The organism is Paraburkholderia sp. DHOC27 (genome assembly GCF_003429005.1).
Taxonomy (GTDB): domain Bacteria; phylum Pseudomonadota; class Gammaproteobacteria; order Burkholderiales; family Burkholderiaceae; genus Paraburkholderia.
Window position 1 is genome coordinate 460,394 of record NZ_QVQV01000004.1, and the last position, 47,786, is coordinate 508,179.

49 protein-coding genes and 5 tRNA genes (1 of these 54 cut by a window edge) are annotated in these 47,786 nt (G+C 61.7%); 26 read left to right on the forward strand and 28 right to left on the reverse strand.

Features of this window, described 5'->3' with window-relative positions:
* The 8 genes from pepN to D0B32_RS17625 form a co-directional block, all read left to right on the forward strand.
* Positions 1–1,491, forward strand: partial view of an aminopeptidase N gene (gene pepN / locus D0B32_RS17595; RefSeq protein ID WP_117335279.1) — the 3' portion only. It extends 1,203 nt beyond the left edge of the window; the window shows 1,491 of its 2,694 coding nt (coding positions 1,204–2,694); its start codon lies off the left edge, out of view; it ends in the stop codon at positions 1,489–1,491.
* A 197-nt stretch (positions 1,492–1,688) separates the two neighbouring features.
* Positions 1,689–1,970, forward strand: a complete 282-nt coding sequence (locus D0B32_RS17600; RefSeq protein ID WP_117335281.1) for a type II toxin-antitoxin system RelE/ParE family toxin — start codon at positions 1,689–1,691, stop codon at positions 1,968–1,970.
* A 17-nt stretch (positions 1,971–1,987) separates the two neighbouring features.
* Positions 1,988–2,443: a HigA family addiction module antitoxin gene (locus D0B32_RS17605; RefSeq protein ID WP_117335283.1), complete on the forward strand. Its 456-nt coding sequence runs from the start codon at positions 1,988–1,990 to the stop codon at positions 2,441–2,443.
* 101 nt (positions 2,444–2,544) lie between these two features.
* Positions 2,545–3,561, forward strand: a complete 1,017-nt coding sequence (locus tag D0B32_RS17610; protein ID WP_117335285.1) for a class 1 fructose-bisphosphatase — start codon at positions 2,545–2,547, stop codon at positions 3,559–3,561.
* A 54-nt stretch (positions 3,562–3,615) separates the two neighbouring features.
* Positions 3,616–3,691, forward strand: a tRNA-Thr gene (locus D0B32_RS17615).
* Positions 3,692–4,179: 488 nt separating this feature from the next.
* Positions 4,180–6,873 (forward strand): excinuclease ABC subunit UvrA, encoded by a 2,694-nt coding sequence (locus D0B32_RS17620; protein WP_117335287.1) that lies wholly within the window; start codon positions 4,180–4,182, stop codon positions 6,871–6,873.
* 717 nt (positions 6,874–7,590) lie between these two features.
* On the forward strand, positions 7,591–7,740 hold the full coding sequence (locus tag D0B32_RS32590) for a hypothetical protein (RefSeq protein WP_181969835.1): 150 nt from the start codon (positions 7,591–7,593) through the stop codon (positions 7,738–7,740).
* A 239-nt stretch (positions 7,741–7,979) separates the two neighbouring features.
* Positions 7,980–8,576 carry a chorismate mutase gene (locus tag D0B32_RS17625; RefSeq protein WP_117335289.1) on the forward strand — a complete coding sequence of 199 codons (597 nt, stop codon included), beginning with the start codon at positions 7,980–7,982 and terminating at the stop codon, positions 8,574–8,576.
* On the opposite strand, the gene D0B32_RS17630 is transcribed toward D0B32_RS17625, so the two are convergent.
* Together D0B32_RS17630 and D0B32_RS17635 are read right to left on the reverse strand one after the other, a co-directional pair.
* Positions 8,495–9,745 carry an exonuclease domain-containing protein gene (locus D0B32_RS17630; RefSeq protein WP_117335291.1) on the reverse strand — a complete coding sequence of 417 codons (1,251 nt, stop codon included), beginning with the start codon at positions 9,743–9,745 and terminating at the stop codon, positions 8,495–8,497. The genes D0B32_RS17625 and D0B32_RS17630 overlap by 82 nt on opposite strands.
* A gap of 464 nt (positions 9,746–10,209) precedes the next feature.
* Positions 10,210–10,413, reverse strand: a complete 204-nt coding sequence (locus D0B32_RS17635) for a cold-shock protein (protein WP_117335293.1) — start codon at positions 10,411–10,413, stop codon at positions 10,210–10,212.
* A 382-nt stretch (positions 10,414–10,795) separates the two neighbouring features.
* On the opposite strand from D0B32_RS17635, the gene D0B32_RS17640 reads away from it, so the two are divergent.
* Positions 10,796–11,041 (forward strand): hypothetical protein, encoded by a 246-nt coding sequence (locus tag D0B32_RS17640; protein ID WP_117335294.1) that lies wholly within the window; start codon positions 10,796–10,798, stop codon positions 11,039–11,041.
* A gap of 524 nt (positions 11,042–11,565) precedes the next feature.
* Positions 11,566–12,738 (forward strand): porin, encoded by a 1,173-nt coding sequence (locus D0B32_RS17645; protein ID WP_117335296.1) that lies wholly within the window; start codon positions 11,566–11,568, stop codon positions 12,736–12,738.
* A 124-nt stretch (positions 12,739–12,862) separates the two neighbouring features.
* On the opposite strand, the gene greB is transcribed toward D0B32_RS17645, so the two are convergent.
* Entirely contained in the window at positions 12,863–13,432 is a 570-nt protein-coding gene (gene greB, locus D0B32_RS17650; protein WP_117335298.1) for a transcription elongation factor GreB, read from the reverse strand.
* 120 nt (positions 13,433–13,552) lie between these two features.
* Between greB and D0B32_RS17655 the strand changes: the two genes are divergently transcribed.
* Together D0B32_RS17655 and D0B32_RS17660 are read left to right on the forward strand one after the other, a co-directional pair.
* A tRNA-Arg gene (locus D0B32_RS17655) sits at positions 13,553–13,629 on the forward strand.
* Positions 13,630–13,725: 96 nt separating this feature from the next.
* A tRNA-Arg gene (locus D0B32_RS17660) sits at positions 13,726–13,802 on the forward strand.
* A gap of 112 nt (positions 13,803–13,914) precedes the next feature.
* On the opposite strand, the gene D0B32_RS17665 is transcribed toward D0B32_RS17660, so the two are convergent.
* The 5 genes from D0B32_RS17665 to D0B32_RS17685 all read right to left on the reverse strand — a co-directional run bounded on the left by D0B32_RS17665 (position 13,915) and on the right by D0B32_RS17685 (position 18,846).
* A complete protein-coding gene (locus D0B32_RS17665) occupies positions 13,915–14,403 on the reverse strand; it encodes a phage protein NinX family protein (protein ID WP_117335300.1) in 489 nt (162 codons plus the stop codon).
* A gap of 57 nt (positions 14,404–14,460) precedes the next feature.
* Positions 14,461–16,830, reverse strand: coding sequence for a bifunctional (p)ppGpp synthetase/guanosine-3',5'-bis(diphosphate) 3'-pyrophosphohydrolase (locus tag D0B32_RS17670; protein ID WP_117335302.1), 2,370 nt, complete (start codon positions 16,828–16,830; stop codon positions 14,461–14,463).
* Between the two features lie 117 nt (positions 16,831–16,947).
* Positions 16,948–17,151 carry a DNA-directed RNA polymerase subunit omega gene (rpoZ, locus tag D0B32_RS17675; RefSeq protein ID WP_006025620.1) on the reverse strand — a complete coding sequence of 68 codons (204 nt, stop codon included), beginning with the start codon at positions 17,149–17,151 and terminating at the stop codon, positions 16,948–16,950.
* A gap of 60 nt (positions 17,152–17,211) precedes the next feature.
* Positions 17,212–17,892, reverse strand: coding sequence for a guanylate kinase (gmk, locus tag D0B32_RS17680; RefSeq protein WP_117335304.1), 681 nt, complete (start codon positions 17,890–17,892; stop codon positions 17,212–17,214).
* A 30-nt stretch (positions 17,893–17,922) separates the two neighbouring features.
* Positions 17,923–18,846, reverse strand: a complete 924-nt coding sequence (locus D0B32_RS17685; RefSeq protein ID WP_117335306.1) for a YicC/YloC family endoribonuclease — start codon at positions 18,844–18,846, stop codon at positions 17,923–17,925.
* Positions 18,847–19,105: 259 nt separating this feature from the next.
* On the opposite strand from D0B32_RS17685, the gene rph reads away from it, so the two are divergent.
* From rph to D0B32_RS17715, 6 genes are all read left to right on the forward strand, one after another.
* Positions 19,106–19,858 (forward strand): ribonuclease PH, encoded by a 753-nt coding sequence (gene rph, locus D0B32_RS17690; protein ID WP_117335308.1) that lies wholly within the window; start codon positions 19,106–19,108, stop codon positions 19,856–19,858.
* Between the two features lie 58 nt (positions 19,859–19,916).
* Positions 19,917–20,549 (forward strand): RdgB/HAM1 family non-canonical purine NTP pyrophosphatase, encoded by a 633-nt coding sequence (gene rdgB, locus D0B32_RS17695; protein WP_117335413.1) that lies wholly within the window; start codon positions 19,917–19,919, stop codon positions 20,547–20,549.
* Between the two features lie 5 nt (positions 20,550–20,554).
* Complete coding sequence (hemW, locus tag D0B32_RS17700) at positions 20,555–21,772, forward strand: radical SAM family heme chaperone HemW (protein ID WP_117335415.1); 1,218 nt, start codon at positions 20,555–20,557, stop codon at positions 21,770–21,772.
* Positions 21,773–21,824: 52 nt separating this feature from the next.
* Positions 21,825–21,914 (forward strand) — tRNA-Ser (locus D0B32_RS17705).
* Between the two features lie 99 nt (positions 21,915–22,013).
* On the forward strand, positions 22,014–22,466 hold the full coding sequence (locus D0B32_RS17710) for a hypothetical protein (RefSeq protein WP_117335310.1): 453 nt from the start codon (positions 22,014–22,016) through the stop codon (positions 22,464–22,466).
* 312 nt (positions 22,467–22,778) lie between these two features.
* On the forward strand, positions 22,779–24,209 hold the full coding sequence (locus D0B32_RS17715) for an MFS transporter (RefSeq protein WP_117335312.1): 1,431 nt from the start codon (positions 22,779–22,781) through the stop codon (positions 24,207–24,209).
* 289 nt (positions 24,210–24,498) lie between these two features.
* Here the strand turns inward: D0B32_RS17715 and D0B32_RS17720 are convergent, their stop codons facing one another.
* Positions 24,499–24,729, reverse strand: a complete 231-nt coding sequence (locus tag D0B32_RS17720) for a hypothetical protein (RefSeq protein ID WP_117335417.1) — start codon at positions 24,727–24,729, stop codon at positions 24,499–24,501.
* A 342-nt stretch (positions 24,730–25,071) separates the two neighbouring features.
* On the opposite strand from D0B32_RS17720, the gene D0B32_RS32595 reads away from it, so the two are divergent.
* Positions 25,072–25,242 (forward strand): hypothetical protein, encoded by a 171-nt coding sequence (locus tag D0B32_RS32595; protein WP_181969836.1) that lies wholly within the window; start codon positions 25,072–25,074, stop codon positions 25,240–25,242.
* A gap of 366 nt (positions 25,243–25,608) precedes the next feature.
* Here D0B32_RS32595 and D0B32_RS17725 read toward each other — a convergent pair whose 3' ends face one another.
* The 4 genes from D0B32_RS17725 to D0B32_RS17740 form a co-directional block, all read right to left on the reverse strand.
* Positions 25,609–26,130 (reverse strand): YMGG-like glycine zipper-containing protein, encoded by a 522-nt coding sequence (locus D0B32_RS17725; RefSeq protein WP_117335314.1) that lies wholly within the window; start codon positions 26,128–26,130, stop codon positions 25,609–25,611.
* Positions 26,131–26,155: 25 nt separating this feature from the next.
* Positions 26,156–26,548, reverse strand: a complete 393-nt coding sequence (locus tag D0B32_RS17730; RefSeq protein WP_117335419.1) for a hypothetical protein — start codon at positions 26,546–26,548, stop codon at positions 26,156–26,158.
* A gap of 440 nt (positions 26,549–26,988) precedes the next feature.
* Positions 26,989–27,198 (reverse strand): hypothetical protein, encoded by a 210-nt coding sequence (locus D0B32_RS17735; RefSeq protein WP_117335316.1) that lies wholly within the window; start codon positions 27,196–27,198, stop codon positions 26,989–26,991.
* A gap of 95 nt (positions 27,199–27,293) precedes the next feature.
* The gene (locus D0B32_RS17740) at positions 27,294–27,476 is read right to left on the reverse strand and encodes a hypothetical protein (RefSeq protein WP_117335318.1); all 183 of its coding nucleotides are present in this window, start codon (positions 27,474–27,476) and stop codon (positions 27,294–27,296) included.
* 128 nt (positions 27,477–27,604) lie between these two features.
* Between D0B32_RS17740 and D0B32_RS17745 the strand changes: the two genes are divergently transcribed.
* The 3 genes from D0B32_RS17745 (at position 27,605) to D0B32_RS17755 (ending at position 30,121) form a co-directional block, all read left to right on the forward strand.
* Positions 27,605–28,033, forward strand: coding sequence for an energy transducer TonB (locus tag D0B32_RS17745; RefSeq protein WP_117335421.1), 429 nt, complete (start codon positions 27,605–27,607; stop codon positions 28,031–28,033).
* Between the two features lie 320 nt (positions 28,034–28,353).
* Positions 28,354–29,661: an MFS transporter gene (locus tag D0B32_RS17750; protein ID WP_117335320.1), complete on the forward strand. Its 1,308-nt coding sequence runs from the start codon at positions 28,354–28,356 to the stop codon at positions 29,659–29,661.
* Positions 29,662–29,941: 280 nt separating this feature from the next.
* Complete coding sequence (locus tag D0B32_RS17755; protein WP_117335322.1) at positions 29,942–30,121, forward strand: hypothetical protein; 180 nt, start codon at positions 29,942–29,944, stop codon at positions 30,119–30,121.
* Positions 30,122–30,162: 41 nt separating this feature from the next.
* Here the strand turns inward: D0B32_RS17755 and D0B32_RS32955 are convergent, their stop codons facing one another.
* Complete coding sequence (locus tag D0B32_RS32955; RefSeq protein ID WP_259295036.1) at positions 30,163–30,291, reverse strand: hypothetical protein; 129 nt, start codon at positions 30,289–30,291, stop codon at positions 30,163–30,165.
* Between the two features lie 739 nt (positions 30,292–31,030).
* Positions 31,031–32,047, reverse strand: a complete 1,017-nt coding sequence (waaC, locus tag D0B32_RS17760) for a lipopolysaccharide heptosyltransferase I (protein WP_117335324.1) — start codon at positions 32,045–32,047, stop codon at positions 31,031–31,033.
* A gap of 238 nt (positions 32,048–32,285) precedes the next feature.
* On the opposite strand from waaC, the gene D0B32_RS17765 reads away from it, so the two are divergent.
* Positions 32,286–33,683, forward strand: a complete 1,398-nt coding sequence (locus tag D0B32_RS17765; RefSeq protein WP_117335326.1) for a chloride channel protein — start codon at positions 32,286–32,288, stop codon at positions 33,681–33,683.
* Positions 33,684–33,783: 100 nt separating this feature from the next.
* Here the strand turns inward: D0B32_RS17765 and D0B32_RS17770 are convergent, their stop codons facing one another.
* The 6 genes from D0B32_RS17770 to map form a co-directional block, all read right to left on the reverse strand.
* Positions 33,784–34,092 (reverse strand): YXWGXW repeat-containing protein, encoded by a 309-nt coding sequence (locus tag D0B32_RS17770; protein ID WP_117335328.1) that lies wholly within the window; start codon positions 34,090–34,092, stop codon positions 33,784–33,786.
* 323 nt (positions 34,093–34,415) lie between these two features.
* Entirely contained in the window at positions 34,416–34,670 is a 255-nt protein-coding gene (gene minE / locus D0B32_RS17775) for a cell division topological specificity factor MinE (RefSeq protein ID WP_117335330.1), read from the reverse strand.
* 14 nt (positions 34,671–34,684) lie between these two features.
* Positions 34,685–35,500 (reverse strand): septum site-determining protein MinD, encoded by an 816-nt coding sequence (minD, locus tag D0B32_RS17780; RefSeq protein ID WP_007175863.1) that lies wholly within the window; start codon positions 35,498–35,500, stop codon positions 34,685–34,687.
* A 92-nt stretch (positions 35,501–35,592) separates the two neighbouring features.
* On the reverse strand, positions 35,593–36,405 hold the full coding sequence (gene minC, locus D0B32_RS17785; protein ID WP_117335332.1) for a septum site-determining protein MinC: 813 nt from the start codon (positions 36,403–36,405) through the stop codon (positions 35,593–35,595).
* Between the two features lie 156 nt (positions 36,406–36,561).
* The gene (locus tag D0B32_RS17790) at positions 36,562–37,095 is read right to left on the reverse strand and encodes a GNAT family N-acetyltransferase (protein WP_117335334.1); all 534 of its coding nucleotides are present in this window, start codon (positions 37,093–37,095) and stop codon (positions 36,562–36,564) included.
* 213 nt (positions 37,096–37,308) lie between these two features.
* A complete protein-coding gene (map, locus tag D0B32_RS17795) occupies positions 37,309–38,094 on the reverse strand; it encodes a type I methionyl aminopeptidase (RefSeq protein WP_117335336.1) in 786 nt (261 codons plus the stop codon).
* Between the two features lie 536 nt (positions 38,095–38,630).
* On the opposite strand from map, the gene D0B32_RS17800 reads away from it, so the two are divergent.
* The 3 genes from D0B32_RS17800 to D0B32_RS17810 all read left to right on the forward strand — a co-directional run bounded on the left by D0B32_RS17800 (position 38,631) and on the right by D0B32_RS17810 (position 42,090).
* Positions 38,631–39,614 carry a ferritin-like domain-containing protein gene (locus D0B32_RS17800; protein WP_117335338.1) on the forward strand — a complete coding sequence of 328 codons (984 nt, stop codon included), beginning with the start codon at positions 38,631–38,633 and terminating at the stop codon, positions 39,612–39,614.
* 187 nt (positions 39,615–39,801) lie between these two features.
* Positions 39,802–41,103: an Nramp family divalent metal transporter gene (locus D0B32_RS17805; protein WP_117335340.1), complete on the forward strand. Its 1,302-nt coding sequence runs from the start codon at positions 39,802–39,804 to the stop codon at positions 41,101–41,103.
* Between the two features lie 3 nt (positions 41,104–41,106).
* Positions 41,107–42,090, forward strand: coding sequence for an alpha/beta hydrolase (locus tag D0B32_RS17810; protein ID WP_117335342.1), 984 nt, complete (start codon positions 41,107–41,109; stop codon positions 42,088–42,090).
* Here the strand turns inward: D0B32_RS17810 and D0B32_RS17815 are convergent.
* The 7 genes from D0B32_RS17815 to serS form a co-directional block, all read right to left on the reverse strand.
* Positions 42,070–42,597 carry a chalcone isomerase family protein gene (locus tag D0B32_RS17815; RefSeq protein ID WP_117335344.1) on the reverse strand — a complete coding sequence of 176 codons (528 nt, stop codon included), beginning with the start codon at positions 42,595–42,597 and terminating at the stop codon, positions 42,070–42,072. The two genes, D0B32_RS17810 and D0B32_RS17815, sit on opposite strands and share 21 nt — an antisense overlap.
* A gap of 1 nt (position 42,598) precedes the next feature.
* Complete coding sequence (locus tag D0B32_RS17820) at positions 42,599–43,810, reverse strand: cyclopropane-fatty-acyl-phospholipid synthase family protein (RefSeq protein WP_117335346.1); 1,212 nt, start codon at positions 43,808–43,810, stop codon at positions 42,599–42,601.
* Positions 43,807–44,667: a DUF1365 domain-containing protein gene (locus D0B32_RS17825; protein ID WP_117335423.1), complete on the reverse strand. Its 861-nt coding sequence runs from the start codon at positions 44,665–44,667 to the stop codon at positions 43,807–43,809. Before D0B32_RS17825 ends, D0B32_RS17820 begins: the two co-directional genes overlap by 4 nt.
* Positions 44,664–45,962, reverse strand: coding sequence for an NAD(P)/FAD-dependent oxidoreductase (locus D0B32_RS17830; protein ID WP_117335348.1), 1,299 nt, complete (start codon positions 45,960–45,962; stop codon positions 44,664–44,666). The genes D0B32_RS17825 and D0B32_RS17830 overlap by 4 nt, the downstream gene beginning before the upstream one ends.
* 423 nt (positions 45,963–46,385) lie before the next feature.
* Complete coding sequence (locus D0B32_RS17835) at positions 46,386–46,607, reverse strand: hypothetical protein (protein WP_117335350.1); 222 nt, start codon at positions 46,605–46,607, stop codon at positions 46,386–46,388.
* Positions 46,608–46,825: 218 nt separating this feature from the next.
* Positions 46,826–46,916: transfer RNA gene (locus D0B32_RS17840), tRNA-Ser, on the reverse strand.
* 161 nt (positions 46,917–47,077) lie between these two features.
* Positions 47,078–47,786, reverse strand: a 709-nt coding sequence (serS, locus tag D0B32_RS17845) for a serine--tRNA ligase (RefSeq protein WP_117335352.1), incomplete at its 5' end; no start/stop codon positions are given.

Genomic DNA, 47,786 nt, shown 5'->3' on the forward strand with positions numbered 1-47,786 from the left:
TATCAGACGCTGTTCGGTCGCGAAGGCTTCCGCAAGGGCATGGATCTGTACTTCAAGCGCCACGATGGTCAGGCGGTGACGTGCGACGATTTCCGGCATGCGCTGGCCGATGCCAACGGCCGCGATCTCACGCAATTCGAACGCTGGTACAGCCAGGCGGGCACGCCGCGCGTCGCGGTGAAGACCGAGTACGACGCGGCAAAACGCACCTTCAAACTCACGCTCACGCAGGGTTACGGTGACGCCGCACCGGCTGCCCGCGAGACGCAAAAGGGTCCGCTGCTGATCCCGTTTGCGATTGGCCTGATCGGCAAGAATGGCGCCGATCTGCCGCTGCGTCTGGAAGGTGAAGCGAGCGCCGCGCCGGCCACCACCCGCGTGCTCGAATTCACGCAGAGCGAGCAAACCTTTACCTTCGTCGATGTCGCCGAAAAGCCGCTGCCGTCGCTGCTGCGTAATTTCTCGGCGCCGGTGATCGTGGAGTACGACTACTCCGCTGAAGAGCTGGCCTTCCTGCTGGCGCACGACAGCGATCCGTTCAACCGCTGGGAAGCCGGGCAGCGCCTCGCCACGCGCGAACTGCTCGCGCTCGCAAGCCGCGCGGCGAGCGGGCTGCCGCTGGAGCTGGATGACTCGGTGGTCGCCGCGTTCGCGCGCGTGTTGACCGACACGACGCTGTCACCGGGATTCCGCGAACTGGCGCTGATCCTGCCGTCTGAAGCCTATCTGGCGGAACAGATGGCGGAGTCGAATCCGGCTGCCGTGCACACCGCCCGGCAATTCGTCCGCAAGCGTCTCGCCACGGCACTCAAGAAAGACTGGCTCGCCGTGTACGAACAGAATCTGACGCCGGGCGCCTACGAAGCCACGCCGGAGGCGAGCGGCCGTCGCGCACTGAAGAATCTGGCGCTGTCGTATCTTGCGGAACTCGACGATCCTGCTGACGCGGTACGCCTCGCTTCGGCGCAGTATGCCGAAGCCAACAACATGACCGACCGTGCGGCGGCGCTGTCCGCGCTGCTCAACGCCGCAGCGGCAGGCGGCGGCACGCAGGCGCAGGACGCGCTGGAAGATTTCTACAAGCGCTTCGAAAATGAACCGCTCGTGATCGACAAGTGGTTCGCTCTGCAAGCCACGCAACGCGGCAGCGCGCAGCGGCCCGTCATCGAGAGCGTGCGCAAGCTGATGGCGCACCCGGCGTTCAACCTGAAGAACCCGAACCGCGCCCGCTCGCTGATCTTCAGCTTCTGCGCGGCCAATCCGGCGCAGTTCCACGCCGAGGACGGCTCGGGTTACGCGTTCTGGGCCGAGCAGGTGATTGCGCTCGACGCACTCAATCCGCAGGTGGCCGCGCGCCTCGCGCGCTCGCTCGAACTGTGGCGCCGCTTCACGCCAACCCTGCGCGACGGCATGCGCGCGGCGCTGGAAAAAGTGGCGGCGCAGGTGAAGTCGCGCGACGTGCGGGAGATCGTCGAGAAGGCGCTCGCCTGATCCTTTTTTCTGGCTGCACGCAGGGAAAAGCCGGCACGCGTTGCCGGCTTTTTTTCGTCCTTTTTTCGTCTTGTTCCCTTGGCTACGCAGGGATTCGTTAGCCATCTGGCCGACTGTTCACGCGGCGATCGAGAGGTGACAGTAAACCCCATTCATTTAACGGTTTACGTTTAACGCGACGCGTTATAAAATCATCCATGATCACTTCGTTTGGCAACAAGGCTACAGCACTCATTTTTTCCGGCGCTTTCGCGCGCTCACTGCCTGTCGAGATTCAAGCGGTTGCGCATCGCAAGCTGCTCATGATCGACGCGACAGTGTCCATTGAAGACCTGTACGCGCCGCCCGGCAACCGGCTGGAGGCATTGCAGGGTCAGCGCAGCGGGCAATGGAGTATTCGCATCAATGCGAAATGGCGCATCTGCTTCCATTTCGTGGAAGGCCATTCGCTAAACGTCGAGATCGTTGACTATCACTGATTGATTGGGAGACCGCAATGGTCATCACACGCGCCGAACTGGACAACACCGACTTTTCGGACCTCGAGACCGGGGAGCCGATCGCGCCACTGCATCCCGGCGAGATCCTGCGCTCTGAGTTCCTCGACCCGCTGGGTATGTCAGTCAATGCGCTCGCCAAAGCCCTGCGCGTGCCCGCACCACGCATCAACGATGTCGTGCTGGGCAGGCGCGCCATCTCGGCGGACACCGCCCTGCGTCTCGCGCGCTACTTCAGCGTGAGCGCGCAGTTCTGGCTGAATCTGCAAATCGACTTTGATCTGCGCGTTGCCCGCGAGGCCGATGGCGCGCAGATCGAGAGCGAAATCGAACCGCTGCCCAAGGCGCAACGGCCTAAATTGCCCAAGGCATTGAGCGGCCAGAGCCGCGGCGCGGTGCTGGCCGCAAGCGTCGCCGGCAACGCTGCGGCGGCCAGACTGCGGCGCAAGGACTAAGCTCGGACATCGACTCCGTCCGGCTTGTGTCTCAAAAGCACGGGACCGACACATCCTGCGGGTAAAATCGAGACATTCCTTCGCCTTATCGGAGTATCGCAATGGCATTGCACCGTCGTACCACTCTCACGAAGTACCTGATCGAGCAGCAGCGCGAGACCAACAATCTGCCGGCCGACCTGCGCCTCCTGATCGAAGTCGTTGCGCGCGCGTGCAAGGCGATCAGCTACCACGTCAGCAAAGGCGCACTGGGCGATGCGCTCGGCACCGCAGGCAGCGAGAACGTGCAGGGCGAAGTACAGAAGAAGCTCGACATTCTCTCCAACGACATTCTGCTCGAAGCCAACGAATGGGGCGGCAACCTGGCCGGCATGGCGTCCGAAGAAATGGAGAAGTTCTCGCCGATCCCCGCCAATTATCCGAAGGGCGAATATCTGCTGGTATTCGATCCGCTGGACGGCTCGTCGAATATCGACGTGAACGTTTCTATCGGCACGATCTTCTCGGTGCTGCGATGCCCCGACGGTCAGCAGCCTACCGAACAGTCGTTCCTGCAACCCGGCACACAGCAGGTTGCCGCCGGCTACGCCGTGTACGGTCCGCAGACTGTGCTCGTGCTGACCACCGGCAACGGGGTGAACTGCTTTACGCTCGATCGCGAACTGGGCTCGTGGGTGCTCACGCAAAGTGATATGCGCATTCCGGTGGAAACGCGTGAGTTCGCGATTAACGCGTCGAACGAGCGCCACTGGTTCCCGCCTGTGCAGCAGTACATTAGCGAACTCAAGGCAGGCAAGGACGGCTCACGCCAGGAAGATTTCAACATGCGCTGGGTCGCGTCGATGGTGGCCGATGTGCATCGCATTTTGAACCGCGGCGGCATCTTCATGTATCCCGCGGACGCACGCACGCCCGACAAGCCAGGCAAGCTGCGTCTCATGTACGAAGCCAATCCGATGGCGTTCATCGTCGAGCAGGCAGGCGGCGCCGCGACCAACGGCGAGAAGCGCATTCTGGATATCGTGCCGAAGAGCCTGCATGAACGCGTGGCCGTGTTCCTCGGTTCGAAAAACGAAGTGGACCGCGTAACCCGATACCACCTCGAAAAGAAAAGTTGAGGCAGGGGCTTGCCAAAGCGATAAAGAAGTCCATATAATCTCGTTTCTCCTGATGCCGGAATAGCTCAGACGGTAGAGCAGCGCATTCGTAATGCGAAGGTCGGGGGTTCGATTCCTCTTTCCGGCACCAACAGATTCAAGCACTTAGCCCAGTCATCGCGACTGGGCTTTTTGCTTTTCTGGCCGCGATATGTCCTGGCGCTGGTCTAGAATCCCGTGCCGCACTGGTACGAAAACTGCTGTTCTCACGATCTCTATCTCACGGAGCAAATCAATGAAAAAATTCGCCCTGGCCATCGTCGCTGCTTTCACAGCGCTGTCCACGGTTCCGGCATTCGCCGATTACGACCATGATCATCATCGGCATTGCCATTGGGTTTGGCATCACCACCATCGCGTGCACGAGTGCCGTTAATGCTGCCTATGCTGTCGAAGCACCGGATGCTTGAACGAGCAACCACCGGCAAATTGAGCTTCGATTTCGCTTCGCAGCAGTAACACTGCTCCGGCATTGAACCCAGTCTCTGAGACTGGGTTTTTCGTTTCTGGGCGTCGCTCGACGTTCAATCGCTGTCGCTGTGACAATCTGAACACCTTCGACAAGTTCGCCCCGCTGATATGACCGCTCCCAGCAAACCATCGCCGCTCGTTTCGCATCCCACCTCACCAGGCACGGACACCGTTGCGCACTCCAGCGGCTTCGTTCGGGTACGCGGCGCGCGCGAGCACAATCTGAAGAACGTCGACGTGGAGATTCCACGCGATGCGCTCGTCGTGTTCACCGGTGTATCCGGTTCGGGCAAATCCTCGCTGGCGTTCGGCACGCTGTACGCGGAGGCGCAGCGGCGGTATTTCGAATCGGTCGCGCCTTACGCGCGGCGCTTGATCGAGCAGGTGGGCGTGCCGGAGGTCGACTCCATCGAAGGACTGCCACCTGCGGTCGCCTTGCAGCAGCAGCGCGGTGCGCCCAGTGCGCGCTCCTCGGTGGGCAGCGTCACGACGCTGTCGAGCCTCGTGCGCATGCTTTACTCGCGTACCGGCAACTATCCGCCGAAGCAGCCCATGCTGTACGCGGAAGACTTCTCGCCTAACACCGTGCAGGGCGCCTGTCCCGTCTGTCATGGACTCGGGCGCGTGTACGAGGTGACCGAGAAATCAATGGTGCCCGACGACTCGCTCACCATCCGTGAACGGGCGATTGCCGCGTGGCCGCCGGCATGGCACGGCCAGAATCTGCGCGACATTCTCGTCACCCTCGGTTACGACGTGGATACGCCGTGGCGCGACTTGCCCCGCAAGGATCGCGACTGGATCCTGTTCACCGACGAGCAACCCACGGTGCCGGTCTATGCCGGCCTCACGCCAAAGGAGACGCGCGCGGCGCTCAAGCGCAAGCTCGAACCGAGCTACCAGGGCACGTTCACCGGCGCGCGCCGTTACGTGTTGCATACCTTTGCCAACACACAAAGTGCGCTGATGAAAAAGCGCGTCTCGCAGTACATGATCAGCAGCGAATGTCCGTCGTGTCACGGCAAGCGTCTCAAGAAAGAGGCACTCTCTGTGACGTTCGCCGGTCTCGACATTGGTGAGCTGTCGCAACTGCCACTCGCGCGTCTGGCCGCCCTGCTCGAGCCCATTGCGCGCGGCGAGTGGGCCGATGCTGGCTCGACGACACCAAGCCGTGCGCTTGGGAAACAGACACGGCTAGACGCCACCGCGCGCCGCATCGCGGCAGGCGGCGCGTCGCACCAGGCCGCGCCGGATGTTCGGCGCACGCCGAATCTGTCCGAAGAAAAACGCGTCGCCGCCCAGCGGATCGCCGCGGAATTGCTGGAGCGCCTGTCCACGCTAGTCGACCTGGGCCTGGGCTATCTCGCACTGGACCGCAGCACGCCGACGCTCTCCTCCGGTGAACTGCAACGTCTGCGTCTTGCGACGCAGTTGTCGTCGCAACTTTTCGGCGTGGTGTATGTACTCGACGAACCATCGGCAGGTTTGCATCCCGCAGATGGGGAAGCGCTCTTCACTGCCCTGCAACGACTCAAAGCCGCGGGGAATTCCCTCTTCGTGGTGGAGCACGATCTGCAGATGATGCGGCGCGCCGACTGGCTGGTCGACGTTGGTCCCGCCGCCGGCGAAGCAGGCGGTCATGTGATCTACAGCGGACCGCCCGCGGGCCTCGCCGCAGTCGAAGCCTCGCAGACCCGTCATCATCTGTTCTCAGCCAGTATGCCGCGCGCCCACACGGCGCGCGAGCCGGCCGGATGGCTAAGGCTTGCGAACGTGAGCCGCAATAACCTGCACCGCCTCGAGGTGGCGTTTCCGCTCGGCTGCTTCACGACGGTGACCGGCGTCTCGGGTTCGGGCAAATCGAGTCTCGTCAGTCAGGCGCTGCCGGAACTGGTGGCAGAGCGGCTCGGACGAGTGATCGAAACCGCGGACGACGACGAAACCGATCCGCTGCTGGCGGCGGCCGAGGTGCCGGCCAGCGGTGAAATCGTCGAAGGGATGGAGGCGTTGCGCAGGCTCGTGCGCGTGGACCAGAAGCCCATCGGCCGCACACCGCGCTCCAATCTCGCGACCTACACCGGACTCTTCGATCACGTCCGCAAGCTGTTTGCCGATACGCCGGCCGCGCGCAAGCGTCGCTACAGCGCTGGGCGCTTTTCCTTCAACGTCGCTCAAGGGCGCTGTCCGACGTGCGAGGGCGAAGGCTTCGTCAGCGTCGAACTGCTGTTCATGCCAAGCGTCTATGCGCCCTGCTCGACCTGCCACGGTACGCGTTACAACCCGCAGACACTCGAAATCAAATGGCACGAGAAAAACATTGCCGACGTGCTCGCGCTGACCGTCGACGCCGCGTGTGATTTCTTCGTCGGCGAAGCACACATCATGCGGGCATTGACTGTGTTGCGCGAGATCGGACTCGGCTATCTGCGACTGGGTCAGCCGGCCACTGAACTCTCCGGCGGCGAAGCTCAACGCATCAAACTCGCCACCGAATTGCAGCGCGCGCAACGCGGCGACACGCTGTACATCCTCGATGAACCGACCACCGGCTTGCACCCCGCTGACGTGGACCGTCTGATGGTCCAGTTGCAGGGACTCGTGGACGCCGGCAACACGGTGGTGGTCGTCGAGCACGACATGCGCGTCGCGGCACAAAGCGACTGGATCATCGACGTCGGACCCGGTGCGGGCGACGCAGGTGGACAGATCGTGGTGTGCGGCACGCCGGCTGAGGTTGCGCGCGCGGAGCATAGTCGCACGGCTGGCTATCTGCGGGACACGGTAGCTGCTGACCAGCGGTGATGATGTCGGCTGTCAACGACGCCGCCATCAACGCCTCCTGCTACGCCTGACCTCACATTTCGAATTGGCACTGCTTGCCTCGTATTCGCCTATTTGTCATTTGAATTGACGATTTAAATCGCCATGAATCGCGTCAACGGAATCAAGCGAGGCGTCGTTAACCAGAAAAGGGCGTGAGTTCAACGGCGTATTTCTTCGTACGAACTTTTGTCATGCATCTGGAATAGTCTGATCCCGGCACTGCGGGGAAATGCTTAAGGGTCCTGACGAGGTGTCACACGCAACACAAATAGTCCGCGCAGTTTGCGCTTTAAAAATGGGGCTTGCTTAACCGTTTTGCCAGATGGCGTCGCGCTGCAATAGAGCGCTGCAGCGCAGCAAACAGGTGTAGTGCAGCTTGCGAGCGCTGGGGAATACCCGAGGCGATGTGCGCGGCGAACTGCATATGACTGTACGAATTCGCACACTGCGCCGTCCGTTTGATGTGTTTTTGTATTGTCGTGAAACCGGCAGCGCCAGGTACAAAAACGGCCTAAAGGTTTTAGCCCGACCGTTCGTAATACAGGCAATCATTAAATTTTATTCAAAGAAGATGTCGGGACGAAGCCTTGTGCCGTTAAAGCAACAATTCGGGATTGAAAAACAGTTTTATCGCTTTGCAGCACTAGTGCAAAACAGGGACCGAGGCAGATAATCGGTTCGTACAGGAGAACTATCATGGATGCCAAACCGCCCAAGATTCCGACCCCGGATAAAGTTGCCAGCCCGGATCCGGAACCCGCTGGCGTTGAGTTCCTGGGCGCCGAACTGCCTGAGCATGTTCGCGCGTTCTTTGACGAACAACGCAAGTCGTGCGATCCGAAGTAACTGCGAATTGCCGCGCTGCAATATACCGATCATGGGCAATGCCATCGGTCGGTTCGGGGTTGCGTGCGGACAACGTGACGTATCGCGCGTCGCATTAGCTTGATCGCGTTCGCGCTGGATTTTCGTCCAGCGCGGTAGGGTGTGCGCGCGCAGTGCATGTGCAATTTGCGCGGCTGCCAGCGATCACTTCGATTAATCTTCAGGTCTTTCCGTTTCGACCGTTCCGGTCACGTTCCCACATGAACCGTCCGTTTCGCAATGGCGTGTGCCGCGTCATGGCACTGAGTGCAGCTTTGGCGATGGTGTCCGCGCCCGCTCGGGCAGATAGCGATAACACCGCACTCACGAATCTGATCTCGCTGGTCTCGCAACGCCTTGCGCTCGCCGAGCCAGTCGCACGCTGGAAGTGGGCCAACCATCAGCCGATTACCGATGCACCACGTGAAGCCGCGTTGCTCGCCGACGTCGAAAAGCGCGCCGCCGCGGCGCAACTCGATCTGGCGTTCGCACGCGCGTTCTTCCAGGACCAGATTGATGCGAGCAAGGAGATTCAGAACGCTCTGTTCGCCACGTGGCGCAGCACACGCGCGCCTGAGGGAGCCGCGCCGGATCTCGCCACCAGCACCCGCCCTCAACTGGATCAGTTGACGAAGTCGATGATCACCGGGCTCGTCGGCGTGCAGGGCTTGCGCACGGCAGCGGATTGTCCGTCACAGGTGGCGCAGGGAATCGCCAACTGGAAGACGCTGACGCGCTACGACTCGGCGCGCTCAGCGGCGCTCACCAGGGCGCTCGGACATGTATGCGAATCTGGCGGCGTGGGCGCGACCGGCTGAGCACTGCGTTCAGACTCTACCGGGAGCGCTGTCGGAGCGAGCGGTGTTGAAACGCCGAGCGGCATGACGCGCAGCCCGCGCGCAAGATGCCCCTGCAAAATGCGGTAAGTCGACAGTTCGAACGCGGCCCCCACGTTCGCGGCCGGCAAGCCTGCCGCTTCCTCCAGCGTGGGCGTGTGGCCAAGGTACCGCCAGCGATCCACGACGTGGAACGCGCGCGCCTGCAACTCCGCGTCACGCTCCTCAAAGACGATGGGCCCGTTGAACGGCCAGGGTGCGTCCACCGGATCGCCCTTCGCGACACGCTGCTGCCGGTTGTGCGCCGGACGCAGCGTGGCGATCCATTGCGCTTCGGCCAGCATCGCGCCCAGCTCACCGCCCGTGGCGCGCCATTCGACCCGCCGTACCTGCTGGGCGAGCCGCAAATCTTTCGACGACCGACGCTCGCCAGTCAAATGCGAGCGCAACCGCTGCCGGAGCCGCACGCTGCGTCCGACGAAGAGCGGCGCGTCCGCTTCTCCATAGAAGGCATACACGCCGCAACCCGCCGGAGCGGTATCGAGCAGGTCCTCGGTGATATCGCCGCCGAGGTGATAGCGCCGCAGCGTACGTTCGATCTGCATGCGCAGCGCTTCGACCGGCACGAGACCGTGCAGGCGCTGCCAGAACTGCCACAGCAGATCGGCATCGGCTAGCGCGCGGTGCCGGTCGGAGGGCACCAATGCGTGTCGCTCGACCAGCGCGTCGAGCCCATGACGTTTTTCCGCCGGAAACAGCGCACGCGACAGCCGCACCGTGCACAGCACGTCCGGATTGAACGCGAATCCCGCGCGACGGAATTCACTGCGCAGAAAGCCGCGGTCGAAACTGGCGTTGTGGGCGACGAACAGCTTGCCGTTCAGCCGCTCGAAAAGCGCCGGCGCGATCGCGCTGAAGGTGGGCGCGCCGCGCACCATCGCGTCCGTGATGCCGGTGAGTTGCTGAATGAATGGCGGGATGGACTGCTGCGGATCGACCAGGGTGCTCCAGCGGGAAACCCCGCCCGGCCCAATTTCGACCACGCCGACTTCCGTAATCCGATGCTCGCCTGTCGAACCGCCTGTCGTTTCAAGATCGACGAAGACGATGGGCGTGTCGATCGCGGGGGTGTGTAAAAGCTGTTCGGGCATGAGGAAAGATACGGTTGGGATGTCAGGCTTTGTCCGGCAACGGCCAGCTTGCCGCAAGTATGCACCACTCGGCCCGGCGTGCTGCGTTTGGCGGCACCGCTTTTTCTGGCTGATGGGTGCCGCGCGACCAGTGACAGACGTGTCTGAGGTGGTCACTCTTCGCTCTCTGCCGGGAATGGCTCATGGCTCGGCAGCGCCGTTCGTTAAATGTGAAGTCCGGTTGACTGAAAGTATTGCGGCGGCGTATTAGCCCGCTAGGGGTCGGTCTCAGACTACTGTCTGTTTGATGGCTTAATTCCCGTTCATTGTCGTGCGTTTTCTTTTTCGTTACGCGTTAGTGCGCACGATGATCGGGCCATCGTTTGTTTTTGAAATACGATAAAAAACAGGCAATAAAAAACCCTCGCTAATGCGAGGGTTTTTTAGCCGCAGCTTTCTCGTCAACGGTGACCGAGGGCATGCCTTTACATCGGCTGGATGTTCGCCGCCTGCTTGCCCTTCGGACCCGTCTTGACTTCGAAGGATACGCGCTGGTTTTCCTTCAGCGACTTGAATCCTTCCGCGCGAATCTCGGAGAAGTGGGCGAACAGATCGTCGCCGCCGGAGTCTGCCGTGATGAAGCCAAAGCCCTTAGCATCGTTGAACCATTTGACGATACCGGTTTCCATATACCTGTTTCCTTCAAGATTTTAATAAAAACGGGCAATGCCCTTACGCCGATCGACTCCACCTCGTTAAAGCCAGTCGTTATAAATCCGGCTTTGCCGTTATACGAGGAAGGAACAGCAGGCGTCAAGAAGATTTTAAGAACGACGCGAATGGTTTAAGGAACATGGTGAAGCACTCTGTCCGTGTCATTTGATTGAACGTTTTAAGTAACAACAGAACACGCTTTAAGTCATTTTTACGGCCACTTAATCAGTTCTTAAACTCGCAGGCAATTTTTGCGCGATTTGTAACAAAACTTGTCAATCGTAAGTGTTTGTCCGAGTTGTTCCGGTAGGGGCCCCCGCTCATGATGGAACACAGCAGTTCGCATTGGAGGCTGTCATGCATATGAACGCAATCCGTCGCATCGTCACTCGAGTCGCGCAATTGCGGCACAGGGCGCCCGCCGCCCAAACAACCCAGACGGCGCCTTCGTCATCGCTGTTCGATTTCGATCCCATGTGGCACGGCGATCATTGGCAAAACCTGCTGTCCTCGCCAATGGATGCGCGTCACTACGTCATGGAAGACTGGAGCGTGTCCGTGGGCACCGAATTCGAGCCAGCCCTCGCGGCACAGGCCCGCTAGAACCCGCTTCCGAAAAGCTGGGCAAAAAAAAGCGCGACTGGGAAGTCGCGCCGACAAAGGTTTGGAGATCTTTTTCGTCAACGAAAAAGTCTGCTTCGAAAAGCAGAGCTTGAAGTATAGGGGTTGGGCGTCGGCAGATTGAGGGCCGAACCATCAATCATCTATTGCACTTGCGGCAACAATCGAAAATTTCATTATTGTCTCGTTGTTTTTACACGTCATTTGATGTAGCAATTGAACAACGCACGACAGTTGACACCGCCCTCCCCCCGTACGCACCCCCTCGGAATGCCTTAACCAGTAAGGCTTCCGCCAGCTTTCCTCATCATTGCGCCTGACGTAATACTTTATTGCGTAAATCGGAATGCCCGCTGGTCAACCGCGTCCCTACACTCTGCCTGTCCGGAAACAAGCGCGCTGGCTTGCCGCGCGTTTCACGCAGTTCTTCGCCTCTCGCAGCGTACGCGTGACGTTTCCCTGAAGCCTGGGTTTCCAAAGCCCATCCTGTTCTCGGAGTTACAAAGATGAAAAAGACACTCATGGTCGCGGCCCTGACGGGCGTTTTTGCAACTGCAGCTCATGCACAAAGCAGCGTCACGCTGTACGGCCTGATCGATGCAGGCATCACCTACACGAACAATCAACACGGTCACTCGAACTGGCAAGAAACGGACGGCGCGGTCAACACCAGCCGTTGGGGCCTGCGTGGTTCGGAAGATCTGGGCGGCGGTCTGAAGGCAATCTTCGTCTTGGAAAACGGCTTCAACATCACGAGCGGTGCGCTGCGTCAGAACAGCCGTCTGTTCGGCCGTCAAGCATTCGTGGGCCTCGCGAGCGACCAGTTCGGCGCCGTGACCCTCGGCCGTCAATATGACAGCGTGGTGGACTACCTCGGCCCGCAAGCGCTGACCGGCACGCAATACGGTGGTACGTTCTTCGCCCACCCGTACGACAACGACAACCTGAACAACTCGTTCCGCGTTGACAACTCGATCAAGTACCAAAGCGCAAACTACGGCGGCTTCAAGTTCGGCGGCCTGTATGGCTTCTCGAACGCAGCTGGCGAGTTCTCGACGAACCGTGCTTACAGCCTTGGCGCATCGTATAACTACGGTGGCTTGAACGTTTCGGCTGCTTACCTGCAACTGAACAACAGCATCGGCGCGATCACCGCAGGCGAAAACCCGGTGAACACGATCACCAACGGCGCAGGCGGTGCAGTTGGCAGCGACAACTCGCTGGTGGCAGGTCGTCAACGTACGTTCGGCGGCGCGATCAGCTACGCGTTCGGCCCGGCAACGGCTGGCTTCGTGTACACGCAAAGCAACCTGAACAACTTCGTCGGCATCAGCCCGTCGTCGTCGGGTACGACCAACGGTATCCTGTTCCCGAACGTGTCGAGCGGTCACTTCCAGAACTTTGAAGTGAACGGCCGTTACCAACTGACGCCGGCACTGAGCGTTGCTGCTGCATACACGTTCACGCAGTCGAGCATCGAAGGCAACAACCCGAAGTGGAACCAGTTCAACCTGCAAACCTCGTACGCTCTGTCGAAGCGCACGGACGTGTACCTGCAAGGCGAATATCAGCACGTGATTCAGGACAACTCGGGTCTGAATGCTGACATCAACGCATTGGCTTCGTCGAACAACAACAATCAAGTCGCTGTGACGGCGGGCCTGCGTCACCGCTTCTAAGCATCACGCTGTAAAAGCAGTCATGAAAGGCGCCGCTTGCGGCGCCTTTTTTTCGTCTTGAGAAAGAAGGTGGCCGCGCAAGGCGGCCACGCGCAGTGCACGAGCCGTGTGCTAACGCGAGCCTCTACGCGTCGCTCTCTGGCGCCGGATAGCGCACGTCGACAATGTCGATGGGTTCAGGACCCGCCGGCGTGTGCAGGATCACCTGATCGCCAATTCTCGCCTTCACCAGCGCGCGTGCAATCGGCGAAATCCAGCTCACCCGTCCGTGATCGAGATCGACCTCGTCGACACCGACAATCGTCACCGTGCGAACGTCGCCGTCCTCACCAGCATAGTCGACGCTCGCACCGAAAAACACCTGGTCGACGTTCTCCTGCTTGCTGCTGTCCACCACCTCGGCCAGATCGAGCCGCTTGGTCAGAAAGCGGATACGCCGGTCGATTTCACGCAGACGCCGCTTGCCGTAGATGTAGTCACCATTTTCAGAACGGTCGCCGTTCGACGCCGCCCACGAGACCAGCTTGACGACTTCAGGACGCGCCACATCGATGAGATGGAGTAACTCATCGCGCAACCGGCGATAGCCCGCGGGCGTAATGTAGTTTTTTGCGCCTGCCGGGATGGCGGGCTGAGCAGCGTCGAGATCGTCATCACTCTCGTCGCTCGATTCTTTGACAAAGGCCTTGTTCATGATCGTCCATAGACTGCAGGGAAACCCTGCCTATCAAGGGTACACGATCAGGGCAATGGGACAAATCGCAGTTTCACTCTTCCCTTTTTTGTCAGCTTTGCTATAATCCCGTTTCTGCGTGCGGCTGTAGCTCAGTTGGATAGAGTACTTGGCTACGAACCAAGGGGTCGTGGGTTCGAATCCTGCCAGCCGCACCACTTATTTCGAGGGCCTCCCTCCGGGGAGGCCCTTTCGTTTCACCGGGTTATTCGATTGGTTTGTCCGATAACCTGCTGTTGTACCGCTTTAAGCGTGCGGCTGTAGCTCAGTTGGATAGAGTACTTGGCTACGAACCAAGGGGTCGTGGGTTCGAATCCTGCCAGCCGCACCACCTGCAAAACAAAGGGCCTTCCGCATGGAAGGCCCTTTGTTTTTGGTCTCACGAATCACGTGAGCCGCGACCCGTGACCATAACGCGTACGATCAAACGCGGCAGGCAAGCCTCAACGCGGCTGCGCCTGAATATCGCCGATCTCTCCATCGGGTTTCGGCATGTCACGCATCACAGGAGCGGCGGTCTGCTCGCCAATCGGCTCCGCCCGCAAACCCACCAGCGCCTGAGCCTGCCGCAGCAGGTCGTCCACGGTATCGCCAAAACGGCTCGTCACGAAGGCCCGCAGCAGCGCCACCCGCAGGGAGTCGCCGCGCCCTTCTACCGTCCCTTGACCACCTTCAAATTCGGCCACGCAGTGGGCCTGCTGCCGGTTGACCTGCTCCCGCACTTCGAGTCGCTGAGCCCGCTCCAGAACGACCGAGGCCGCCTCCCAGGACGACGACGGGGTGAAGCGTCCGTCCCAGGCCCGGCCACGATCGTTGCCGCGTATGGAGACGGTTTCACCGCTGTCGGTAAAGTGGATTTCGCGCACGAAGTCGTGCAGGCCGCGGGCAACCCAGTAGTCGAGTTCCATCCCGCTCAGATTCGCTACGTTCACGGCATTTCCCCTTCAATGAAGGTGAGACTGGCGCCCGCTCGCTCGAGCCCAGGACGCTCAGTAGTCCGCGCGTTCCCGGTCGATGCGCATCCCGCCGTCGTGACGGTGATGGCCTTCCTCGCTGGGCCGTTCGCGGGCAATCCGCATGACGTCCGGATTGGTGCGCACGCGGCGCATCACATTGGCAAGATGAACCCGATCGCTCACCTGGATCACAAAGCGCAGGATAGTGGATTCCTGTGACAGGTCTTCATCCATCGCGATGTGGACGATATTGGCGTCGGCGGACGTGATATCCGCAGCCACGCGGGCAAATACGCCCTTGGTATTCTTGACCAGCACCTTCACGGCCACGTCGAACAGACGGCCGGGCTGCGGCGCCCACGCCACGTCGATCCAGCGGCCGGGATCGCGCCGGTGAATGCGCTGGGCGACCCGGCAATCCGTGGTGTGAATGGCCATGCCGAGGCCAATGCCGATATAGCCCATGATGTCGTCGCCCGGAATCGGACGGCAGCAGGCCGAGAGCTGCACCGACATGCCTTCGGTGCCGGTAATGACCACCGGCGGCGCGTGCGACGTGCTGCCGGATTCGCGCGGGCTGTCGTCGTCCGCATCGTGGCCATTCATCAGCACTTCGATGCGCTTGGCCATCACCGCGGCCACGCGCCGGCCGAGGCCGATGTCCGCGAAGATTTCCTGACGGCTCTTGTTGCCGGTCCACTGCACGAGCTTTTCCCAGGCTTCTGGCGTCACGTCGGAAAGCGCCAGGTCGTACGCCTTCAACGCCTGATCCACCAGCCGCTCGCCCAGTTGAACTGACTCGTTCAGGCGCATGGTCTTCAGATAGTGGCGGATCGCGGAGCGAGCCTTGCCGCTGCGCACAAAACCGAGCCACGCCGGATTCGGCTTGGAGTACGGCGCCGTAATCACTTCGACGATATCGCCGCTCTTCAGCTCAGTGCGAAGCGGCAGCAGTTCGTTGTTGATCTTCACGGCGACGCACTGATTGCCCAGGTCGCTGTGGATCGAATAGGCAAAGTCGAGGGCTGTCGCGCCGCGCGGCAGCGCCATGATCTTCGACTTTGGCGTGAACACGTAAACCGCATCCGGGAACAGATCGATCTTCACGTGTTCGAGGAATTCGCTCGAATCGCCCGCTTCGCTCTGAATATCCAGCAGCGATTTGAGCCACTGGTGCGCGCGCTTCTGCACGTCGTTCAGGTCGGCGCCGCCGTTCTTGTACAGCCAGTGCGCCGCAACGCCCGCCTCGGCGATTTCGTGCATCTTGCGCGTGCGCACCTGAAACTCGATAGGCGCGCCGAACGGACCCACCAGCGTCGTATGCAGCGACTGGTAGCCGTTCACCTTCGGGATGGCGATGTAATCCTTGAACTTGCCCGGCACCGGCTTGTAGAGCGCATGCAGCGCGCCAATGCACGTGTAGCACTCCAGCGCGCTGTCGACGACTACGCGGAACCCGTACACGTCCAGCACCTGCGAGAACGACAACTGCTTGTCGCGCATCTTCTTGTAGATGCTGAAGATGGTTTTTTCGCGGCCGGTGACTTCCGCGTCGATCTTCGCGTCCGCAATGGCGCGCTGCACCGACTCCAGAATCTTGCCGACCACTTCGCGCCGGTTGCCGCGCGCCGCCTTGACGGCCTTTTCGAGCGTGGCGTAGCGGTGCGGATTGAAGTTCGCGAAGCTCAGGTCCTGCAGCTCGCGGTAAGTATTGTTCAGACCCAGCCGGTGCGCGATGGGCGCGTAGATATCCAGCGTTTCGCGGGCCACGCGGCGGCGCTTTTCAGGTGGCACGGCACCGAGGGTGCGCATGTTGTGCAGCCGGTCGGCCAGCTTGACCAGAATCACGCGCACGTCGCGCGCCATCGCGAGCAGCATCTTGCGGAAGTTCTCCGCCTGCGCTTCCTCGCGATTGCGGAACTCCATTTTGTCCAGCTTCGACAACCCGTCGACCAGTTCCGCGACCTTCGCGCCGAACCGCTCGGCGAGCTCGGCCTTGGTCACGCCCTGGTCTTCCATCACGTCGTGCAGCAAGGCCGCCATGATCGACTGGGCGTCGAGCTTCCAGCTGGCGCAGATTTCTGCGACTGCAACCGGGTGCGTGATGTAGGGTTCGCCGCTTTGACGGTACTGCCCGAGGTGGGCTTCGTCGCTGAAATGGAAGGCCGCCTTGACGTCCTTGATCTCTTCCGGCGAAAGGTAGCCAGACAGCGCGGCCGTCAGTTTGGCGATTGAAACGACGTCATGCCGGCGCGGCTGCTCCGGCGTGGCGGTGGGCCCGAACAGATGGCGAAACGACTGTTCGAGGACCGCGTCGATGTATTTGCGTGCTGAAGCCGGCGAGTCGCTTTCGCGAGCCTCGTGTTCCACTTCCGTGACGGGGGGCGAAGGGTTGGTGCTCATACTCGCCTCCGTGTCAGGTGAACTGCGAGGGTGAACTACGAAGTTGAACGTCGGGATCGACGCCGGCCTGCACGCGCAGGTGAATTACAAAGCAATCAAAAGCGGATGAAACGTGCCTTAGACCGGCACCTTCTTCAGCATTTCAACGCCAACCTGACCAGCCGCGATCTCGCGCAGCGCGACGACGGTGGGCTTGTCGCGGCTTTCGATCTTCGGCGTATGGCCTTGGGCGAGCTGGCGTGCGCGATAGGTTGCGGCAAGTGCCAGTTCGAAACGATTCGGGATCTGTTTGAGACAGTCTTCGACGGTAATGCGGGCCATGTTGGGTTCCTTCTCAGTATGTCGCTTATTCTACCTTATGTGCTCGTATGCCCGCCGCGATCACGCATGCGGGAGGTGGATACCGAGCTGCACAAAAAGGTCCGTGTGGCGTGCGTATTGCGAGGCGAAGCGCAGGCGCGTGGAAGCAACCAGACACTGCAGCTCCGCGAGCGCGCGATCGAAATTCTCGTTGATGACCACGAACTCCGCTTCCGCCGAGTGCGCAATCTCACTACCCGCGGCCAGCAGGCGCCGCGTGATCACGTTCGGCTCATCCTGGCCGCGCTTCTTCAAACGCTCTTCCAGCGCTTCGAGTGAAGGCGGCAGGATGAAAATCTCGACAGCATTGCGAAACTGCTTCTTCACCTGTTGCGCACCTTGCCAGTCGATTTCGAGCAGCACGTCATGGCCGCTTTTCATCTGCTCTTCGATCCACAGCCGCGAGGTCGCATAGTAGTTGCCATGCACCTCGGCGCTTTCCAGAAATTCGCCCTCGGCGTGGCGGCGCAGGAAATCGTCGACGGTCGTGAAGTGGTAATGCTCACCGTCCTGCTCCTTCGGACGCGGCGGCCGCGTCGTGTAAGAGATGGACAGGCGGATCGCCTCGTCACGCGCGAGCAGCGCGTTGACGAGCGTCGACTTGCCCGCGCCCGACGGCGCGACCACCATGAACAGGTTGCCGGGATAAGCACCGGCATAAGGATTGCGCGGTGCGCTGCTTTCGCGTGTGTGGTCAGTCATTGCAATCGTTGTCCGAAATGGGCCCGAAATTTACTCCAGATTCTGTACTTGCTCGCGCATCTGTTCGATCAGCAACTTCAAGGTCATCGACGCATCCGCCAGTTCCTTCGCCGCCGCTTTCGAGCCTAGCGTGTTCGCTTCGCGATTCAACTCCTGCATCATGAAGTCGAGGCGCTTGCCGACCTTGCCGCCCTTTTCGATCACGTGACGCGTTTCGTTCAGATGTGCCGTGAGGCGCGACAGTTCTTCCGTGATGTCGATGCGGATGCCGTACATTGTCACTTCCTGGCGAATCCGCTCCGCGATTTCCTCGCGTGAGATATTCGTCACCACCGCGTCCGGCGCAGCAATGCCGAGCGCTTCCTGCAACCGCTCGACAATCTTCTGCTGATGCCGCGTGATCAGTTCCGGCACGAGCGGCGTGATCTTCGCGACGATGGTCTCCATCTCGGTCACGTTGGCGAGCAGCATCGCCGCCAGTTGCGCGCCTTCCCGACCACGCACGTCGATCAGATCGGCAATGGCCTGCTTGCCGCATGCGAGCACCGCGTCGCGCAGCGTTTCCGCCGGCACGTTGCTCTCGGCCAGCACACCTGGCCAACGCAGGATTTCACCCGTGCGCAGACGGCCCGCTTCGGGAAACGCGCTCAGCACGGCCCGCTCCAGCAGTGCGAGTTGCGCCACGGTCTCATGATTGATCACGCCGGCACTGGCCGACTGTTCGCTACGCTGCAGATTGATACGAATATCCACCTTGCCGCGCGAGAGTTTGTTCATCAACATCTCGCGCAGTGTGGGCTCGCACACACGCACGTCTTCAGGCATACGGAAGTTCAGATCGAGAAAGCGCGAGTTCACCGTGCGCAACTCCACTGAGACGCTCACACCGCCGTTGCCTGTAGCCGCTGCGAGTTCGCGCGTGGCGCTCGCATAGCCCGTCATGCTGTAGATCATCGTATGTCTCGCGATTGAGGCCATGCCGCGAACGGGATGGCCGTTAGAGTCGAAACGCCCGGCGTGTACGAGACGCGGGGCGGGCAAACGGCATTATCCCATTTTTGGCGGCGGGCCCCGCCGTTATGGACCGGCCACGTGGACCGCCCATGCGGCCCCTGGCCAGATGGCCAGTTCGATGCGCGCACAGCGCTGCGTGAGGCGATAGGCGGTAAAATCGCGGTTTCCCTCCTGCACGCTCTCTCGCGATCCCCCAACGATGAACGACACCACCGTAGCTCCCCAACGCCGGCCCAGCGGCCGCCGCGCCGATCAACTGCGCGAAGTGCGCATTACGCGCCACTATACGAAGCATGCGGAGGGCTCGGTGCTGGTCGAATTCGGCGACACCAAGGTGATCTGCACGGCGAGCGTCGCGGAGACCGTGCCCGCGTTTTTGCGCGATCGCGGCCAGGGCTGGCTCACCGCCGAATACGGCATGCTGCCGCGCGCCACCAACACCCGTAACGATCGTGAAGCGGCACGCGGCAAGCAGACCGGCCGCACGCAGGAAATCCAGCGGCTGATCGGGCGTGCGCTGCGTTCGGTGTTCGATCTGCAGAAGCTCGGCGCGCGTACGATGAATATCGACTGCGACGTGATCCAGGCCGATGGCGGCACGCGCACGGCGAGCATCACTGGCGCTTTCGTCGCTGCACACGATGCGGTGACGAAACTGCTGGCGAGCGGCCGCATCGAAAGCTCGCCTATCACCGACTTCGTTGCGGCGATCTCAGTAGGCGTGTTCAACGGCTTGCCGGTCCTCGATCTCGACTACGACGAAGACTCGCAGTGCGATACCGATATGAACGTGGTGATGACCGGTGCCGGCGGCTTTGTCGAAATTCAAGGGACGGCAGAAGGCACGCCGTTCTCACGCGACGAGATGAATGCCCTGCTCGATCTCGCCCGCGACGGCATCAGCACACTGGTTGCAAAGCAGAAGCAGGCTCTGGAGTTGAAGGGTGAGTGAGCATCGAAACAGCGGCTCGGCGTCGGAGTCTGCCGCGAGTTCAGGCGCGGCTTCGACCGTGGCCGCAGCGTCATCGTTGGGGCAGACGCCGCTCGGCAAAGTCGTGCTGGCGTCGAACAACGCGGGCAAGCTGCGCGAGTTCGCTGCGCTGCTGGACGCGGCCGGAATCGAACTGATACCGCAGGGCGCGCTCAACGTGCCGGAAGCCGAGGAACCGTATCCCACGTTCGTCGAGAATGCGCTGACCAAGGCTCGCCATGCCGCGAAGCTGACAGGCCTGCCGGCGCTCGCCGACGATTCCGGCTTGTGCGTGCGCGCACTGCGCGGCGCGCCGGGCGTCTATTCGGCGCGCTACGCGCAGCTTGCGGGTGGTCCAAAGAGCGACGCGGCGAACAATGCCCGTCTCGTCGAGCAACTGCAGCGCGAAACGGATCGTCGTGCGTACTATTTCTGCGTCCTCGCACTCGTGCGATATGCCGACGATCCGGAGCCGCTGATAGCCGAAGGCCGCTGGCACGGGCAGATTCTCGACACGCCGCGCGGTGAGCATGGCTTTGGTTACGACCCGTACTTTTTCCTGCCCGATCTGAATGCGAGCGCGGCGGAACTCGAACCCGCAGTAAAGAACCGTAGCAGCCACCGCGCGATGGCGTTGCGGCAGTTACTGGCGCGGCTGGGAGAGGAAGCGTGATCCCGATCAAACCCGCCGGCAAAACGGGCGCCGGAGTGATCCAGGCTTTCACCGCGCCGGGCAGCATCCACCTCACATCGCTGCCGCCGCTGGCGCTGTACGTGCATTTCCCGTGGTGCGTGCGCAAGTGCCCCTACTGCGATTTCAACTCGCATGAGTGGAAAGGCGACGCGTTCCCCGAGAACGACTATCTCGGCGCACTGCGCACCGATCTCGAACTGGCGTTGCCGCTCGTCTGGGGACGTCAGGTACATACGGTGTTTATCGGCGGAGGCACACCAAGCCTGCTTTCAGCGGCCGGATTGGACCGGCTGCTGTCGGACGTGCGCGCATTGCTGCCGCTGGACGCCGACGCGGAAATCACACTCGAAGCCAACCCCGGCACATTCGAAGCGGACAAGTTCGCGCAGTTTCGCGCGAGCGGTGTGAACCGGCTCTCGGTTGGCATTCAGAGTTTCAACGAAGCGCATCTGAAGGCGCTCGGCCGCATTCACGACTCGGCGCAAGCACGCCATGCAGTCGACGTGGCGGCGACCACCTTCGACAACTTCAATCTCGATCTGATGTTCGCGTTGCCGCAGCAAACGCTCGCAGAGTGTCAGGCGGATATCGAAACGGCGTTGTCATTCGCGCCGCCGCATTTGTCGCTGTATCACCTGACGCTGGAACCGAACACGCTCTTTGCGAAATTCCCGCCAGCATTGCCGGACGACGATGCTTCCGCGGATATGCAGGACTGGATCCACGAGCGCACAACGGCTGCGGGCTACGAGCGCTACGAGGTCTCGGCTTACGCGCAACCGCAGCGGCAGAGCAAACACAACCTCAACTACTGGCGCTTTGGCGATTACCTCGGCATCGGTGCCGGGGCGCATACCAAGCTGTCGTTTCCCAATCGCATCTTGCGCCAGATGCGCTACAAGCATCCCACGACGTTTATCGAGCAGGCCAGAGCCGGCGCGCCGGTGCACGAAGAACACGAGGTGGGAACGCGCGATCTGCCGTTCGAGTTCATGCTGAACGCATTGCGGCTCGTGGAGGGGTTTCCGGTGCATCGCTTCATCGAACGTACGGGTATGTCGATGACGTCAATCGAGCCTGCGTTGCAGGAAGCGGAGCGACGCGGCTTGATCGCACGCACCCACGAAAAGATTGCGCCTACACCACTCGGACAGGCTTTTCTGAACGATCTGCAGGCGCTGTTTCTGAAAGAGCCTCAGTGATAGCAAGTCGACTTGCCGACGCGAGGGATTTTCAGGTTACAATTTAAGGCTTGGAGGTGTGGCCGAGCGGTTTAAGGCACCGGTCTTGAAAACCGGCGAAGGAGTGATCCTTCCGTGAGTTCGAATCTCACCGCCTCCGCCACCTTCCCCCCTCCCCCGCCGTAAACCCCACTCAACTTTCCCCGTAGTCCGCCGATACCCCGAATACGAGCCCACATCGAGACTCGTCCCGGAGGTACACATGAGAGTTCGTCCGCTAGTCACGCTGTTGGTCTCGCTCGCCGTTGGCGGCTCCCCGGCTTTTGCCAATGCGCTGACCATCAGCGATCCGGACGCCGTCGCGCTGTTCGGCACCAGCCAGATTTCGACCAGCCAGCAGACGGGTGGCGCGGCGACCCTGGCGGCTACCACGGCGTCGATCGGCATGGACGCCATGCGCAACGTGAGCGGGAATCTCGGTGTCAACGTCGGAGCGGGCGCGCTGAATGCGCAAGCCAACCAGATCGCGCTGCTGAGCGCATCGTCATCGGATATCAATACGCAGCAGGATGTGCACGCCGCCGGATCCATCAACGGCAGCGGCGCGGCTACGCTTGCGGGCGGCACGCTTGGCAAGGCAAGCGGAAACATCGGTGTGAATCTCGTGTCCGGCGTGGGCAACGCGCAATCCAATGCGCTCGCCGTGCATTACTAGACGCTCGTCCAGACAGCAATCCACCGCCGCTCCACTACCCGCTGCGGGACCTCGCGCCCGCTCCGATTCAAACGGGCGCTCGAAAACCTTCGCGCTGTTCCCGCCGTTCGCCTGGCCGATCCAGACGCTGTGATCCAACGGTCAGATCAGTAGCCACATCGTTCGTCACGCGTCGAAACATTCCACCGCCCTGCCCACTAGACTTGAAGTCCGACAACCTCAACGGACGGCGAACATGCGAGTCATCGAACACATCCTGTCGTGGCATCCAGATGACCAGCAGCGCCACGCATTTCACTCGCGCACCTGAGCATGCCGCGCCTCGAACACAACATTCGCGACGCACGCATCGCACGCCAGGCACTCGCCGCCACCAGCATGAGCTATACGCTGGTCTTGCTGGATGCGTCCATCGTCAACGTCGCGCTCGAGTCAATCGGCGCAACGCTGGGCGGCAGCATTGCGGGTCTGCAGTGGGTCGTGAATGCCTATACGCTCAGTTTCGCCAGCCTTCTGCTGACAGGCGGCACATTGGGCGATCGGCTCGGCGCGCGGAACGTCTACACGGCAGGTCTCGCGCTCTTTGCCTTCGCCTCGGCGCTGTGCGGTTTCGCGCCCAATCTGTTGATGCTGTGCTGCGCCCGCGCGTTGCAAGGCGTGGGCAGCGCCTTGCTGGTGCCCTGCTCGCTTTCCCTCATCAATCGCGCTTACCCCGAACCGGCCGCTCGTGCGTCGGCAATCGGTGTCTGGATGGGATGTGGCGGCATTGCAATGGCTGCCGGACCGTTGATTGGCGGCCTGCTGATTCACTGGTTCAACTGGCGCAGCATATTCTTCGTGAATATTCCGATCGTCCTGATCGGCATCGTGCTGACGCGCAGCATCACGCGCGATGGCGCCGTGCGCTCTCGCCATTTCGATGTTGCCGGCCAGGTGGCAGTCGCCATCGCGTTAGCGTCGCTGATCGCCGTCCTGATAGAAGGAGCGAGTCATGGCTGGCGCTCCACGCTCATCCAATTAGGCGCTGTCGCTAGCTTCACGTCATGGTTAGCTTTCCTGATCATTGAGAAGCGGCAGACCGAACCAATGCTGCCGTTGGGATTCTTCAAGAGCGCCGTTTTCTCCGCGTCCACGGTCGTATCGTTGACATCCGCTTTGATCTTCTATGGATTGCTATTCACGTTCAGCATTGAATATCAAACGCTGCGTGGCGAGTCTCCTCTGCGCACCGGCCTCGCATTCCTGCCACTCACCGCGATGGTCGCGCTCGGCGGTCTCTGCTCAAGCCGCGTGGTCAGGCTATGCGGCACACGCGGGTCGATGTGCGCGGCGTTCGTTTTGTATATCGCCGGCGCACTCGGCATGCTCGCCTTGGGACCCGGCGCCTCCGGCTGGCTCGCCGTTGCGCCGATGCTCGCCATCGGGCTGGCCGCCGGCATCGTATCGCCTGCGGCTACTGCGCCCGCCATGAGTACGGTGGCGTCCGAGCGCGCTGGCGTCGCCGCCGCGACGCTCAACGCCGCACGTCAGGGCGGCGCGGCCGTGGGCGTTGCCTTGTTTGGTGGCTTCATCAGCGCTCTTCATCCGTTCGAAGCAGCCATGCGGATGGCACTGATCACAGCGTCCGTAATCGCGATGTTCGCCGCGCTGGTCTGGTGGATCGCCTTGCGACATGCGCGCATCAGAAATGACGCAAAAACTAAAACGCAACGCCAGACGAACCGGCAAGTTGAACAAGCGTGACACACGCAACACAACGTAACGCACGCGCGAGAAGGCAAACCCAAACGGCAAACGCCGTGACGCGAAAGTGAAAGCGAGCGCACATCGCGCTCGCGAATACGCTTGAGCACGGCGCGTCGTCATACCGCGTAATAGCTGTAAGAGCGCGTGAAACGCAACGCACGCTGTGGATGACTACACTACGACTGCCTCTTCCGTCCCCCGGGGAGGCGTTGTGTGAATCTCCTCAGCTTCGCCCGCCAAATCCTGGCGGGCTTTTTTACGCCGCGACATGCCGACGCCGCCCGATTCACACCGCCAGCAAGGCTTGCTTTTCGCGCGCATCGGCGCAACGTCGATTCAACTCACGATGGATGGCCTGGCTGTCGAGTAGCATCGACACCTCCGCCAACCCCTGGTCGAATCGCAAGACGTATTCGATGTCCGTGTAGTCGTGGTAAGCGCCGCTATCGGCCAGCTTGCGCGCTTCGGCGATGGCGGCGTTCTGCCGCTCGCTTTTGATCAGATCTCTTATCGCCATGATTGCCGCTCCGAGGAACAGTAACTCCATCATAGCAACGGCGCAGACGCTGCAAAGTAGCGCGCAAACAACACCCGCAAATTTCTCTTTGCGCACACACCAGGAGCGCAATGGCGGCGCCTCGACCTGCATAATTCGACCCGAATCGTGCGTGCTGAAACCCGTTGCTGTAACCCGCTATGGTAAGCAACTGTAAGTCGCTCCCTGCCCCCAAAGCCGGGATACGCCAGCGCATAGGCCGTGCGGAACGAAATGCCGCGGGAATGTCCGTAACGCACCGTCACACGGGAGCCAGAACGCAATGCAGCATGGCCCCGTCCAACACGTAACAGGGAGGCAAATATGCTAAAAGTTTTAGGACTCGTTTTTGGACTGGGTACGCTCGCCGTCAGTCTCGGCGGTTGCGTGGTTGCACCTACGCCGTATGGTTACGCGCCAGCACCGGCGTATGGCTACTATGCGCCAGCCGTCAACGTGGGGGTTGGCTTCGGCGGTGGAGGCTGGCATAGATAAATACGTGCCATTGGGATTGGACCGCCTGAGCCAAGCGCAACACCCACGCTAGCCACAGGCGAAAAACAGGCACACAACAGGCAAAAAATTGCCCGCACGAAGCGGGCAAATAAAGACCTTCCACCGATGCCTCCTTGGGGGAGGCAAATTCAGTGTAGAAGGGTTTGCTCGGCAATGTGTTGCATCAATGTTTCACATCATTACCTGACGACGGAACGGCATCATCGTGCTTTAGCGCTGCGGTAAAAACGGCAACGTCATGCCGTCAAACCGGCAAGCAGCACGCCTCGCGCACTCGCCAAATGACAACGCGGCTGCCTTAACCACGGCAGCCGCGTTCACATCCACTTCCAGCAAACGAAAGAATCAATTCGCCCCAGGTGGCGGCGGGGGTGGCGCCCCCGGCGGCGGAGGCGGCGGTGCTGCAACGTAACCACTGTTGGCAGGCGCAATCGTGCGGAAGGAACCGGTTACAGGGATCCGCTCACCGGACGCGTACATGCACTGCAAGTACGCGTAGTCGTAGCTTCGTTGCGTGCCAATCGCCGAGTTTTGCGCCGTCCCTGCGCCGACCGCGCTGCCGGTCAGCAGGCCCGCTCCCGCGCCGATCGCAGCGCCACTGCCGCCGCCAATCGCAGCGCCTGCCGCCGCACCCAGCGCGGTGCCTACGACAGCGCTGCCCACCGCGTTAGTCGTCGCCGCCTGATTGGCTGCCACGCCGCCCACCTGCTGATAGGCATATTGCCGGCAGACAGCGTCGTCCGCGCGGAACTGATCGAACGTCTTGCCGGTGCCGGGCAGCGCCATCACGCTAGGAGATGTCGGCAAGACCGCGCATGCCCCGAGCAGACTCAGCGACGCAAGCACCGCATAGCTTGAATATTTCATGTCCTTCTCTTGACGAAAAACACGCTTAATTGGACGGCTCCGACGACTCTTGCGCCGGTACTGGCCGCCAGCCCGACGAGCACGACTTCACATACGGGTAGTAGGTCTTGCTGTCCTCGCAGTAGTACCAGGTGTTGCCGTTTTGCTGCGCGGCAGCGGGACCCTGCACCGGCGCGGCCGGCTGTCCCTGTGGTTGCCCCTGCGGTTGTCCCTGCTCGACGTATTCCTGCGGACCGACCGGAACCGGTACCGGTACGGCGACCGCCGGCGCATACGGGTAGTAATACGGCGCCGGTCCCCACGGGTAGTAATACCCGCCACCGCCGATATAAACGCCCACATGAGCCGCATGTGCCACGCCACTCGCGCAAACCATCACGGCGGCGGACAATCCCAGCAAAATTTTTAGCCTTTTCACAACGATCTCCACGACGAAACGGGCGTGGAACGCGTGTTCCACGGCACAACAGAACGCTATTCCACTCTACGCCGCAATTCAATCGTTTCGACGCAGGTGATTTTTTCGGTCGGTTACACCTGCAAGCCCTCGCAACCCGCACGAGCCCGCTGTTAACGAACCTGCAGCATGCTTTATTCCCAAGCCAGCGGGTGCAGTCAAATGCAGTGGTCCATTTTGCAGGCGCCGATAACGGCACGGATAAGCATCAGCACGCTCCAAGCCATTGGCAGGCACACGAAAGCGATACCCAGATAGAGCCCGTGCGATGCGGCAGGGCGGACAGCCGCCAAAGCGTCGCAATTATATTTTTAGATTCAGCGCGCGCATACCGGTTCGGGTGTCGTGCGGGTCGTGCAGGTTGTGCAGGTTGTGCAGGTTGTGCACGAGGCGAGCGACGCCTATTGCAACGAGTCTGTCGCGGGATGCAAACGCTCGAGCAACTCACGGCCACGAAGCGTCAGTTGAAGCGTGGCGCCTTGACGGTCCCGCGGCCGCAACTCGACGAGTTCGTAGTGACGCAACGCGAGCACATCGGGATCTTTTTCTTCCAGAATCTTTCCGGTGTCGCGGATCAGCATGAGCGTCGCCAGTTCGTGAGGGCTCAACATCGGATACCTCCGTTGATCGTTGCATGAGCAATGAAGACATCCTAGAGAACGCACACTACAGTTTGGCTACGGCCTTGTTTCGGAGCGTTACACGGTTACAAATCGAGCGCCTTGATATCGCGCCCTCGAATCCCTCCAAGCCCGGACCATCCTGCTCGATTCCTCACACGCTGCACAGGCTCGCGCGTTACACCTTGCAACAGCAATTCAGGGCCAATGCGCATTGCAACGCCGCCGCTTTTGTCTACCATGAAAACATCCTGCTCTTCGCTGCTCATCTGCGATGCATATCCGCTCAGGCCATCTGAACGAACTGATCCGTAGCGACGGTGCGCGTTCGCATCGTGTTCATGGCATTCGCCGCATTCGCTGCGCTTACCGTGCGTCGCTCGTGCTGGGCATCGCGATGCTGGCGGCTGGCTGCACGTTCACGCCGCCAGAACGGCCGCCGCTGATCGTGCCGGCGGCTGCTGTGAACAGCGCCACGCTCGATCAGTACCGCATGGCCGTCGCGCGGCGCATTCTCGATCGCAACCCGTCGTATGTTCTGCAAGGCACGCTGCAGCCGATGCTGCGCTCGCTGGTCGTCGTCTCGTTCACCGTCGATCGCAACGGTCAGCTCGTGCAGTCCGCGGTCTATCGCACCAATGGCGACGACGAAGCGGAAAGCACCGCGCTCTCGACACTCAGGCGCGCCGCGCCGCTGCCGCAACCGCCGGCCAGACTGCTCAACGGCCGTGGCCAGATCGAGTTGTTCGAAGACTGGCTCTTCAACGACAACGGCAAGTTCCAGTTGCGCACGTTCGCTTCGCCGCAGGCGCAGACCATCGACTGACCAGCGGGTGGCGTCGTTGCACGTCGCAGGCACCCGTGCGCCTCGCAAAGCCCGAGGCAAGCCTGCGCACGCTATAATTTTTCGATCCCCACGCCGGCTCAGTCCGGCATGACGCGCATCGTCCGCTTACCCGCTGTCGTTCGCGCGCCCACCCCTCGCTTCGCCGCGTTATCCACGCGTGTTGCACCACGCCCTGCATCGTTGCGCCGACCAAGGCGTGATGCAACACAGCCGCGAACCATCCATACAAAATACGACGCTGTACGAGCGCGCCGCTCACGGATGCGCCGCACACAGCGTCACGACACTGGAGATAGTGCATGTCTACCTCGCCGATTTCCGCGACCCAGCCCGACGCGGCCGGGAAGAACAGCAGCGCGCGGATCATCTTCGCGAGCTTCATCGGCACCGCGATCGAGTTCTACGATTTCTACGTCTATGCGACCGCCGCCGCGCTCGTCATTGGCCCGGTGTTCTTTCCGCATGGCTCGGCGACGGCGCAGGCGCTCTCGGCCTTCGTCACGTTCGGCATTGCGTTCGTCGCGCGGCCCATCGGCTCGTTTCTATTCGGCCATTTCGGTGACCGCATCGGCCGCAAGTCGACCCTGGTTGCGTCGCTCCTCGTGATGGGCGTGTCCACCACGCTCATCGGCTTCGTGCCCGGCTACGATTCGATCGGCAGTCTCGCGCCAATCCTGTTGTGCGTCCTGCGTTTCGGCCAGGGCATTGGCCTTGGCGGCGAATGGGGCGGCGCTGCACTGCTCGCCACGGAAAACGCGCCGCCCGGCAAACGCGGCTGGTTCGGCATGTTCCCGCAACTCGGACCGTCCATCGGATTTCTGGCATCGAACGGCCTGTTCTTCGGTCTTGCGTTGTCGCTTTCGGACGAGCAGTTTCGTAGCTGGGGCTGGCGGGTGCCTTTTATCGTCAGCGCGGTGCTGGTTGCGCTCGGCTTATACGTGCGTTTGAAGATCGCGGAAACGCCGGCCTTTCGCGCTGCAATCGAGCGCGAGGAACGCGTGCGCGTGCCGATCGCCACGCTGCTCTCGCAGCACGGCTGGCCGACCGTGCTCGGCGCGCTTTCGATGGTGGTGTGCTACACCCTGTTCTATAACGCCACCACGTTTTCGCTCTCGTATGGCGTGTCAGTGCTGCATATTCCGCGGCAAAGCTTTCTTGGCCTGCTGTGCATCGCCGTGCTGTTCATGGCGCTCGCCACGCCGCTTTCCGCATGGGCCAGCGATCGCTACGGCCGCAAGCCCGTGCTGATCGTCGGCATCATCGCGGCGATCCTCTCGGGCTTCGCAATGGCGCCGCTGCTGGGCAGCGGATCGATGCCGCTCGTGCTGTTGTTCCTCGTCATCGAACTGTTTCTGATGGGCGTGACCTTCGCCCCGATGGGCGCGCTGCTGCCGGAACTCTTTCCCACCAACGTGCGCTATACCGGTGCAGGTGTCGCGTACAACCTCGGCGGCATTCTCGGCGCCTCAGTGGCGCCCTATATCGCACAGGTGCTAGCTGCACACGGTGGACTGAGCTGGGTAGGCGCTTACGTGTCCATCGCAGCCGCCGTCAGTCTGTTCGGTGTACTGTGCATGCGCGAAACGCGCAACGCTCACTTGATGTAACCCCGCCTTGCGATGCGGGTGTGCTCGCCACGCCTGCATCACTGTCTTTTCCCACCATAGCTTGATGGACGTGTCAGCCAATTTTGGCCCGACGCGGCACGTCTATTCAATGTTCACTTAGCAGCGCGACCCCTTGCGTGACTTTTTGGCGTGCCTATACTCGGAAAAAAGGCGCGTTGCGGATTACCCGATCGACCCACGCGAATCCTTACGGCCTGCGAAAGAATTCAAACCGCGTTCACCGGAAGTCAAACCGCCACTCACGAGCAGGGAGCCGACCATGCGAATCCATATTCAGAACTCCGATATCGTGGTGATCATTGCGCTGGCGCTGCTGTGTTCCCTGTTGCTCGCGCTGCGCTTCCGCCCCTCGAGCTGGAAGGCCATCGTGCTCGAAGCGATCGCCGCTAATCTGGCGGCGATCTTCGCAGTCATCGCCTTCGAGCTGATGCTGAGCTGAGCCAGGCATCCGTCCGCTCGCGAGCACGAGCCGCGAGACGATCAATCGTAGTAGTAGCCGTGATGGTGGTAGCCGCCGCCGTAATATCCCGGCGCCGGTGCGATCACGCAGCCACCCAGTGTCGCGGCAAGCAATGCGCCCGCAATCAATGTCAGCGTCAAGCGTTTCATGAGGTATCTCCCACATCGATTCAAAGTCGTTCGAGCGGCTCTCGAATGGTGTGATTGAACACGATGCGACGCAGACCAAGCGTTGCATTTTGTAAGCGATGATGTGCGCTCCGTTACACGTTGCGCGAAGCAGGCAGCGTTTCTGCAAACGTCACGGCGCTTGAAAGGGACACCGCAAACGTTTGAAGGCACTCGCGCAAAAGCCCCTCAATGACAGGTACGGCTTCGCAGTTGTGTCCGTTTGGCCCTTTGATACAAGGGTTTAGCGCACTCTTCCTAAGCTCGAAGACCTCAGGTATCCGCGTGCCGGCATGAACCTTCCAGCATTTGCTTCGAGCGTAAAGCCAGTCGCCGGACGTCAATCAACAGCCACATTTCTAACAGATGTGTAATACGCGCGAATACGTTGAGCGGCTCGCGAAGCAGGCTCGCCAAGCGCACGGCTTACCGGCGAGAAAGCAGCGCGAACAAGCGTGTGACAAATATGGAACTCACCGGCATGCTCGCAGTCTTTACGAGGGTAGTGCCTGTTTGTTCATGTTGGATCCTCTCCGCCCGCTGTTCCCCGACACGGGCGATTTTCGAGGCGTGCCATGACAGCGCTTGTCTGACCGAGCGTTGTGCGTGTCGCGCCTTTTTTCTTTTGTGAAGGAGCGCTCGACACGCTAGCCGCCGCTCATTAGCGGACGCTACAGGCGGCGTACCGTGCCGCCAGCGCTGTCGGACAATCAGACCATCATCAGACTGCCGCCGCGGGATGGGCCGCGCTGCCGGCCGTGGCCGGATCCATGTGAACGTAGTCGATCGCCCGCAGCGCTTCGCTGACTGGCGGCACCGAGTGTCCATCGCCAATGGAGATGGAACGGAACGGCGCCTCGATGCCGAAGTGCGATGGCGAGGTCGCCACGAAAATCATCACGGTACGCTTTTGCAGGGCGTGGGCGACGTGCACGAAGCCCGTGTCCGTGCCGATCACCAGCGCGCACGCGTCGATCATCCGCGCAATCTCCGTGACGCTCATCTGAGGAAGCACGGCAGAGCCCGGCACCTTTGCGGAGATCGCTTCCGCCTCTGCGCGCTCGCCCGCCGAACCCCACGGCAACACGATACGAAACCCGCGGCGCACGAGTTCATTGCCCACTTCCGCCCAATGGTCGACGGGCCACTTCTTGTCGTCCTTCGAGGTGGCGTGGAACAGCGCCGCCACCGGAGCGTCGCCGACCTCAGCCGTGCCGAATGGTGCGGTGTCGGCTTCGGGCAGTTTCAGATCGTAGATGGAAGGACCTTCCGGCTGATAGCCGAGCACCTCACCCACGCTGATGCGCATGCCTTGCCACGCATTGCCGAGCGGACGCGGTCCGAAACGACCCGAGTAAGCGAAAGCGGCGCCGCGTTCGCCCAGGTCTTTGGACTGATAACCGAAGCGCCGCGACGAACGGGCCAGAAAGGCAATGATGGCGCTCTTGTACACGCCCTGAATGTCGAGGATGAAGTCGTAGCGGTAAGCCCGCAGGTCGCCGATCGAGGCCGCGATGGCCTTGAAATCCGCCCAGCGGCGTGCCTTCTTGAAGCGCCGCAACGGCGCGCAGAGCACCCGGTCGACGCTCTGGCTCCAGTGCACCACCTCGGCGAAGGCCTCGTCGGCCGCCCAGTCGACCTGCACGCCCGGAAATGCCCGTTTGATATCGGCAATGACCGGCAGTGCCTGCACAATATCGCCCAGTGACGTCACCTTGACGATAAGAATTCGCTTCATTGATCAGCCTGTCGAAGTTTCGGTCGCGGCGGCATTTTAGCCGACCACGACGCGCTCTCACAGTTGAGGCGGCAATCTCTTCGCCGCGTGCGGGCTCGAAGGGGCCCTCGCGAAGGCGCCCTGAATCGTAAGTTAGCCCGCGCGCGCAACAATTGCCAATTTATTCCAAATGCCTTTCAGGCGGCCGTATGCGGCTGATCGGCCGCTATAATCCAACCTTTGCCACTGCAATCATCTCATGCGGGCATTGCCATTCTCCTCCAGCGTCATCCGGCGCACCCGGCGCCTGTGGCGCCAATACGGCGTGTTCTGGCTTGGCGCGATCGTCGTCGGCTTCATCGCCGTCCTCTACGCCAAACTGATCGACTTTGGCTTCGCCCAGTTTCAGGCCATCCAGCACCGCCACACGTGGCTGCCGCTCATCATCACCCCAGCGGTCACGGCGGCCTGCGTATGGCTCACGCGCAAGTTCTTTCGCGGTGCGGAAGGCAGCGGCATTCCGCAAGTCATCGCCACCCTGCACGCCAAGCCCGGTGAATACGGCAGCCGTTTGCTGTCGTTTCGCATCCTGTTCGGCAAGATCGCAGTATCGTTTCTCGCCATTCTGGGCGGCATGACGATTGGCCGCGAGGGACCCACGGTGCAGGTCGGCGCAGCGCTGATGTTCAATCTGCGGCGTTTTTATCCGCGCTCCAACGCTCATATCGAACGTCAGCTCGTGCTGGCCGGTGCGGCCGCGGGCCTCTCGGCCGCCTTCAATACGCCGCTTGCGGGGATCATCTTCGCCATCGAGGAACTCACACGCAGCTTCGAGGCGCGTGCGAGCGGCGTGCTGATTACGGCAATCATCATTGCCGGCGTGATCGCGCTCGGCGTGAACGGCAACTACACGTACTTCGGCACCATCCAGATCGGCGCGCATTTTCCGGATCTGCTGCCCGCGGCGGTGGCGCTCACGGGGCTCGTGACGGGTATCGCCGGTGGCGTGTTTTGCTGGCTACTGCTCAACACGGGGCGCTGGATTCCGGCGCCGTTGCGCGTGCTGCACAGTGAGCGTCCAGTGGTCTTCGCTGCGCTCTGCGGATTCATCATCGCCGTGGTGGGCCTGCTTTCCGGCGGTCTCACGTTTGGCAGCGGTTACGCTGAAGCGCACGGTCTGCTCGACGGCAGCGAACATCTGTCGGTGTTCTATCCGCTGCTCAAGATGATCTCGATGGTCGGCTCGTATCTGCCAGGCATTCCGGGCGGCATCTTCGCGCCGTCCCTTTCGATCGGTGCGGGCATCGGCAATGTGCTGCACATGGTGTTCGGCAGCATGCAGTTGCCAATGTTGATTGCGCTCGCGATGGTCGGCTACCTTGCCGCCGTCACACAGGCCCCCATCACGTCGTTCGTGATCGTGATGGAGATGATCAACGGGCATGCGCTCGTGATCTCGCTGATGGCCACGGCGCTGGTGTCGAGCCGCGTGTCGCGCTTCTTTGCGCCGCCGCTCTACGAAGCGCTTTCCGAGCGCTACGTGACGCCGCTGCCGGGCCCGGCTCCGGCGCCCACACCGGAAGTGCCCGAGGCGCTGATCGACGACGAGCCGCCCGCTACGGACGAGGCCGATGCGGCGAACGCGCCGCCGCGGTAAAACGGGCACTTGGTCAGATGGTCAGATGGTCAGAATTCAGACCGCATGAATGAAATGAACGCGTCGCCGACGCAACGCGTTCATGCCGTGGATCAGTGAATCAGGCCCAGTGGCCTTCGACCCAACGGTAGTTCGGGCCGCGTGCGACCCAATGGCCCGGCACCCAATGGTAGCCAACCCGTTCACGTTGCCAGTGGCCGCCAATCCACACATAGCGGCCATGATCCCAGCGCCAGTGCCCCTGGTCCCAGACATAGCCAGCGCGCGGCGCCGGTACGACTTCATAGCGCGCCGGAGGCGGCGCGCTCGGTGCGATCACGACAACCTGAGCGGATGCCGAGGCAACGGCAGTCGCACCCGCCGTCACGATCAAAGCTTGAGCGAGAAACAAGCGAAAGGTCTTTTTCATTTTCCCCTCTGTTTAAAGGCGCCAATCCTGGCGTTAGTCCTTTAATGCGCGACGTCCCGTTTTGGCTGACCGCCAATACGTTACGCGCTGCCTGACAATGCAACGGAATGTTTCCAACGCGGGTTCGACGCAATGAACGCGACAGGGAGCGTGCGACGGAACCGCGTCAACACCACTCTAGCACCGCGCCTTGCACACCTGGGAACCGTGGGATAGGGCTGGGGAGACGGCACTTCACCCCGTCATCGGGACGAGGCGAAGCGCGTACACATCGTGGAGAAAACGGGCTGGAGCCAGCCCGTCTGAACAACCGTTGGCGAAAATCAGGCCTGCGGGATTTCGATCTTGACCTCGAGCACTTCCAGGTCGTCCTGGCGCTCGAGACTCACGCGAATATCGTCATCGGAGATCTTCACGTACTTCGAAATCACGGCAACCAGTTCGCGTTGCAACGCCGGCAGATAATCGGCGGGCGCATGGCCGCCGGCGCGCTCGTGCGCGATGATCAACTGCAGGCGTTCCTTCGCTATGGATGCGGACTTCTTCTTCTCGCCCAGCAAAAACGAAAGAATCGACATTACGTGCGCTCCCCTTACTTGGTGCCGAAGAGGCGCTGCAGCAGCCCGGGCTTCTGGTAATCGGTAAAGCGAAGCGACTTCTGCTCGCCGAGGAAACGCGACACCACGTCTTTATAGGCTTCGGCGACGTCAGTACCGTCGAGGTGCACTGCCGGCAGACCCTGGTTCGACGCATGCAGCACCGCTTCCGATTCCGGAATCACGCCGATCAGATCGATGCGCAGGATTTCCTGGATGTCGGTCAGCGACAGCATTTCGCCTTCGCTCACGCGCTTCGGGTTGTAGCGGGTGATCAGCAGGTGCTCCTTGATCGGCTCCTTGCCTTCGATGGCACGCTTGGTCTTCGACGACAGGATGCCGAGAATGCGGTCCGAGTCGCGCACCGACGACACTTCCGGGTTCGTCACGATGAGTGCTTCATCGGCGAAGTGCATGGCCAGCAGCGCGCCCGATTCGATCCCGGCCGGCGAGTCGCAGACGATGTATTCGAAGTCCATCGCGATCAGGTCGTTGATGACCTTCTCGACGCCTTCCATCGTCAGCGCGTCTTTGTCACGCGTCTGCGAAGCCGGCAGGATGAACAGGTTCTCGCACTTTTTGTCCTTGATGAGCGCCTGGTTCAGATTGGCTTCACCCTGGATCACGTTGATCAGGTCGTACACCACGCGGCGTTCGCAGCCCATGATGAGGTCGAGGTTACGCAGGCCGACGTCGAAGTCGATGACGGCGGTCTTGCTGCCCCGTAACGCCAGGGCCGATGCAAAACTCGCGCTCGTGGTCGTCTTGCCCACGCCACCCTTGCCCGATGTCACCACAATGATTTTTGCCATTACCCTTACCCTGTGTTCGTCAATTTCGTTCAAATAAGTCCGGCGGCAGCCCGCTCCACGGCACGCACCAGCGCGGCGCGCGCGACGCGTGATCAGGTGAGCCGCAGCGGTTCAATCATCAGCTTTTCTTCATCGAGCCAGATCTGCACCGGTTTGCCGAGCACATCCGGCGGCAGAGGGGTCTCGGTCGTACGGTAGATGCCGGCAATGGAGATCAGCTCCGGCTCCAGACAGGTGCAGAAAATGCGCGCGTCGTGGTTGCCGTGCACGCCCGCCAACGCGCGGCCGCGCAACGGCGCGTAAATATGGATGTTGCCCTCGGCGATTACTTCTGCCCCGTAGCTCACGAGGCCGAGCACCACCAGATCGCCTTTTGCGTAGATTCGCTGACCCGAGCGCAGCGGCTTGTCGATCACCGTGGTCTGCGACGAGGTGGCGAGCTTGACGGGCTCGACGCCCGCCGTCGCGGCGTCGGCCGCGGCGGTTGGCTCGGCTGCGGGGTCCGTCATCGGCAGTTCGCCCTGCACCGGCGTGGTGTTCTCAGCGCTGCCACCGTTGTTTTCTTCGGCGGCCTTCGCCGACACGCCGCGCCGGTCGCGCGCTTCGAGCAGCGGCAACGCGGATTCGGCGGCCCAGCCCTGCTCGGGGTTCGCCACGACGCCCACCGGGCGCATGCGCACGCTGTCGAGCAGTTGCGCGATATCGGCCAGCGGCACGCGTTCGTCACCGGCGAGCCGGCGCACGTCGATTGCGACGACGTCATTGGCGAAGAATTCGGGAGTCGCCTCGAAGCGCCGGGTCAGCTCGGCACGCATGGCTTCGAGGTCAGTTGTTTTGACCACGAACAGGAGCGTATCCACGCTGCCACTGCGGAGTTCAAAAAATGGCGATTTCTTGGGCGACATAGCGTTCGGCAAAAAATTTTGCGTATTTTACAGGCGTCCACGCGCGGAGCCAGTATTTTCCGCGATATGAATGAACGCCGCTGCCCGAGCTGGGGCAACGGGCGTCGCAGAAGCGCAGAGGACAGGGAACGGCGTGCGGCTGAACCGCCCGCCCGGTCACTGGGAGGAGACTTGCGAGGCGCGCGGTACGTGGCGCACCAGCAGGCTTTCGGACTGGTCGGGCCAGCGCGCGGTACGGGCATGCTCGCCGGTCGGGCCGAAGCCAAGGCGCTCGTAAAAGCGCATTGCCGTGCGGTTGGCGTCGGCCACCCACGCGTAGATTTCCTCGGCGCCCGCGCCAGCCAGCCATTCGCTGGCGGTGTTGACGAGCAGCTCGCCGCCACGCAGATGACGCACCGCGGGCGCCACCCACAATTCGCCGACAAACGCACGGCGCGCGGCGCTGTCTTCGAAATGCGCTTCGATCAGCCCGGCGGGATGGCCTTCGGTATAGAGAATGAACGATGTGGCCAGACTCGAAACCGCGTGACCCGCGGCGGTGGCATCGAAGGTTGCGGCGTCCGCGGACAGAGCATCCTCCAGCGTCTCACCGAAGGCATAGGGCGCCTCCCGCAACGACGCGGTACGGAGTTCGCGTAAAACTGCGCCCTGATCAGCGGCGATGCGGCGAACGGTCAATGACGGACTCATGCAGACGTAAACCCCTTGAAACACTAAGCCGTAGCTTTAACCGAACCGGCGCGCGAGTCAAATCCTAAATTTGGCAATTTGTGCACGTTGTCCCTTGACGGCAGCCGTCTGCGGCGCAAACCTGGGCCTCATGCGGCTGCGCATGTCACTGCGCATGTCACCGCTCTTCACTGCTCATGCACGCCCTTGCTTGTTCCGCTGCGCCTAAAGCGCCTAAGGCGCCTCGTAACGCCCGGTGCCGTCCGGCCAGGGCGTCAGCAGTTCGTACCCGTCGTCCGTCACGGCCACCATGTGTTCCCACTGCGCGGAGAGCGAGCGGTCCTTGGTCACCACCGTCCAGCCGTCGCGCAACACCGAGGTGCCCGCGCGCCCGGCGTTGATCATGGGCTCGATCGTGAACACCATGCCCGGCTTCAGACGCAGACCCTGCCCCGCCTGACCGTAGTGCAGCACCTGCGGCTCCTCGTGATAGACCTTGCCGATGCCATGCCCGCAGTAGTCGCGCACGATCGAAAAGCCATCGCGCTGCGCCGTCTTCTGGATGGCGTGGCCAATGTCGCCCAGCGTAGCGCCCGGCTTCACCTGTCGGATACCGGCCAGCATCGCTTCGTAGGTGGTGTCGATCAACTGCCGCGCCACGCTACTCGGCTGGCCCACGCAATACATGCGGCTGGTGTCGCCGAAATAGCCGTCGCGAATCACGGCCACGTCGATATTGATGATGTCGCCGTCCTTCAGGATCTCCGCGCGGTTCGGGATGCCGTGACACACCACCGAATTGACCGAGGTACATACCGTCTTCGGAAAACCGAGGTAGCCCACGTTCGCCGGAATCGCCTTCTGCTTGTTGACGATGAAGTCGTTGCAGAGCGCGTCGAGTTCTTCGGTCGACACGCCGGCCTTGATGTGCTCGCCGATCATCGCGAGTACGTCGGCTGCGAGGCGGCCGGCGACGCGCAGCGCGGCGAGGTCCTCGGGTGTCTTGTAGGTAATAGCCATGAAATCAGTGCGGGTTCGTGAACGCGCAGCGGCAAAGCCGTCGCGCGTTCGGGTGCAGGAGCCGGACCGGATTGCTGCGGTATATGCCAGATAGTGACGCACACGTGGCAATGCGATCGTCGATCCGGGAATTGTACAGAGTATGACGCAGACGGCTCGCCCGGAGCCCTGATGGCCATTGCGTGCGCGCGATGAATCACAACGCGTGCTGTGATTCGCGCGTGCATCGCCAGGCAGCGCACCGTGCGATGCGTTTGCTTTAAACCTGCTGCATCGCTCACGCGCTCTCGCAAGAAATGTTGCGAGCGCACGCAAATATCTTTCTTGCATGCTGCATCCATCGCGAGCTTCGCTCCGTAAAGTGCGTTGAGGACCCGCCTTTTCTGGGTGCAGCGCTTCGGTTCTTCTCTTTGAAGAGCAGTGTGTCCTCGTGTTCGCGATTTGCGCCACCGCATCGCGCAGACTGTCCTGTTGACTGAGCGAATGCGCCGCGAATGCCGCGGCATTTCCCTGCGAAATTACTGAGGAGCACGGCCATGTCGGAAAAGTCAGGAGACAATTCAGCATCCCTTATTAATATGTTCGATCGTCGTGTGGAGCGGCGCCAGCAGCGCAGACAATTCTTCAGAAACGCCGGAGGCCTGAGCCTGGGACTGGTAGGCGGCACGCTGATCAGCGCATGCGGCGGCGGTTCCGGCAACAACTCGATGGCACAGAGCAGCGGGCCGACAGACGAGGAGATTCTCAACTTCGCGCTGAACCTCGAGTACCTCGAAGCGCAGTTCTACACCTACGCCACCACCGGCAGCGGTTTGCCGAACAGCATGTTGTCGGGCGTGGGCACCCAGGGTGCCGTCAACGCGGGGGCGCAAGTGCCCTTCCAGGACCCCGTGGTGCAGGCGTACGCCAACGAAATCGCCAACGACGAGCGCGAGCACGTCGCGTTCCTGCGCTCCGCCCTCGGTTCCGCCGCGGTTGCCATGCCGTCCATCGACATCAGCGGCACGAATCCGAATGGCGCGTTCTCCGTTGCGGCGCGTGCGGCGGGACTGGTTGGCGGGGGCGCCGCTTTCAATCCGTACGAGAGCGACAACAACTTCCTGCTCGGTGCGTTCATCTTCGAGGACGTGGGCGTGACGGCGTACAAGGGCGCGGCGCCCCTGCTCGCCAGCAAGACCTTCCTCACGGCCGCTGCCGGCATTCTCGCCGCCGAGGCTTATCACGCCGGGCTTGTGCGGACGACGCTGTACGCCAAAGGCATCGACATGACGAGCCTGCTGAGCGCCGCCAACGCCATCTCCGCGGCACGCGACAGCCTCGATCAGGTGGGCAACGACGATCAGGGCATCACCGGCACGACGGCCGGCACATCGAACATCGTGCCGCTCGACAGCAATGGTCTGGCCTTTGGACGCAGCTATTCAGATGTGCTCAACATCGTCTACCTGACGAGCACGGCGGCGGTGAAAGGCGGCTTCTTCCCGAACGGCGTGAACGGGCCGCTCAACATGAGTGCCTGAACGAAGCAGTAAACGGGTAACCAGCGCGTAACGGTACGGCGACGGCGCATCGTGGTGACACGATGCCCGCCTCCTTGCTGTTTTCGCGTTGACCCATCGTCTCCAGGCGCGTGGCTTGCGTACGGCTGAGACGGGTCCAGAACGAACGCACTTGCATGAACCAGACTAACGACGCACCGGAGATGCCATGAACGAAGCCGTAGGCCGTGTCGCGCCGCAGACGCTGACCGAGCAGACCTGTCACGCCATCCGTGAAGCACTCGCGGGGCATCGCCGTGGACCGCGCGCAATGTTGTCGATGGCCGGCCCGGCGGTCGTGGCGTCGATCGCATACATGGACCCCGGCAACTTCGCGACCAACATCCAGGCCGGTGCAGGCTATGGCTATACGCTGCTCTGGGTCGTGGCCGTCGCGAATATCGTGGCCATGCTGTTTCAGTCGCTGTCTGCCAAGCTCGGCCTAGTCACCGGACGCAACCTGGCCGAACTGTGCCGCGCTTCGTTGCCGTGCCGCTATGTGCTCGTCATGTGGGGCATGAGCGAAGTGGCCGCGATGGCAACGGATCTGGCCGAGTTCGTCGGCGGCGCAATCGGCGTCTCGCTGTTGCTGCATTTGCCCATGCTCGCCAGCATGCTCGTGACCGCAGCCGTCACCTACGGTCTGCTGCAGTTCGAGAAAAAAGGTTTTCGCCCGCTGGAACTGGTGATTGCCGCGCTCGTCGGCGTGATCGGCCTGTCGTATCTGGCCGAGCTGTTGATCGCGCCGGTGCAGTGGCCAGCGGTCTTTCTGCATACGTTCACGCCGCGTATTCCCGATCACAGCGCGTTGACCATTTCAGTCGGCATCATCGGCGCAACGGTCATGCCGCACGTGCTGTTTCTCCATTCGGGTCTGACGCAAAATCGCGTCACGCCACGCAACGAACACGAACGCGCGAGGCTGCTGAAGTTCTCCAACGTGGAGGTGGTCGCGGCGCTCGGTGTAGCCGGTCTTATCAATATGGCGATGGTCATCATGGCATCGAGCGCGTTTCATCAGGGCCACTCGGATATGGCCAGCATCGAGACCGCCTGGCGCACGCTGACGCCGCTGCTCGGCAGTGCGGCCGCCGCCCTCTTTCTCGGCGCACTGATCGCCTCAGGCATATCCAGTTCGGTGGTCGGCACGATGGCCGGACAGATGATCATGCAAGGCTTCGTCGGCATGCGTATACCCGTCGGCCTGCGACGCCTCATCACGATGGCGCCCGCCTTCGCTGTCGTGGCGTGGGGCGTGGATGCGACCCGCGCGCTGGTCATGAGCCAGGTGGTGTTGAGCATCGCCTTGCCGGTGCCGATGATCGCGCTGGTCTGGTTCACTTCGCGCAGCGATCTCATGGGCGCATACAGGAACCGCCGGATCACGACGGTGGCCGCCGTGGTCGGCACGGTTGCGGTACTGGCGCTCAACGGCGTGCTGCTGGCGCAGGTGGCGGGGCTCGGGTTTTAGCTCATGACTCGACGCCTGGTTACCTTGAGCGCCGCGTTCGCACTGACCGCACTCGGCGGTTGCAGCGGCAGCGCGCTGTTGAATGCGGCTGTTCCGCACCACACGTTTCGCGCGAGTACGGGCATTCCGTACGGACCCGACCCGCGTCAGAAAGTCGACGTCTACGAACCGGATGACAGGCTGACCAGCACACTGCCTGCGGCTCCGCACGGCCGCCCCATCGTGGTTTTCTTCTATGGCGGCAGTTGGCAGAACGGCGAGCGCGGCCAGTATCTGTTCGTCGGTGAGGCACTCGCTTCGCGCGGCTTTGTCGCGGTCGTGCCGGACTATCGCACGTGGCCGAAGGTCGGTTTCCCCGGCTTTATCGAAGATGCCGCCGCAGCCGTACGCTGGGCGCGCGATCACGCGACGGAGTTTGGCGGCGACCCGTCGACGATCTTCCTCATGGGCCATTCAGCGGGCGCTCATATTGCAGTGTTGCTGGCCACTGACGGCCACTACCTTGCTGGGCAACACATGAGCAAGCGCGACTTGAGCGGCGTGATTGGGCTCGCCGGCCCCTACGACTTCCTGCCGCTTACTGATCCCGTGCTGAAAGAAATTTTCCCGCTTTCTGTGCGCGCCGAAAGTCAGCCCATCAACTTCGTGACTGGCGACGAGCCGCCGATGTTTCTTGCCGCGGGCAAGCGCGACACCACGGTAGACCCTGGCAATACCGATCGGCTCGCAGCAAAAATGCGCGCGGTCGGCGATAGCGTCGAGGTGAAACACTATCCGTACGTGGGACATGTGTTGCTGGTGGCATCGCTCGCTGCACCGCTGCGCTTTTTCGCCCCGGCATTGAAGGACGCAACCCAATTCATCAGCGCGGAGATGGCGCAAAAGACCGCGCGAGCAATTGCACCGGCACCGGCGGCCGTGCGAGTGGACAACGTGTATCCGCTCCATCCGGCACAAACCGACGGCTTATTGCGCCGTGCCGAGTAGCTGCATGCGTAACTTCGGGGCGCGCGTGGAAGGGTCGAGCCAGATGCCGAAGAACGCCCGCGCAAATGCGACATCGTCGATTTCGGCGGTCGGCTGTTCGCCTGCATAAAAACGCACGCCTTTACCCGGTAGAAACACGGCACTCAACTGATCGCCCGGCTCGACGTCCGTCAAAGCCTGCATCAGGTCATCGTGCCAGCGCTCGATCGTGTCGTGCGAAAGGGGCGCCGTTGCCTGCCGCTTGATCTCGTCCATGCCGATATCGGCGAAGCGTTCGCGTCTGATGCTGCGCGTGTAGATGAGGTGCAGCGCGAACGGCGCCGTGTAATTCAGCGGCGCATGTTCGCTCCAAAGCTGCGCACGATACAGCCTGAAGCCGAACACGCTGAAGTCGCCCTCGCCGACGAGTTGCGCCGGCTGCACGTCGGCGCGCCAGTCCGCGTTGGCCGACGTCATCCATAGCAGCGGACACAGGATCAGACACAGCGTGGCAAGCGCGGCGCGCATTTCAGTTCGCAGACTGCAGCACGAAATGCATCACGTCCGTACGGCCCTCGTCGAAACCCGCCTCGCAATACGCGAGATAGAGCCGCCACGTGCGCACAAAGGTTTCGTCGAAACCCTGCGCGCGGATCGCGTCGAGTTGCATCTCGAACTCGTGGCGCCAACGCCGCAGCGTTTCCGCGTAATCACGTCCAAATGCCAGCGTCACATTCGCCGCGAGCCGGCCTCGCTTCGCCGCCGCCATGAAGCGTTGCGGACTCGGCAGCATGCCGCCAGGAAAAATGTATTCGCGGATGAAATCGCTAGTGGCGCGATAAGCGACGAAGTGCGCTTCATCAATGGTGATGGTCTGCACCAGCGCTTTTGCTCCCGGCGCCAGGCGCTCACGCAGAATGCGAAAGTAAGCAGGCCAGAATTTCTCGCCCACGGCCTCGAACATCTCGATCGACACAATGCCGTCGTACTGACCCGTCAACGAGCGATAATCGCGCAACTCCAGATGCACGCTGTCGAGCACGCGCGCCTCCGCGGCGCGCAGTTGCGCAAACTCTAGCTGCGCAGCCGAAATCGTCACGCCGTGCACATGAATACCCTGTCGCGCGGCGTGGATCGCAAAGCCGCCCCAGCCGCAGCCGATTTCAAGCACGCGCATGCCCGGGCGCAGACCCAGCGTATCGATGATGCGCTGGTATTTGGCGTGCTGCGCGGTCTCCAGCGGCGTATGAAAGTCGCCGTCGAACACCGCGCTCGAATAGGTGAAACTGGGGTCGAGCCAACGCTTGTAGAAGCCGTTGCCAATGTCATAGTGCGCGTGAATATTGCGGCGGCTGCCCGAACGCGAATTACGGCGCAGCCGATGCCGCAGCCCGTACCAGACCTGCGCGAGCCAACCGCCATACACGGTGCGTTGCAGGGCCCGTTCGTTGCGGATCGCCACGCGCAGCAGCGCGGCCAGATCCGGTGTTTCGACCCAGAACAGCCGCCACGCTTCGGCGAAACCAATATCCCCTTTGCGCAGGATCGCGCCGCAAGCGCGCCAGTCTTTCAGTTCCAGCCGCGCGCCCGGACCGGCATGGGGATCGCCGAACACGCGCTGCTGGCCATCCGGTGTCACGAGAACCAGGTGACCCTCGCGAATGCGCTCGAGCAACGACAGAAACAGGCGGCCCGACGCGGGGGCAGTCTGAGCCCCGCTGAGGGTTCGTGAGAGCGTCATGGCTGAATCTCCTCAATCGACGAAGATGGGCGCGCGGCGCGCGGCACGTTGCCCGCTCCGCGATGTTGGGTGGGGACGTCGGCGGCGCGACCGGGCGCAGGATGTTTGCCGTAGAACGGCACGCGTTTTAACGCGAGCCGCAAGGCCTGCCAGTGGATCCGCGCAACGACGCCAACGGTCAGCAGCGGCTGACGCGAAAGCGCAGCGAAGGCGGCACCGAAAGTGAGGGGCCGCAGGCGTCCACCTACCGCCGTGCGGATGAGCAGGCCGTCGGCGTCGTGATAGTCGATTGCCACGGACGAACCTTGCTGCGTCTCGCGCACCCGAAACCGGTAGTGCCCCTCTACCTGGCAAAACGGCGACACGTGCAACACCTTGCGGCAAACCAGCTCGGTCGCGGCATTGATCGGTGCGCCGTCAGGCGCACTCAGCAGATAACTGTGACGCGCGCCGAAGGTGTTGCGCACCTCCGCGAGCAGCGCGCGCAACGCGCCGTCGCGGTCGTGACAAAACCAGAAACTGACCGGATTGAACGCGTAGCCGAATACGCGCGGGAAGGCTTGCAGGAAAATTTCGCCATCAGCGGGCAGTCCCGCTTCACGTAGTTGCGCGCGCATCCAGGTGTCGAGGTCGCTGCCATCACACGGTCCGTGATCGCGTGTGTGGAGACTGAGCGGCCGCCAGCGGTTCACACCGAACCATCCACGCTCGAGCGACGCCAGCCGCGCCAGATTGCAGCGCACGAAGAACACCGGATAGACGAAACGGTGTCGACGCGGCCGCAGCCGTTCGTGCATTACCTGACCCGTGAGCAGCCAGGCGGCGCAGTCGCGCTGGTCAGTGACGCGGCTGTTCATAGCTTCGCCCATGCAGGCAGCGCGGAGAAATCAGCGGCGACGCGCAGCGCCGATTTCAGTCCGTCTTCGTGGAAGCCATAACCGGTCCATGCGCCGGCAAACCACGTGCGCCGCTGACCCTGCAACATGGGCAGACGTCGTTGAGCGTCGATCGCCGCCAGATCGAACAATGGATGGTCGTAGACGAAGCGGCGCACTTCCGTGCCGGGCGCAGGCTCAGTCACCGGATTGAGTGTGACCACGAGCGGCGTCGCAAACGGCAACGGCTGCAACTGGTTCACCAGATAGCTGACGCAGACCGGCCGCGCGCCGTCGAGGCTGCGACCGCCCAGGTAGTTCCACGCGGACCACACGCGGCGACGCCGCGGCAACAGGTTGGTGTCCGTGTGCACCACGGCGACATTCGGCTGATAGCGTACGGCACGCAGCACGCTACGCTCGGTCTCGTGAGCATCGTCGAGCAGGCGCAGCGTGTCGGGCGCGTGCGTGGCCATCACCAGCGCGTCGAAACGTTGCGGACCGCTGTCCGTCAAGACGTCGACACCGTCGGCGTCACGCCGCACGCCACGCACCGGTGTGCCGATGCGAACGTCGTCGAGCTGACCGACCATGCGCCGGACGTATTCGCGGCCGCCACCCACCACCGTCTTCCATTGCGGACGGCGCGTCACCTGCAACAGTGCGTGATTCAGACAGAAACGCAGAAACGTGGTGGCCGGAAAACTGAGGATGTCGGCCGTGGCGCTCGACCAGATGGCGGCGGCCATCGGCAGCAGATAGTGCTGCTGGAACGCGCCGCCATACCCGCCCGCGCTCAGCAACTCGCCCATCGACGCACCCGTGTGCATCGCGACGTCGAGGTTGCGTTCCGCGCTGGTGTTAAAGCGCATGATGTCGCGCAGCATGCCGATGAAGCTGGGCGAAAACAGATTGCGGCGCTGCGCGAAAACCGTGTTCAGGCTGGTGCCGGCCCATTCCAGTTGCCCTTCGTCGAGCGAGACGGAAAACGTCATCTCGCTCGGATGCGCCTCCACGCCCAGTTCGTCGAACAGTGCGATGAGATTCGGATAGGTGCGGTCGTTGAAGACGAGGAAGCCGGTATCGACGGGATGGGTGTGTCCGTCCAGCGTGACATCGACCGTGTTGGTATGACCGCCCAGGTAAGAACCCGCTTCGAATAGCGTCACCTGATGTTGCCTCGACAACAGGTAGGCACTGGCGAGCCCTGAGATGCCGGCACCGACGACCGCGATGCGCTGTCCGCGCGGCTGGGGATGGGTAAGGCAGCGGCTCATGTGCAGGTCTCCGGCATGAAACGGGCGCATGAGTTTGTCGAGGTAAGTTGGTTTGCGCGCCCCATGATCGGAATACGCAACAAGCGGCGGTTTGGATGCAGCCCGACCTGGAAATGGAGGGGCGTGTTGGGTGCAGGAGATGGCTGAACGGCGTGCCAAAGCCAGTGGCGTCGTGCCGGTTTTTGATGCGTTATGGCTTGCGACGGGATGCCTGGCTCACGCGTGGGAAGGCGTCAGAGTGCCGTTGCGCTTGTGATTGCCGTTGCCGGCGCAACGGTTTTGGCGCGCTTCCGCGCGGTGCCAAAGATTGAATGTGGTCAACAGCGGCTGGTGTTGACTCGGGGATGTCTCGTGAGTCGATGCTGCGGCGAGGGTGTGTCTGGCAGACGGCCTCGCCTCAGTCTCGGCGGTTGGCGGCCCGCATCAATCCCACATGTTCCGAAACGCGACTGCCACGATCACCGGCACGCACATCACGAGCGGGATGGCGAAGTAAGGTACTTCGAGGTCGACGTAATAGCTGTAGACGAGCCAGCCGACACCCGCGCCAAGCGTCAGCAACGCGACGAGCCACGTGAGGATATTGAGTAGCCGGTTCGATGGACGCTTGCGCGTCCGTTGCTCTTTTGTCGAAGGCGTTTTCATCGCAGCACCAAAAGTTGGTCTCGTTGTTGGTCTCGTATCTCTTAATTTCGATTTTACGCTTACAGCAGGTTGGGGAGCGGGTTGGTCATGTGCGCGTAAGCTTGCCGTCACCGCGCATTCTCGACCGGCAAAACAAAACGAACCAACGAGGCCGCCCAAACAACAAACCCAAAACAAAAAGCCCCGCAGAATTTCTTCTACGGGGCTTTTCAGAATCTTGGCGGAGAGGGTGGGATTCGAACCCACGGTACGGGAAAACCGTACGCCTGATTTCGAGTCAGGTACATTCGACCACTCTGCCACCTCTCCGGGATACTGCCTTTTTACTACCTCTCCAGTCTTGGTCGGCGACCGGAGAAGCGAGGATTATAGAGGGTTTTTTGAATTTTACAAGCCCTCTTTCTGACAAATTCCGAGGTCGGCAAACTCACCTACCCCTTCGCAAGTTCTGACCGGCAGCGAGGCGCCGCTCAGGCCCCCGCTTCGAGGCGAGCCACGCCGCCCATGTACGGACGCAGCACTTCGGGCACCGTCACCGTGCCGTCCGCGTTCTGGAAATTCTCCAGCACGGCGACGAGCGTACGGCCCACTGCCAGGCCCGAGCCATTCAACGTATGCACGAGGTCCGGCTTGCCTTGGGCATTGCGATAGCGCGCTTGCATACGGCGCGCCTGGAACGACTCCGTATTCGAGCAGCTCGAAATTTCGCGGTAGGTGTTCTGCGCCGGCAACCAGACTTCGAGGTCGTACGTTTTGGTGGCGGAGAAACCCATGTCGCCGGTGCAAAGCGTCATCACGCGATACGGCAAACCCAGCTTTTGCAGAATCGCCTCGGCATGACTCACCATCTGCTCGAGCGCGTCGTAAGAGGTGTCCGGTGCAACGACCTGCACCATTTCCACCTTGTCGAATTGATGCTGGCGGATCATGCCGCGTGTATCGCGCCCGTACGAACCCGCTTCCGAACGGAAGCACGGCGAATGCGCCGTGAGCTTGACCGGCAATGCGTTCGCTTCGAGGATGCTGTCGCGCACCGTGTTGGTCAGCGAAATTTCCGATGTAGAGATCAGATACTGCGTAACCGTATTCTCGCCGCCGCCTTTCTCGACGCGGAACATGTCGTCGGCAAACTTCGGCAATTGCCCGGTGCCGAACAGGATTTCCGGATTGACAATGTAC

Bases quoted from the DNA above. Each gene is read 5' to 3' on its own strand.
- D0B32_RS17800 (WP_117335338.1), top strand. From the start codon at position 38,631: ATGTCGGAAAAGTCAGGAGACAATTCAGCATCCCTTATTAATATGTTC.
- D0B32_RS17710 (WP_117335310.1), top strand. From the start codon at position 22,014: ATGAGAGTTCGTCCGCTAGTCACGCTGTTGGTCTCGCTCGCCGTTGGC.
- D0B32_RS32590 (WP_181969835.1), top strand. From the start codon at position 7,591: ATGGATGCCAAACCGCCCAAGATTCCGACCCCGGATAAAGTTGCCAGC.
- D0B32_RS17765 (WP_117335326.1), top strand. From the start codon at position 32,286: ATGCGGGCATTGCCATTCTCCTCCAGCGTCATCCGGCGCACCCGGCGC.
- D0B32_RS17825 (WP_117335423.1), bottom strand. From the start codon at position 44,667: ATGAACAGCCGCGTCACTGACCAGCGCGACTGCGCCGCCTGGCTGCTC.
- D0B32_RS17715 (WP_117335312.1), top strand. From the start codon at position 22,779: ATGCCGCGCCTCGAACACAACATTCGCGACGCACGCATCGCACGCCAG.
- D0B32_RS32595 (WP_181969836.1), top strand. From the start codon at position 25,072: ATGCTAAAAGTTTTAGGACTCGTTTTTGGACTGGGTACGCTCGCCGTC.
- D0B32_RS17745 (WP_117335421.1), top strand. From the start codon at position 27,605: ATGCTGGCGGCTGGCTGCACGTTCACGCCGCCAGAACGGCCGCCGCTG.
- D0B32_RS17720 (WP_117335417.1), bottom strand. From the start codon at position 24,729: ATGGCGATAAGAGATCTGATCAAAAGCGAGCGGCAGAACGCCGCCATC.
- D0B32_RS17755 (WP_117335322.1), top strand. From the start codon at position 29,942: ATGCGAATCCATATTCAGAACTCCGATATCGTGGTGATCATTGCGCTG.
- D0B32_RS17805 (WP_117335340.1), top strand. From the start codon at position 39,802: ATGAACGAAGCCGTAGGCCGTGTCGCGCCGCAGACGCTGACCGAGCAG.
- D0B32_RS17605 (WP_117335283.1), top strand. From the start codon at position 1,988: ATGGTCATCACACGCGCCGAACTGGACAACACCGACTTTTCGGACCTC.
- minE (WP_117335330.1), bottom strand. From the start codon at position 34,670: ATGTCGATTCTTTCGTTTTTGCTGGGCGAGAAGAAGAAGTCCGCATCC.
- minC (WP_117335332.1), bottom strand. From the start codon at position 36,405: ATGTCGCCCAAGAAATCGCCATTTTTTGAACTCCGCAGTGGCAGCGTG.
- D0B32_RS17750 (WP_117335320.1), top strand. From the start codon at position 28,354: ATGTCTACCTCGCCGATTTCCGCGACCCAGCCCGACGCGGCCGGGAAG.
- rph (WP_117335308.1), top strand. From the start codon at position 19,106: ATGAACGACACCACCGTAGCTCCCCAACGCCGGCCCAGCGGCCGCCGC.
- D0B32_RS17620 (WP_117335287.1), top strand. From the start codon at position 4,180: ATGACCGCTCCCAGCAAACCATCGCCGCTCGTTTCGCATCCCACCTCA.
- D0B32_RS17630 (WP_117335291.1), bottom strand. From the start codon at position 9,745: ATGCCCGAACAGCTTTTACACACCCCCGCGATCGACACGCCCATCGTC.
- D0B32_RS17815 (WP_117335344.1), bottom strand. From the start codon at position 42,597: ATGCGCGCCGCGCTTGCCACGCTGTGTCTGATCCTGTGTCCGCTGCTA.
- D0B32_RS17640 (WP_117335294.1), top strand. From the start codon at position 10,796: ATGCATATGAACGCAATCCGTCGCATCGTCACTCGAGTCGCGCAATTG.
- D0B32_RS17790 (WP_117335334.1), bottom strand. From the start codon at position 37,095: ATGAGTCCGTCATTGACCGTTCGCCGCATCGCCGCTGATCAGGGCGCA.
- waaC (WP_117335324.1), bottom strand. From the start codon at position 32,047: ATGAAGCGAATTCTTATCGTCAAGGTGACGTCACTGGGCGATATTGTG.
- D0B32_RS32955 (WP_259295036.1), bottom strand. From the start codon at position 30,291: ATGAAACGCTTGACGCTGACATTGATTGCGGGCGCATTGCTTGCCGCG.
- D0B32_RS17740 (WP_117335318.1), bottom strand. From the start codon at position 27,476: ATGAGCAGCGAAGAGCAGGATGTTTTCATGGTAGACAAAAGCGGCGGC.
- D0B32_RS17810 (WP_117335342.1), top strand. From the start codon at position 41,107: ATGACTCGACGCCTGGTTACCTTGAGCGCCGCGTTCGCACTGACCGCA.
- D0B32_RS17645 (WP_117335296.1), top strand. From the start codon at position 11,566: ATGAAAAAGACACTCATGGTCGCGGCCCTGACGGGCGTTTTTGCAACT.
- greB (WP_117335298.1), bottom strand. From the start codon at position 13,432: ATGAACAAGGCCTTTGTCAAAGAATCGAGCGACGAGAGTGATGACGAT.
- D0B32_RS17725 (WP_117335314.1), bottom strand. From the start codon at position 26,130: ATGAAATATTCAAGCTATGCGGTGCTTGCGTCGCTGAGTCTGCTCGGG.
- minD (WP_007175863.1), bottom strand. From the start codon at position 35,500: ATGGCAAAAATCATTGTGGTGACATCGGGCAAGGGTGGCGTGGGCAAG.
- D0B32_RS17610 (WP_117335285.1), top strand. From the start codon at position 2,545: ATGGCATTGCACCGTCGTACCACTCTCACGAAGTACCTGATCGAGCAG.
- D0B32_RS17685 (WP_117335306.1), bottom strand. From the start codon at position 18,846: ATGATCTACAGCATGACGGGCTATGCGAGCGCCACGCGCGAACTCGCA.
- D0B32_RS17835 (WP_117335350.1), bottom strand. From the start codon at position 46,607: ATGAAAACGCCTTCGACAAAAGAGCAACGGACGCGCAAGCGTCCATCG.
- D0B32_RS17600 (WP_117335281.1), top strand. From the start codon at position 1,689: ATGATCACTTCGTTTGGCAACAAGGCTACAGCACTCATTTTTTCCGGC.
- D0B32_RS17625 (WP_117335289.1), top strand. From the start codon at position 7,980: ATGAACCGTCCGTTTCGCAATGGCGTGTGCCGCGTCATGGCACTGAGT.
- rpoZ (WP_006025620.1), bottom strand. From the start codon at position 17,151: ATGGCCCGCATTACCGTCGAAGACTGTCTCAAACAGATCCCGAATCGT.
- D0B32_RS17635 (WP_117335293.1), bottom strand. From the start codon at position 10,413: ATGGAAACCGGTATCGTCAAATGGTTCAACGATGCTAAGGGCTTTGGC.
- gmk (WP_117335304.1), bottom strand. From the start codon at position 17,892: ATGACTGACCACACACGCGAAAGCAGCGCACCGCGCAATCCTTATGCC.
- D0B32_RS17735 (WP_117335316.1), bottom strand. From the start codon at position 27,198: ATGTTGAGCCCTCACGAACTGGCGACGCTCATGCTGATCCGCGACACC.
- D0B32_RS17830 (WP_117335348.1), bottom strand. From the start codon at position 45,962: ATGAGCCGCTGCCTTACCCATCCCCAGCCGCGCGGACAGCGCATCGCG.
- D0B32_RS17820 (WP_117335346.1), bottom strand. From the start codon at position 43,810: ATGACGCTCTCACGAACCCTCAGCGGGGCTCAGACTGCCCCCGCGTCG.
- map (WP_117335336.1), bottom strand. From the start codon at position 38,094: ATGGCTATTACCTACAAGACACCCGAGGACCTCGCCGCGCTGCGCGTC.
- D0B32_RS17670 (WP_117335302.1), bottom strand. From the start codon at position 16,830: ATGAGCACCAACCCTTCGCCCCCCGTCACGGAAGTGGAACACGAGGCT.
- D0B32_RS17770 (WP_117335328.1), bottom strand. From the start codon at position 34,092: ATGAAAAAGACCTTTCGCTTGTTTCTCGCTCAAGCTTTGATCGTGACG.